The organism is Pseudomonas sp. RC10-4-2, assembly GCF_050433085.1.
Classification (GTDB): Bacteria; Pseudomonadota; Gammaproteobacteria; order Pseudomonadales; family Pseudomonadaceae; genus Pseudomonas; species Pseudomonas aeruginosa.
Genome location: NZ_JBNPXX010000006.1, coordinates 335146 through 391572 on the forward strand (window position 1 = coordinate 335146; position 56427 = coordinate 391572).

The window sequence follows — 56427 nt, forward strand, 5'->3', positions numbered from 1 at the left end:
AAGAAGAACTCAAGGCCAACCCGCGCTCGCGCAGCGCGGTCATGCGCGTGGCGGAGAAGCTGAGATGAGCCGTCTCTTCGTCAAGCGCCTGCCTACCGGCAGCTTCCTCATGTTGCTGCTTTATATAGGTCTGCTGCTCTCGGCGATTGCCGTGGCCTACAGCACCTACTGGAACCGGCAACTGCTCAACTCGCTGTATTCCGAGCTGAGCGTGCGCGACAAGGCGCAGGCCGAGTGGGGCCGGTTGATTCTCGAGCAGAGCACCTGGACCGCCCATAGCCGCATCGAAAGCCTGGCGGTGGAACAGTTGCGCATGCGCGTTCCCGACCCGGCCGAGGTCAGGATGGTGGCGCCATGAAACTGAACTATTTCCAGGGCGCCCTCTACCCATGGCGGTTCTGCGTGATCGTCGGCCTGCTGCTGGCGATGGTCGGCGCCATCGTCTGGCGAATCGTCGACCTGCACGTGATCGACCATGACTTCCTCAAGGGCCAGGGCGACGCGCGTAGCGTGCGGCATATCGCCATCCCTGCGCACCGGGGCCTGATCACTGACCGCAACGGCGAACCGCTGGCGGTGAGCACCCCGGTCACCACCCTGTGGGCCAACCCCAAGGAGCTGATGACCGCCAAGGAACGCTGGCCGCAACTGGCGGCGGCGCTCGGGCAGGATACCAAGCTGTTCGCCGACCGCATCGAGCAGAACGCCGAGCGCGAGTTCATCTATCTGGTCCGTGGGCTGACCCCGGAGCAGGGCGAAGGCGTGATCGCCCTGAAGGTGCCCGGCGTGTACTCCATCGAGGAGTTTCGGCGTTTCTACCCGGCTGGCGAAGTGGTGGCCCATGCGGTCGGCTTTACCGATGTCGACGACCGCGGTCGCGAAGGTATCGAGCTGGCTTTCGACGAATGGCTGGCCGGCGTGCCGGGCAAGCGCCAGGTGCTCAAGGATCGCCGTGGCCGCGTGATCAAGGACGTGCAGGTCACCAAGAATGCCAAACCGGGCAAGACCCTTGCGCTGTCCATCGACCTGCGCCTGCAGTACCTGGCTCATCGCGAACTGCGCAACGCTCTGCTGGAAAACGGCGCCAAGGCCGGCAGCTTGGTGATCATGGACGTGAAGACCGGGGAGATCCTGGCCATGACCAACCAGCCCACCTACAACCCGAACAATCGTCGTAACCTGCAGCCGGCGGCCATGCGCAACCGGGCGATGATCGACGTGTTCGAGCCGGGCTCGACGGTCAAGCCGTTCTCGATGAGCGCGGCGCTGGCCAGCGGGCGCTGGAAACCCAGCGATATCGTCGACGTCTACCCGGGCACCCTGCAGATCGGCCGCTACACCATTCGCGACGTATCGCGCAATTCGCGGCAACTCGATCTCACCGGCATCCTGATCAAGTCGAGCAACGTCGGCATCAGCAAGATCGCCTTCGACATCGGCGCCGAATCCATCTACTCGGTCATGCAACAGGTCGGCCTCGGGCAGGACACGGGGTTGGGCTTCCCCGGCGAGCGCGTCGGCAACCTGCCCAACCACCGCAAGTGGCCGAAGGCGGAAACCGCGACCCTGGCCTACGGCTACGGTCTCTCGGTAACCGCGATCCAGTTGGCGCATGCCTATGCGGCCCTGGCCAACGACGGCAAGAGCGTGCCGCTGAGCATGACCCGAGTCGACCGCGTGCCGGATGGCGTGCAGGTGATCTCGCCTGAAGTGGCTTCCACCGTGCAGGGCATGCTGCAACAAGTGGTCGAGGCCCAGGGCGGGGTGTTCCGCGCCCAGGTGCCGGGTTACCACGCCGCCGGCAAGAGCGGGACCGCGCGCAAGGTCTCGGTCGGCACCAAGGGCTACCGGGAAAACGCCTATCGCTCGCTGTTCGCCGGTTTCGCCCCGGCCACCGATCCGCGCATCGCGATGGTCGTGGTGATCGACGAGCCGAGCAAGGCGGGCTACTTCGGCGGCCTGGTGTCGGCGCCGGTGTTCAGCAAGGTCATGGCTGGCGCGCTGCGCCTGATGAACGTGCCGCCGGATAACCTGCCGACGGCCACCGAACAGCAGCAGGTCAATGCTGCGCCCGCAAAAGGAGGGCGTGGCTGATGCCTATGAGCCTGAACCAACTGTTTCCCCAGGCCGAGCGCGATCTGCTGATCCGCGAGCTGACCCTGGATAGCCGCGGCGTTCGTCCGGGCGACCTGTTCCTGGCGGTGCCGGGCGGGCGCCAGGATGGTCGTGCGCACATCGCCGATGCCCTGGCCAAGGGCGCGGCTGCCGTGGCTTACGAGGCGGAAGGCGCCGGAGAGCTGCCGCCCAGCGATGCGCCGCTGATCGCGGTGAAGGGGCTGGCCGCGCAACTGTCGGCGGTCGCCGGGCGTTTCTACGGCGAGCCGAGCCGCGGGCTGGACCTGATCGGCGTCACCGGCACCAACGGCAAGACCAGCGTCAGCCAACTGGTGGCCCAGGCCCTGGATCTGCTCGGCGAGCGCTGCGGCATCGTCGGCACCCTCGGCACCGGTTTCTACGGCGCCCTGGAGAGCGGCCGGCACACCACGCCGGACCCGCTCGCGGTGCAGGCCACGCTGGCCACGCTGAAGCAGGCCGGCGCCCGCGCGGTAGCGATGGAAGTGTCTTCCCACGGCCTCGACCAGGGCCGCGTGGCGGCGCTCGGTTTCGATATCGCGGTGTTCACCAATCTGTCCCGCGACCACCTCGACTATCACGGTTCGATGGAAGCCTATGCCGCCGCCAAGGCCAAGCTGTTCGCCTGGCCGGGCCTGCGCTGCCGGGTGATCAACCTGGACGACGATTTCGGCCGTCGACTGGCCGGCGAGGAACAGGACTCGGAGCTGATCACCTACAGCCTCACCGACAGCTCGGCCTTCCTCTATTGCCGCGAAGCGCGCTTCGGCGACGCCGGCATCGAGGCGGCACTGGTCACTCCGCACGGCGAGGGCCTGCTGCGCAGCCCGTTGCTCGGCCGCTTCAACCTGAGCAACCTGCTGGCGGCGGTCGGTGCGTTGCTTGGCCTGGGTTATCCCCTGGGCGATATCCTCCGCACCTTGCCGCAACTGCAGGGGCCGGTCGGCCGCATGCAGCGCCTGGGAGGCGGCGACAAGCCGCTGGTGGTGGTGGACTACGCGCATACTCCCGACGCCCTGGAAAAAGTCCTGGAGGCCCTGCGTCCGCACGCGGCCGCGCGCCTGCTGTGCCTGTTCGGCTGCGGCGGCGATCGCGATGCCGGCAAGCGTCCGCTGATGGCTGCGATCGCCGAACGCCTGGCGGATGGGGTGCTGGTCACCGACGACAACCCGCGCACCGAGGCCAGTGCGGCGATCATCGCCGATATCCGCAAAGGCTTCGCTGCCGCTGACAAGGTTACCTTCCTGCCGTCGCGCGGTGAGGCGATCGCCCATCTGATCGCTTCCGCTGCGGTGGATGACGTGGTGCTCCTGGCTGGCAAGGGTCACGAGGATTATCAGGAGATCGACGGCGTACGCCATCCGTTCTCCGACATCGAGCAGGCCGAGCGCGCCCTGGCCGCCTGGGAGGTGCCGCATGCTTGAGCCTCTTCGCCTCAGCCAGTTGACGGTCGCGCTGGACGCCCGCCTGATCGGCGAGGACGCCGTCTTTTCGGCGGTTTCCACCGACAGTCGCGCCATCGGGCCCGGCCAACTGTTCATTGCCCTGAGTGGGCCGCGTTTCGACGGCCACGACTATCTCGCCGAGGTTGCCGCCAAGGGCGCGGTGGCTGCGCTGGTGGAGCGCGAAGTCGCCGACGCGCCCCTGCCGCAATTGCTGGTGCGCGATACCCGTGCGGCCCTGGGGCGACTGGGCGCGCTGAACCGGCGCAAGTTCACCGGCCCGCTGGCGGCCATGACGGGCTCCAGCGGCAAGACCACGGTCAAGGAGATGCTCGCCAGCATCCTGCGTACCCAGGCCGGCGATGCCGAGTCGGTGCTGGCTACCCGTGGCAATCTGAACAACGACCTCGGCGTACCGCTGACCCTGCTGCAACTGGCGCCGCAGCACCGTAGCGCAGTGATCGAACTGGGCGCCTCGCGCATCGGCGAGATCGCCTACACGGTTGAGCTGACCCGCCCGCACGTGGCGATCATCACCAATGCCGGAACCGCCCATGTCGGCGAGTTCGGCGGACCGGAGAAGATCGTCGAGGCGAAGGGCGAGATACTCGAAGGGCTGGCCGCCGACGGCACCGCCGTGCTGAACCTGGACGACAAGGCCTTCGACACCTGGAAGGCCCGTGCCAGCGGCCGTCCGTTGCTGACTTTCTCCCTCGACCGGCCCCAGGCCGATTTCCGCGCCGCCGATCTGCAGCGCGATGCGCGTGGCTGCATGGGCTTCAGGCTGCAGGGCGTAGCGGGTGAAGCGCAGGTCCAGCTCAACCTGCTGGGGCGGCACAATGTCGCCAATGCCCTGGCTGCCGCCGCTGCCGCCCATGCACTGGGCGTGCCGCTGGATGGGATCGTCGCCGGGCTGCAGGCGCTGCAGCCGGTCAAGGGCCGCGCGGTAGCGCAACTGACCGCCAGCGGGCTGCGTGTGATAGACGACAGCTACAACGCCAACCCCGCGTCAATGCTGGCGGCGATTGATATACTGAGCGGCTTTTCCGGGCGCACCGTCCTGGTCCTCGGAGACATGGGCGAACTCGGTTCCTGGGCCGAGCAGGCCCACCGCGAGGTGGGCGCCTACGCCGCTGGCAAGGTGTCCGCGCTCTATGCGGTCGGACCGCTGATGGCCCACGCCGTACAGGCGTTCGGCGCCACGGGCCGGCACTTCGCCGACCAGGCCAGCCTGATCGGGGCGCTGGCCACCGAACAACCGACAACCACCATTTTGATCAAGGGTTCCCGCAGTGCGGCGATGGACAAAGTCGTCGCGGCGCTGTGCGGTTCCTCCGAGGAGAGTCACTAATGCTCCTGCTGCTGGCCGAATACCTGCAACAGTTCTACAAGGGCTTCGGCGTCTTCCAGTACCTGACCCTGCGCGGCATTCTCAGCGTGCTCACCGCGCTGTCGCTGTCGCTGTGGCTGGGGCCCTGGATGATCCGTACCTTGCAGATCCGCCAGATCGGCCAGGCCGTGCGCAACGACGGTCCGCAGTCGCACCTGTCGAAGAAGGGCACCCCGACCATGGGCGGCGCCCTGATCCTTACCGCCATAGCCATCAGCACGCTGCTGTGGGCGGATCTTTCCAACCGCTACGTGTGGGTAGTGCTGGTCGTTACCCTGCTGTTCGGTGCCATCGGCTGGGTGGACGACTACCGCAAGGTGATCGAGAAGAACTCCCGTGGCCTGCCGAGCCGCTGGAAGTACTTCTGGCAGTCGGTGTTCGGCATCGGCGCCGCCGTGTTCCTCTACATGACTGCCGAAACCCCGATCGAGACCACCCTGATCGTGCCGATGCTGAAGAGCGTCGAGATCCAGTTGGGCATCTTCTTCGTGGTCCTGACCTACTTCGTCATCGTCGGTTCGAGCAATGCAGTGAACCTCACCGACGGTCTCGACGGCCTGGCGATCATGCCGACGGTAATGGTTGCCGGCGCGCTGGGCATCTTCTGCTACCTGTCGGGCAACGTGAAGTTCGCCGAGTACCTGTTGATTCCCAACGTACCGGGCGCCGGCGAGCTGATCGTGTTCTGCGCCGCGCTGGTCGGCGCCGGCCTCGGCTTCCTCTGGTTCAACACCTATCCGGCGCAGGTCTTCATGGGCGACGTCGGCGCGTTGGCGCTGGGCGCCGCGCTGGGCACCATCGCGGTGATCGTGCGCCAGGAAATTGTGCTGTTCATCATGGGTGGGGTGTTCGTCATGGAAACCCTCTCGGTGATGATCCAGGTCGCTTCCTTCAAGCTGACCGGACGCCGCGTCTTCCGCATGGCGCCGATCCATCACCATTTCGAACTGAAAGGCTGGCCGGAGCCGCGCGTGATCGTGCGCTTCTGGATCATCACCGTGATCCTGGTGCTGATCGGCCTCGCCACCTTGAAGCTGCGTTGAGGACGAAGAGAGCATGAGCCTGATCGCCTCCGACCACTTCCGCATCGTTGTCGGCCTCGGCAAGAGCGGCATGTCCCTGGTGCGCTACCTGGCGCGCCGCGGCCTGCCTTTCGCCGTGGTCGATACCCGAGAGAACCCGCCGGAGCTGGCCACCCTGCGTGCCCAGTATCCGCAGGTGGAAGTGCGTTGCGGCGAACTCGACGCCGAGTTCCTCTGCTCCGCCCGCGAACTCTACGTCAGCCCCGGCTTGTCGCTGCGCACCCCCGCGCTGGTACAGGCCGCCGCGAAAGGCGTGCGCATCTCCGGTGACATCGATCTCTTCGCCCGCGAGGCGAAGGCCCCGATCGTCGCCATCACCGGTTCCAACGCGAAGAGCACCGTGACCACCCTGGTGGGCGAAATGGCGGTGGCCGCGGACAAGCGTGTCGCCGTCGGCGGCAACCTCGGCACCCCGGCGCTCGACCTGCTGGCCGACGACATCGAGCTGTACGTGTTGGAGCTGTCGAGCTTCCAGCTGGAAACCTGCGATCGCCTCAACGCCGAGGTGGCGACCGTGCTGAACGTCAGCGAAGACCATATGGATCGCTACGACGGCATGGCTGACTACCACCTGGCCAAGCACCGGATCTTCCGCGGTGCCCGCCAGGTCGTGGTGAATCGCGCCGATGCCCTGACCCGACCGCTGATCGCCGATACCGTGCCGTGCTGGTCGTTCGGCCTGAACAAGCCGGACTTCAAGGCTTTCGGCCTGATCGAGGAAGACGGCCAGAAGTGGCTGGCGTTCCAGTTCGACAAGCTGCTGCCGGTTGGCGAACTGAAGATCCGTGGCGCCCACAACTATTCCAACGCGCTCGCCGCGCTGGCGCTGGGCCATGCGGTCGGCCTGCCGTTCGACGCCATGCTCGGCGCGCTGAAGGCGTTTTCCGGCCTGGCTCATCGCTGCCAGTGGGTACGCGAGCGGCAGGGCGTGAGCTACTACGACGATTCCAAGGCCACCAACGTCGGCGCCGCCCTGGCGGCGATCGAGGGGCTGGGTGCCGACATCGACGGCAAGCTGGTGCTGCTCGCCGGCGGAGACGGCAAGGGCGCCGATTTCCATGACCTGCGCGAGCCGGTCGCGCGCTTCTGCCGGGCGGTGGTACTGCTTGGCCGTGACGCCGAGCTGATTGCCCAGGCACTGGGCAACGCGGTACCGCTGGTGCGCGTCGCAACGCTGGACGAAGCAGTCCGGCAGGCCGCCGAGCTGGCCCGCGAAGGCGATGCGGTGCTGTTGTCGCCGGCCTGCGCGAGCCTGGACATGTTCAAGAACTTCGAAGAACGCGGACGCCTGTTCGCCAAAGCCGTAGAGGAGCTAGCGTGATGCTGTCGGTGTTGCGCCCCTTCCCGTCGCCGCTGTTGAGCCGGCACGGCATCGACCTGGACTTCCCGCTGCTGGCGGGTTGCCTGGCGCTGCTCGGCCTCGGCCTGGTGATGGTGACTTCCGCCTCTTCCGAGGTGGCGGCGGCGCAGTCGGGCAACCCGCTGTACTTCTCCGTCCGTCACCTGATCTACCTGGTGATCGGCCTGATTTCCTGCGGCCTGACCATGATGGTCCCGATGGCCACCTGGCAGCGTTGGGGCTGGAAGCTGTTGCTGGTCGCCTTCGGCCTGCTGGTGCTGGTGATCACCCCCGGTATCGGCCGCGAGGTGAACGGCTCGATGCGCTGGATCGGCTTCGGCCTGTTCAACATCCAGCCTTCGGAGATCGCCAAGGTCTGCGTGGTGATCTTCATGGCCGGCTACCTGATCCGCCGCCAGCAGGAGGTCCGGGAAAGCTGGATGGGCTTCTTCAAGCCCTTCGTGGTGTTGCTGCCGATGGCCGGCCTGCTGCTGCGCGAGCCGGACTTCGGCGCCACCGTGGTAATGATGGGCGCTGCCGCGGCCATGCTGTTCCTCGGCGGGGTGGGGCTGTTCCGCTTCGGCCTGATGGTGCTGCTGGCGGTCGGCGCGGTGGTCCTGCTGATCCAGACCCAGCCCTACCGGATGGCACGCCTGACCAACTTCACCGACCCCTGGGCCGACCAGTTCGGCGCCGGCTATCAGTTGAGCCAGGCGCTGATCGCCTTCGGCCGCGGCGGCTGGTTGGGCATGGGACTGGGCAACAGCATCCAGAAGCAGTTCTACCTGCCGGAGGCGCACACCGATTTCGTCTTCGCCGTGCTTGCAGAGGAGCTGGGCATCGTCGGCGCCCTGGCGACCGTCGCCCTGTTCGTGTTCGTCAGCCTGCGCGCGCTGTACATCGGCATCTGGGCCGAGCAGGCCAAGCAGTTCTTCTCCGCCTACGTGGCCTACGGCCTGGCCTTCCTCTGGATCGGCCAGTTCCTGATCAACATCGGGGTGAACGTCGGCCTGCTGCCGACCAAGGGCCTGACCCTGCCGTTCCTCAGCTACGGCGGCAGTTCGCTGGTGATCTGCTGTGCCTGTCTGGGGATGTTGCTGCGCATCGAATGGGAACGGCGAACCCACCTGGGTAGCGAGGAATATGAGTTCAACGAAGAGGACTTTGCCGATGAAAGGTAATGTCCTGATCATGGCGGGTGGCACCGGCGGACACGTGTTCCCGGCGCTCGCCTGTGCGCGGGAGTTCCAGGCGCGCGGCTATGCCGTGCACTGGCTGGGGACGCCGCGCGGCATCGAGAATGACCTGGTACCCAAGGCCGGCCTGCCGTTGCACCTGATCCAGGTCAGCGGGCTGCGCGGCAAGGGCCTGAAGTCGCTGGTCAAGGCGCCGCTGGAGCTGCTCAAGTCGCTGTTCCAGGCGCTGCGGGTGATCCGCCAGCTGAGGCCGGTCTGCGTGCTCGGCCTGGGTGGCTATGTCACCGGCCCGGGCGGCCTGGCTGCGCGCCTCAACGGCGTGCCGCTGGTGATCCACGAGCAGAACGCCGTGGCCGGCACCGCCAACCGCAGCCTGGCGCCGATCGCCAGGCGCGTCTGCGAGGCATTCCCGGATACCTTCCCGGCCAGTGACAAGCGTCTGACCACCGGCAATCCGGTGCGCGGCGAGCTATTCCTCGACGCGCACGCCCGCGCGCCGCTGACCGGCCGTCGGGTCAATCTGCTGGTGCTCGGCGGCAGCCTTGGCGCGGAACCGCTGAACAAGCTGTTGCCAGAGGCCCTGGCGCAGGTGCCGCTGGAAATCCGTCCGGCAATCCGCCATCAGGCCGGTCGTCAGCATGCCGAGATTACCGCCGAGCGTTATCGCACAGTGGCGGTCGAAGCGGACGTCGCGCCCTTCATCAGCGACATGGCCGCGGCCTATGCCTGGGCCGACCTGGTGATCTGTCGCGCCGGCGCGCTGACCGTCAGCGAGCTGACGGCGGCGGGATTGCCCGCCTTCCTGGTGCCGTTGCCTCACGCGATCGACGATCACCAGACCCGCAATGCCGAATTCCTGGTACGCAGCGGCGCCGGCCGCCTGCTGCCGCAAAAGTCTACCGGCGCGGCCGAACTGGCCGCGCAGCTGTCCGAGGTCCTGATGCATCCCGAAACCCTGCGCTCCATGGCAGACCAGGCACGCAGCCTGGCGAAACCCGAGGCTACCCGGACGGTGGTCGATGCCTGCCTGGAGGTGGCCCGTGGTTAAAGAACCGAATGGCGTCACCCGGACCATGCGCCGTATCCGCCGCATCCATTTCGTCGGCATCGGCGGCGCCGGTATGTGCGGGATCGCCGAAGTGCTGCTGAACCTCGGCTACGAGGTATCCGGCTCGGACCTCAAGGCCTCGGCGGTGACCGAGCGCCTGGAGAAGTTCGGCGCGCAGATCTTCATCGGTCACCAGGCGGAAAACGCCGACGGCGCCGACGTGCTGGTGGTGTCCAGTGCCATCAACCGGGCCAACCCGGAAGTGGCATCGGCCCTGGAACGGCGGATTCCGGTGGTGCCGCGTGCGGAGATGCTCGCCGAGCTGATGCGCTACCGGCACGGCATCGCGGTAGCCGGCACCCACGGCAAGACCACCACTACCAGCCTGATCGCCTCGGTGTTCGCCGCCGGCGGCCTGGACCCGACCTTCGTCATCGGCGGCCGGCTGAACGCCGCCGGGACCAACGCCCAGCTCGGCGCCAGCCGCTACCTGGTGGCCGAGGCCGACGAGAGCGACGCCAGCTTCCTGCACCTGCAACCGATGGTCGCGGTGGTCACCAATATCGACGCCGACCACATGGCGACCTACGGCGGCGACTTCAACAAGCTGAAGAAGACCTTCGTCGAGTTCCTCCACAACCTGCCGTTCTACGGACTGGCGGTGATGTGCGTGGATGATCCGGTTGTGCGTGAGATCCTCCCGCAGATCGCCCGCCCGACCGTGACCTACGGCCTCAGCGAAGACGCCGACGTGCGCGCGATCAACATCCGCCAGGAAGGCATGCGCACCTGGTTCACCGTGTTGCGCCCGGAGCGCGAGCCGCTGGACGTCTCGGTGAACATGCCCGGCCTGCACAACGTGCTGAATTCCCTGGCGACCATCGTCATCGCTACCGACGAGGGCATCTCCGACGAAGCCATCGTCCAGGGGCTGTCCGGCTTCCAGGGCGTAGGCCGGCGCTTCCAGGTCTACGGCGAGCTGCAGGTCGAGGGTGGCAGCGTGATGCTGGTGGACGATTACGGCCACCATCCGCGCGAAGTCGCCGCGGTGATCAAGGCGATCCGTGGCGGTTGGCCGGAGCGTCGCCTGGTGATGGTCTACCAGCCGCATCGCTATACCCGTACCCGCGACCTGTACGAAGACTTCGTGCAGGTGCTGGGCGAAGCCAACGTGCTGCTGTTGATGGAGGTCTATCCGGCCGGCGAAGAGCCGATCCCGGGAGCCGACAGCCGCCAGCTGTGCCACAGCATCCGCCAGCGCGGCCAGCTTGACCCGATCTACTTCGAGCGCGACGCCGACCTGGCGCCGCTGGTCAAGCCGCTGCTGCGCGCTGGCGACATCCTGCTTTGCCAGGGCGCTGGCGATGTCGGCGGCCTGGCCCCGCAACTGATCAAGAACCCGCTGTTCGCCGGCAAGGGAGGGAAGGGCGCATGAACCTTTGCCTCGATAGCCTGCTGAACGGCACCCAGGATCCCAAGGCGTTCGGCCGTGTCGCCGTGCTGTTCGGCGGCAAGAGCGCCGAGCGCGAGGTGTCGCTGAAGTCCGGCGCGATGGTCCTGCAATCCCTGCTGGCCGCCGGGGTCGATGCCTTCGGCATCGATGTCGGCGAAGACCTGCTGCAACGCCTGGTCGAGGAGAAGATCGACCGTGCCTTCATCATTCTCCACGGTCGTGGCGGCGAGGATGGCAGCATGCAGGGCCTGCTCGAGTGCGCGGGCATTCCCTACACCGGCAGCGGCGTGCTGGCCTCGGCGCTGGCGATGGACAAGCTGCGGACCAAGCGGGTCTGGCTCAGCCTCGGCCTGCCGACCCCGGACTACGCGGTGCTGGCCAGCGAGGATGACTGCCGCGAAGCGGCGCAGCGACTGGGTTTCCCGCTGATCGTCAAGCCGGCTCACGAAGGCTCGAGCATCGGCATGGCCAAGGTCGGCGGGCTCGACGAATTGATCGCGGCGTGGCGCGAAGCGGCCCGCTACGACTCGCAGGTGCTGGTCGAGCAGTGGATCAGCGGCCCGGAATTCACCGTGGCGACCTTGCGCGGGCAGGTGCTGCCGGCGATCCGCCTGGGCACGCCGCACACCTTCTACGACTACGACGCCAAGTACCTGGCCAGCGATACCCGCTACCAGGTGCCCTGCGGTCTCGACGAGGCCAAGGAACGCGAGCTGAAGGAACTCACCGCGCGCGCCTGCGACGCCCTGGGCATCCAGGGCTGGGGGCGGGCGGACGTGATGCAGGACGCCGAAGGGCGTTTCTGGCTGCTTGAAGTCAACACCGCACCGGGCATGACCGACCACAGCCTGGTGCCTATGGCCGCGCGGGCCGCCGGCCTGGATTTCCAGCAACTGGTGCTGGCGATCCTGGCCGATAGCCGCGAGGCGAGGGGATAAGCCATGAATGGCGTACTGCTCCGTCATCAGCAACCCGGTGGACTCGGCCGCGCTCCGCGCAAGCCGATGCCGCGCGGCGCCAGCCGTCTGGTGGCCAAGGAACCGCTGAGCGTGCGCCTGCCGAAAGCCGACTTCAGTTTCCTCAAGTACCTGGCCTGGCCGCTGTTGCTGGCCGTTCTCGGCTATGGCGCCTATCGCGGCGCCGAGTACATCCTGCCGTACGCCGACCGGCCGATCGCCAAGGTCAGTGTCGAGGGCGACCTCAGCTACATCAGCCAGCGCGCGGTGCAGCAGCGGATCTCCCCGTACCTGGCGGCGAGCTTCTTCACCATCGACCTGGCGGGCATGCGCGGGCAACTGGAACAGATGCCCTGGATCGCCCACGCCGAGGTGCGCCGGGTGTGGCCGGACCAAGTGGTGATCCGCCTGGACGAGCAACTGCCGATCGCCCGGTGGGGCGACGAAGCGCTGCTGAACAACCAGGGACAGGCTTTTACGCCAAAGGAGCTGGCGAATTATGAACATCTGCCCCGCTTGCATGGTCCACAGCGGGCGCAACAGCAGGTGATGCAGCAATACCAGTTGCTCAGCCAGTTGCTGCGTCCCCTCGGGTTCTCCATCGCCCGCCTGGAAATGAGCGATCGCGGCGGTTGGGCGCTGACCACGGCCCAGGGCGTCGAGATCCAGATCGGGCGCGACCACGTGGTAGACAAAATTCGCCGCTTCGTAAGCATCTACGACAAGGCACTCAAAGATCAGATTTCGAACATTGCGCGGATCGACCTGCGTTACCCCAACGGCCTCGCCGTTGCGTGGCGCGAGCCGGTCACGCCCGCGACGGTGGCCACGGCCAGCGCCGTGCAGTGAGTTGAGGAGACAGTAATAACCATGGCAAGCGTGCAGAGCGGCAAGATGATCGTCGGCCTCGACATCGGTACCTCCAAGGTGGTGGCGCTGGTGGGCGAGGTGACGGCCGATGGCCAGCTGGAGGTCGTTGGCATCGGTACTCATCCGTCCCGCGGCCTGAAGAAGGGCGTGGTGGTGAACATCGAGTCCACCGTGCAGTCGATCCAGCGCGCCATCGACGAGGCCCAGCAGATGGCCGGTTGCCGTATCCACTCGGCGTTCGTCGGCATCGCCGGCAACCACATCCGCAGCCTCAATTCCCACGGCATCGTGGCGATCCGCGATCGCGAGGTGAACCCGGCGGATATCGAACGGGTACTGGATGCCGCCCAGGCGGTGGCGATCCCGGCGGACCAGCGGGTGCTGCATACCCTGGCCCAGGATTACGTGATCGATAACCAGGAAGGCGTGCGCGAGCCGCTGGGCATGTCCGGGGTGCGCCTGGAAGCCAAGGTGCACGTGGTGACCTGCGCGGTGAATGCTTCGCAGAACATCGAGAAGTGCGTGCGCCGCTGCGGCCTCGAGGTCGACGACATCATCCTCGAGCAGTTGGCCTCGGCCTATTCGGTGCTGACCGAGGACGAGAAGGAACTGGGCGTGTGCCTGGTGGATATCGGCGGCGGCACCACCGATATCGCGATCTTCACCGAAGGCGCGATCCGCCATACCGCGGTGATCCCGATCGCCGGCGACCAGGTCACCAATGACATCGCCATGGCCCTGCGTACGCCGACCCAGTACGCGGAAGAGATCAAGATCCGCTACGCCTGCGCCCTGGCCAAGCTGGCCGGTGCCGGCGAGACCATCAAGGTGCCCAGCGTCGGCGACCGGCCGCCGCGCGAACTGTCGCGCCAGGCCCTGGCCGAAGTGGTCGAGCCTCGTTACGACGAGCTGTTCACCCTGGTCCAGGCCGAGCTGCGCCGCAGCGGCTACGAGGACCTGATCCCGGCAGGGATCGTCCTCACCGGCGGCACCTCGAAGATGGAAGGCGCGGTCGAGCTGGCCGAGGAAATCTTCCACATGCCGGTACGCCTCGGCGTGCCGTATAGCGTGAAGGGCCTCACCGACGTGGTGCGCAACCCGATCTATTCGACGGGCGTCGGCCTGCTGATGTACGGACTGCAGAAGCAGTCCGATGGCATGTCGATGTCTGTGTCAGGCAGCAGCTACAGCAGCGACGAACCCAAGGCACCTGTCCTGGAGCGGCTCAAACGCTGGGTCCAGGGCAATTTCTGATTCAACGCGGTAACAGTAGGCGACAAAACTAGAAAGGAAGGAGAGGGGAAATGTTTGAACTGGTCGATAACATCGCACAAACCGCCGTCATAAAAGTGATCGGTGTAGGTGGTGGTGGCGGCAACGCCGTCAATCACATGGCCAAGAACAACGTCGAGGGCGTCGAGTTCATCTGCGCCAACACCGACGCACAAGCGCTGAAGAACATCGCGGCGCGCACCGTTCTGCAACTCGGCCCGGGCGTCACCAAGGGGCTGGGTGCCGGCGCCAATCCGGAAGTCGGTCGTCAGGCGGCTCTGGAAGATCGCGAGCGCATTTCCGAAGTGCTGGAAGGCGCCGACATGGTCTTCATCACCACCGGCATGGGTGGCGGCACCGGTACCGGCGCCGCGCCGATCATCGCCGAAGTGGCGAAGGAAATGGGCATCCTCACCGTCGCGGTGGTGACCCGCCCGTTCCCGTTCGAAGGTCGCAAGCGCATGCAGATCGCCGACGAGGGCATCCGTGCGCTGGCCGAGAGCGTCGATTCGCTGATCACCATCCCGAACGAGAAGCTGCTGACCATCCTCGGCAAGGACGCCAGCCTGCTGGCCGCCTTCGCCAAGGCCGATGACGTGCTGGCCGGTGCCGTGCGCGGTATCTCCGACATCATCAAGCGTCCGGGCATGATCAACGTCGACTTCGCCGACGTGAAGACCGTCATGAGCGAAATGGGCATGGCGATGATGGGTACCGGCTGCGCCAGCGGTCCGAACCGTGCCCGCGAGGCCACCGAGGCGGCAATCCGCAACCCGCTGCTGGAAGACGTCAACCTGCAGGGCGCGCGCGGCATCCTGGTGAACATCACCGCGGGTCCGGACCTGTCCCTGGGCGAGTACTCCGATGTCGGCAACATCATCGAACAGTTCGCTTCCGAGCACGCCACTGTGAAGGTGGGCACCGTGATCGACGCGGACATGCGCGATGAGCTGCACGTCACCGTAGTCGCCACCGGCCTGGGCGCGCGCCTGGAGAAGCCGGTGAAGGTCGTCGACAACACCGTGCAGGGCAGTGCAACCCAGGCAGCCGCTCCGGCCCAGCGCGAGCAGCAGTCGGTGAACTACCGCGACCTCGACCGTCCTACCGTGATGCGCAACCAGTCTCACGGCAGCGCGGCGACCGCGGCCAAGCTGAACCCGCAGGATGACCTGGATTACCTGGATATCCCGGCGTTCCTGCGTCGTCAGGCCGATTGAAGTAATTAATCAGGAGTAGAGATGTGATTGGTGTTCAGCAAAGGCCGGTTCTGCTATCATCGCCGGCCATTGTTGAAAACAGTTCGCAGTCAGCGCTTAAGCGGCCAAAGCCATGATCAAACAACGCACCTTGAAGAACATCATCCGGGCTACTGGCGTCGGTCTGCACTCGGGGGAAAAGGTTTACCTGACCCTGAAACCGGCGCCGGTGGACACCGGTATCGTGTTCTGCCGCACCGACCTGGATCCGGTCGTGGAAATCCCGGCCCGGGCCGAGAACGTCGGCGAAACCACCATGTCGACCACCCTGGTCAAGGGTGACGTCAAAGTGGATACGGTGGAGCACCTGCTCTCGGCCATGGCCGGCCTGGGTATCGACAACGCCTACGTCGAGCTGTCCGCTTCGGAAGTGCCGATCATGGATGGCAGCGCTGGTCCGTTCGTATTCCTGATCCAGTCCGCCGGATTGCAAGAGCAGGAAGCTGCCAAGAAGTTCATCCGCATCAAGCGCGAAGTCAGCGTGGAAGAGGGCGACAAGCGCGCCGTCTTCGTTCCGTTCGACGGCTTCAAGGTCAGCTTCGAGATCGATTTCGATCATCCGGTCTTCCGTGGTCGCACCCAGCAGGCCTCGGTCGATTTCTCCAGTACTTCCTTCGTCAAGGAGGTCAGCCGCGCCCGTACCTTCGGGTTCATGCGCGACATCGAGTACCTGCGTTCGCAGAACCTGGCACTCGGCGGTAGCGTGGAGAACGCGATCGTGGTCGACGAGAACCGCGTGCTCAACGAAGACGGCCTGCGTTACGAGGACGAGTTCGTCAAGCACAAGATCCTGGATGCCATCGGCGACCTGTATCTGCTCGGCAACAGTCTTATCGGCGAGTTCCGTGGCTTCAAGTCCGGCCATGCCCTGAACAACCAACTGCTGCGTACGTTGATCGCAGACAAGGATGCTTGGGAAGTGGTGACCTTCGAAGACGCGCGTACCGCGCCTATTTCCTATATGCGCCCGGCGGCGGCAGTGTAGGAAAACTCTCCTTTCCATATTTGGAGGCCACCTCAGGGTGGCCTCTTTTTATTTCGGGATTTATTCTTGCCGGCTTTTCTCGGCGCGGCTTGCCAACCGCTCGAGCGCTTCCCGCAGGCGTGGATTGCCGACGATCTCGGCGGATTCGCGAAGGTTTTCCGCCGCGACGGCAGACAGGGTCAAGCTGCGACGTGCCGCACGTTGTGTGGACGTGGTGGGTTGCACCTTGAAAAGGATTTTCGCTAAGTTCGCGAATTCTTCGAAAGCCTGCAGCTGCCGCTGCAGGCGCCGCTGCTGATAGCGCAGGCGTGTGGCCCAGTGGCCATCGGTGACGATCAGCAGCAGGCAACCGCCGCGCCACGAAGCCACATGGCAGTACGGGCGCGCCGCCGGTTGCAACTGGCTTTCCAGCAGTTGCTGCAGGCGGCAGATGCGCTGGGCTTCGGCGAACAGCATCTGCAGCGGCCTGGCCTGGCGCAGCAACTGGGTCGATGCCTGGGCGGGCAAGGGACGAAAAGACATGGCGGGAAGCCTGGGGGTTACTGAGTCGGAATGGTAGCAGAAAGCGTTTCGCTACTGCCGGCCCGTATGAAGGATAAGTCATGCACATCATTTTTCTGAGCCGGCACCATGGGGCCGCTCGCTCCGTCCATCTGCAGCCGCGGTTGCTGATGCTGGCCGGGGCCTGCGTGGTCGGTGCCAGCCTGTTGGCCGGGGGCTTCATGGGCGCCTGGCTGTTCCGCGCGCCGGCTCCGGTGGCCGGCATCGAAGTCGATGCCGCGCTGCAGGCGCAGAGCGCCGAGATCAGCAGCGCCCGCGAGGACGCGCAGCGGCAGATGGACGCACTGAGCGTGCATCTCGGCGAACTGCAGGCGCGCCTGGTTCGGCTGGATGCCCTCGGCGAACGTCTCACCGAGCTGGCCGACGTCGACCCCGACGAGTTCGACTTCTCCCTGAGCGTCGGCCAGGGTGGCGTCGACGAACCGCTGGAGGGCAGCGCCTATGCCCCGCCGTCGTTCATGGCGACGCTAGACGAACTGGCGGCACGCCTGGATACCCGCGAGCAGCAGCTCGAGGTGCTGGAGCAACTGCTCGCCGACAAGCACATCAGCCAGTCGACCTACCTGGCCGGCCAGCCGGTGCGCCAGGGCTACATCTCCTCGCCGTTCGGGCGCCGGGTCAATCCGGTGAGCGGCCGCCTGAGCATGCACAAGGGCATCGACTTCGCCGCGCCGGCTGGCAGCGACGTGGTGGCCGTGGCGGCGGGGGTGGTGACCTGGTCCGGGCGCAAGAACGGCTATGGCAACGTGGTCGAGGTCGGGCACGCCGATGGCTACACCACGTTGTATGCCCATAACCAGAAGAACCTGGTCGAGGTCGGTGACCTGGTCAAGCGCGGCCAGGTGCTGGCCAAGGTCGGCAGCACCGGACGCTCCACCGGCTACCACGTACATTTCGAAGTGATGAAGGATGGCCGGGTAATGAATCCGCAAAGCTTCATCGCACGCGCGTCTGTTTCCGAGTGAGCGACGCGCATTGATCTGCTGTACTTTTCTCATACCCGTTTCCGGGTAGAATGTTCCCTTTCATGCCGTTGATCGGCACGGGCCGCCGGATGGGTGAGCCTTCCATTCCCCACGTGTGGATGACCAAGTCGATATGTTTGCGCCTTTGTTGAAGAAACTCTTTGGAAGCAAGAACGAGCGTGATGTAAAGCGCATGGCCAAGGCTGTACAGGCCATCAATGCGCTCGAGCCCCAGATGGTGGCGCTCTCCGACGAGCAGTTGAAGGCGAAAACGGCTGAATTCCAGCAGCGCTACGCCAAGGGCGAAACGCTCGACCAATTGCTGCCCGAGGCCTTCGCCGTGGTTCGCGAGGCTGGCAAGCGGGTGATGGGCATGCGCCACTTCGACGTCCAGCTGATCGGTGGCATGACCCTGCACGACGGCAAGATCGCCGAAATGCGTACCGGCGAGGGCAAGACCCTGGTGGGCACCCTGCCGGTCTACCTCAACGCGCTGTCCGGCAAGGGCGTGCACGTGGTCACGGTGAACGACTACCTGGCGCGCCGCGACGCCAACTGGATGCGCCCGCTGTACGAGTTCCTCGGCCTCAGCGTCGGCGTGGTCACTCCCTTCCAGCCGCCGGAAGACAAGCGCGCCGCCTACGCCGCCGACATCACCTACGGCACCAACAACGAATTCGGCTTCGATTACCTGCGCGACAACATGGCCTTCAGCCTGGACGACAAGTTCCAGCGCGAGCTGAACTTCGCCGTGGTCGACGAAGTGGACTCGATCCTCATCGACGAGGCGCGTACCCCGCTGATCATCTCCGGCCAGGCCGAAGACAGCTCCGAGCTGTACATCAAGATCAACAAGCTGATCCCGCGTCTCAAGCGCCAGGTCGAAGAGGTCGAGGGCAAGCCGACCGAGGAAGGCCACTACAGCATCGACGAGAAGACCCGCCAGGTCGAACTCAACGAGCAGGGCCACCAGTTCATCGAGGACCTGCTGAGCCAGAACGGCCTGCTCGGCGAAGGCGAGAGCCTCTACTCGGCGCACAACCTGAGCCTGCTGACCCACGTTTACGCAGCGCTGCGCGCGCACACCCTGTTCCACCGCAACGTCGAGTACATCGTCCAGGGCGACCAGATCCTCCTGATCGACGAGCACACCGGCCGCACCATGCCTGGCCGTCGCCTGTCCGAGGGCTTGCACCAGGCCATCGAGGCGAAGGAAGGCCTGCCGATCCAGGCCGAGAGCCAGACCCTGGCCTCCACCACCTTCCAGAACTATTTCCGCCTGTACAACAAGCTGGCCGGCATGACCGGCACCGCCGATACCGAGGCCTTCGAGTTCCGCCAGATCTACGGTCTCGACGTGGTGGTGATCCCGACCCACCGGCCGATCGCGCGCAAGGACTTCAACGACCTGGTCTACCTGACCCAGGAAGAGAAGTACGCGGCGATCATCACCGACATCAAGCAGTGCCAGGCCCTCGGCCGGCCGATCCTGGTCGGCACCGCGTCGATCGAGAGTTCCGAGTACGTTTCCAAGCTGTTGCAAGAGGCAGGCATCGAGCACAAGGTGCTCAACGCCAAGTACCACGAGAAGGAAGCCGAGATCATCGCCCAGGCTGGCGCGCCCGGTTCGGTGACCATCGCCACCAACATGGCCGGCCGCGGTACCGACATCCTCCTCGGCGGCAACTGGGAAGTCGAAGTCGCGGCCCTGGAGAACCCCACCGAGGAGCAGATCGCCCAGATCAAGGCCGAATGGCAGAAGCGCCACCAGCAGGTGATCGAGGCGGGCGGCCTGCACGTGATCGCCTCCGAGCGCCACGAGTCCCGCCGGATCGACAACCAGTTGCGCGGCCGTGCCGGTCGTCAGGGCGACCCGGGTTCCAGCCGCTTCTACCTGTCGCTGGAAGACAACCTGATGCGGATCTTCGCCTCCGACCGGGTGAAGAACTTCATGAAGGCGCTGGGCATGCAGTCCGGCGAGGCGATCGAGCACCGCATGGTGACCAACGCCATCGAGAAGGCCCAGCGCAAGGTCGAAGGGCGCAACTTCGACATCCGCAAGCAACTGCTGGAATTCGATGACGTAGCCAACGAGCAGCGCAAGGTGATCTACCACATGCGCAATACCCTGCTGTCGGCAGAGGACGTGGGCGAGACCATCAAGGAATTCCGCGAGGAAACCCTCAGCGCCACCATCAACCAGCACATTCCGCCGCAGTCGCTGCCCGAGCAGTGGGACATCGAAGGCCTGGAGGCTGCGCTGTACAGCGACTTCGCCGTGCGCCTGCCGATCCAGCAGTGGCTGGACGAAGACGACAAGCTGTACGAGGAAACCCTGCGTAGCAAGATCCTCGAGCAGATCGTCGCCGCCTACTACGAGAAGGAAGAGCTGGCCGGCGCCGAAGCCCTGCGCGCCTTCGAGAAGCAGATGCTGCTGCGGGTGCTGGACGACCTGTGGAAGGACCACCTGTCGACCATGGACCACCTGCGGCACGGCATCCACCTGCGTGGCTACGCGCAGAAGAATCCGAAGCAGGAATACAAGCGCGAGTCCTTCACCCTGTTCCAGGAGCTGCTGGACTCGATCAAGCGCGACACCATCCGCGTGCTGTCCCACGTCCAGGTCCGTCGCGAAGACCCGGCCGAAGAGGAGGCCCGCCTGCGTCGCGAGGCGGAGGAACTGGCCAAGCGCATGCAGTTCCAGCACGCCGAGGCTCCCTCGATGGAGCAGGCCGTGGCCGGCGAGGAAGAAGAGCTTCCCGAGGGCCCGGCTCCGGTCGTGCCGCTCGAGCCTGTGCGCAACGAGCAGAAGATCGGCCGCAACGAGCCTTGCCCGTGCGGTTCCGGCAAGAAATACAAGCACTGCCACGGGCAGCTGGACTAAGCTTCCCGCCTGGTTCACCAACGCCGCGACCGGTCCTGCCGCTCGCGGCGTTTGTTCGAATTGGCGCCAGCCCGGCGCCGATGCGTTTTCCGTCACGCCGTCGCAGACGGCATCGAGTCCACTGTTTGGTAAAGGAGCGCGTTCCCATGGCTGTCGGTCTTGGCCCCCTGTCCACCCTGCACCCGGTCCCCGGTTTCGAACTCGGCATCGCTTCCGCCGGCATCAAGCGACCGGGGCGCAAAGACGTGGTGGTCATGCGCTGCGCCGAAGGCTCCAGCGTGGCCGGGGTGTTCACTCTGAACGCGTTCTGTGCCGCGCCGGTGACCCTGGCCAAACAGCGTTTCCTCGGTGAGGTGCGCTACCTGCTGACCAATACCGGCAACGCCAACGCCGGTACCGGCGAGGCCGGCCTCGTCGCCGCCGCGCAAACCTGCGCCAAGCTCGCCGAACTGGCCGGGGTCGCCGAGACTTCGGTGCTGCCATATTCCACCGGGGTGATCGGCGAGCCCCTGCCGGTGGCCAAGATCGAGGCGGCGTTGCCTGCGGCCCTGGCCGACCTGGCCGAGGACCACTGGGCCGAAGCTGCCGCGGGGATCATGACCACCGATACCCTGCCCAAGGGCGCCAGCCGCCAGTTCGTGCACGATGGCGTGACCGTGACCGTCACCGGGATCAGCAAGGGCGCCGGGATGATCAAGCCGAACATGGCGACCATGCTCGGTTATATCGCCACCGACGCCAAGGTCGCCCAGGGCGTGCTGCAGGATCTGTTGCGCGACGCCGCCAACAAGTCCTTCAACCGCATCACCATCGACGGCGATACCTCCACCAACGACTGCTGCATGCTGATCGCCACCGGTCGCGCGGCGCTGCCGGAAGTCACCCAGGCCAGCGGCGCGCTGTTCGCCGCGTTGAAGCAAGCGGTACTGGAGGTTTCCATGGAGCTGGCCCAGGCCATCGTTCGCGACGGCGAGGGCGCGACCAAGTTCGTCACTGTTCAGGTCAACGGCGGCGCCACCCACCAGGAGTGCCTGGATGTCGGCTATGCCGTGGCCCACTCGCCGCTGATCAAGACCGCGCTGTTCGCCTCCGACCCGAACTGGGGACGCATCCTCGCCGCGGTCGGACGTGCCGGCGTGGCCAATCTGGACGTGAGCAAGATCGACGTGTTCCTTGGCGACGTCTGTATCGCCAGCCGTGGCGGCCGGGCGGCCAGTTACACCGAGGAACAGGGCGCGGCGGTGATGGCCCAGGCCGAGATCGGCATCCGCATCGAACTGGGACGCGGCACCTGCAGCGAGTCCATCTGGACCACCGACCTGTCCCACGAATACGTGAAGATCAACGCAGAGTACCGCACCTGAAGCCAGGCATTCCGATCCTTCATCGATGGATGAAAATCGGGAATTTGCCATCGGTCCGTGCGCCTCTTAAGTTCTCTGGTGCATGGCCGTCCGCGTCGGGCGGCCGAAGAGGAGAGGCGCATGGCCCTGACCATCGTGATTGGCAATCGCAATGACTCGTCCTGGTCGCTGCGGGGCTGGCTGGCCCTGCGCATGAGCGGGGCGGCGTTCGACGAGATCCTCGTCCCGCTGGGGCGGCCCGATACCCGGGAGCGGATCCTGCAATATTCGCCGACCGGCAAGGTGCCCTTGCTGAAAAGCGAGGATGGCGACATCTGGGATTCCCTGGCCATCGCCGAGTACCTCGCCGAGCGCTTCCCCGAGGCCCACCTGTGGCCGCGCGGCGAGGCGGCGCGGGCGCTGGCCCGTTCGGTTTGCGCGGAAATGCACAGCGGTTTCGCCGCGTTGCGCGGCGAGCTGCCGATGGACCTGCGGCGCCAGCAGCCATTGGTGGAATTGTCCGAGGCGACACGACAGGATATTCAACGTATCTGCGAAGCCTGGGCGGATTGCCGGCGGCGCTTCGGCCAGGACGGTCTGTTCCTGTTCGGCCACGCCAGCCTGGCGGATGCGTTCTACGCACCGGTGGCGGCGCGTTTCCGCAGTTATGCGGTGGAGTTGCCGGATATCGCCCGGACCTATGTCGAGACGATTTATCAGTGGCCTGCGTTCCGCGCCTGGTACGACGCGGCATTGCGCGAGCAGGCCGGTAGTTGATGGCCGTCCGCCGCTTGCGGTGCGTGACGGCAGTAGCGAGGAGATGATCCGTGAAACGAGTACATGTCGCCGCGGCCGTGATTCGTGGCTCCGATGGCCGGGTGCTGATCGCCCGGCGGCCGGAAGACAAGCACCAGGGCGGCCTGTGGGAGTTTCCCGGGGGCAAGGTGGAGGACGGCGAGCCGGTGCGCGCGGCGTTGGCCCGTGAGCTGGAAGAGGAACTGGGCATCCGTGTCGAGCGGGCCCGGCCGCTGATCCAGGTCCGGCACGACTATGCCGACAAGCACGTCCTGCTCGATGTCTGGGAGGTCGACGGGTTTTCCGGCGAAGCCCACGGCGCCGAGGGCCAACCGCTGGCCTGGGTGGAGCCGCGCGAGCTGGCCGACTACGAGTTCCCCGCCGCCAACGCGCCGATCGTCCAGGCCGCGCGCCTGCCGGCGCACTACCTGATCACCCCGGACGGATTGGAGCCGGGCGAGCTGATCAGCGGCGTACGCAAGGCGGTGGAGGCGGGCATCCGCCTGATCCAGTTGCGCGCGCCGAACATGTTCAGTCCCGAATACCGCGATCTCGCCATCGATATCCAGGGACTCTGCGCCGGCAAGGCGCAACTGATGCTGAAAGGCCCGCTGGAGTGGCTGGGCGACTTCCCGGCTGCCGGTTGGCACCTGACCTCCGCTCAACTGCGCAAATACGCCAGCGCCGGTCGGCCGTTCCCCGAAGGGCGCCTGCTGGCCGCCTCCTGCCACGACGCGGATGAACTGGCCCTGGCTGCCTCGATGGGAGTGGAGTTCGTCACTCTTTCGCCGGTACAGCCGACCGAGAGCCATCCCGGCGAGCCGGCGCTGGGTTGGGACAAGGCCGCCGAACTGATCGCCGGCTTCAACCAGCCGGTCTACCTGCTGGGTGGCCTCGGTCCGCAGCAAGCCGAGCAGGCTTGGGAGCATGGAGCCCAAGGCGTGGCGGGTATCCGTGCGTTCTGGCCGGGCGGCCTTTGACGGTGGAATGAAGAAAAAAGGAGGCTTCGGCCTCCTTTTTTTCGTCTCGATGCCGAGCCCTCGCTCGCCGTCAGTCCGGTTTTGCCGCTGCTTCCCAGAGAATCTCCGCCACGCCCTGGCGCCGGGCGATGGCGCGGGCGGCGACGAACAGCAGGTCGGAGAGCCGGTTCAGGTAGCGCAGGCCGACGCCCTCCAGCGTTTCCTCCTGGTCCAGCGCCTGGCAGCGCCGTTCGGCGCTGCGCGCCAGGCTGCGGCAGACATGGGCCTGGGCGACCAGGCGGGAACCGCCGGGGAGGATGAAATTCTTCAGCGGGCCCAGCTCGTCGTTCCAGCGGTCGATGCAGCTTTCCAGGCGTGCCACTTCCGTCTCGTCCAGGGCCCGATACTCCGGCATCGCCAGCTCCCCGCCGAGGTCGAACAGGCGGTGTTGCACCGGCGCCAGCGCCTGGACGATCTCCTCCAGGCCGGGATATGCGCCACGCGCTTCCAGCAGCTCGGCAAGGAGCAGGCCCAACTGGCTGTTCAATTCGTCCACCGCGCCGATCGCCTCGATGCGTGGATGGCTCTTGGGCACCCGGCGTCCGCCGGCCAGGCCGGTCTCGCCGCGGTCGCCGGTACGGGTGTAGATCTTCGACAATCGATTGCCCATGGATTCAACCTTCCTCTTCGTCGCCCCGCCGCAGGCTGCTACCGGGTTGCGGCAGAGCGGGCGGCAGGGCCTTGGCTTGTGCCGGGGCGACCGCTTCGGAGCTTTCCAGCGGCAGGCGGATGCTGAAGCAGGTGCCGCGGCCCAGTTCCGAGCGTACTTCCATCTGGCCCTTGTGATTGTTGGTGATGATGAAATACGAGACGGACAGGCCGAGACCGGTGCCCTGGCCGACTTCCTTGGTGGTGAAGAACGGCTCGAAGATACGCTTGCGCACCAGTTCGGGCATGCCGCTGCCGTTGTCTTCCACCTGGACTTCCGCCCAGGGCGGCGTCAGGCGCGTGCGCAGGACGATCCGACCCTGTTCGCCTTCCTCTTCGTCGTCGCGCTGGTGGATGGCCTGGGCGGCGTTCTTCAGCAGGTTGAGCAGGACCTGCTCGACCTCGTTGGCGATCACCGGCACCGGGCCGAGGTTGGGGTCGAACTCGTGGACGATCTGCAACGACTTGAAGTCGAAGCCTTCGGCCAGGTCGAAGTCGTTACCGGCGATTTCCACCGCCTGTTCGAGCAGTGCGGGCAGTTCGCAAGCGGTCATCTGCCGGTGGCTGCGGCGGCTGAAGGCGAGCATGTGGGTGACGATCTTCGCTGCCCGCGAGCCGGCGTGCTGGATGCCTTCCAGCAGGCGCGGGATGTCGCGGCCGTCGAGGTAGTGATTGATGTCTTCCAGCGGCACTCCGACCTCGGCCGCCAGCTCGACGTTCTTCGCCAGCTCCGGGGACAGGCGCCGCTTGATGTTCTGCACGTTGTGCAGGATCGCGCCGAGCGGGTTGTTGATCTCGTGGGCCATGCCGGCGGCGAGGCTGCCGACCGAGAGCATCTTCTCCGATTGCACCATCACTTCTTCCAGGCTCAGCCGCTGGGTGATGTCGTCGATGCGGATCACCGCGCCGCGGCCGGTGCCGCCCATCAGCGGGTAGAAGGTCAGGGCGTAGTGGCGTGGCGTGTCGATCAGCGCCCAGGTGACCCGTTCGACACGCTCCACGCTGTGCTTCTCGGCAGCCCGGGTGAGCTGCGGAAGGAACGGCTTGAGCGAGGGAAAGGCGAGGAACACCGGCTGGTTGACCGCATCGTCCAGGCTGGTGCCGGAAAGCTGGCTGGCCTCCTGGTTCCACTGCGTGACGTAGAGTTGCTCGTCCACCGCGATCAGCGCCGAAGGCATGGAGTCGATGATGCTGTTGAGGTAGTGCTGGAAACCGGTGAGCTTCTTCTCGATCTTGCTGCGCACCTGCACTTCCAGCTCCAGCTTGCGGTTCGAGCGGCGGGTTTCCTCGGCCAGGCTCTGGGCCTGCTCGACCGCTTCCTGGGCATCGTCGCGGGCGCGCTTGAGCTGCTGCTCGCGGGCCTCGATGCGGGTCAGCATGGTGTTGAACGCGTCGGCCAGGCGGCCGATCTCGTCGCCGTTGCCGCGCTGGGCGCGGAGGGCGTAGTTCTCCTCGCGGGTGACCTGCCGCGACAGTTCCTCGAGATCGCGGATCGGCCGGGTGATCAGGCGGCGTATCTGCTGCGCCACCAGCAGCCAGAGCAGCACGCTGACGCCGAGGATCGCCAGGCTGGCGGTGAGGGTTCCGGTGTAGAACGCGCTTGGCAGTTCACCGCTGGCCACCAGCAGCAGGTAGCCGGGGCGGGCGTTTTCCTGGGGCAGTTCGATCAGCGCATTGAGGCGGTACTCGCCGCGCCTCCAGTGCTCCAGGCGGTCCAGGCGGGCCGGCAGCTTGAGGGTGTCGCCGCGTTGCAGGTCGGCCAGCATCAGCCCATTGCTGTCGTACAGGGCCGCGGCGCGCAACGGCTGGTAATCGTTGAGCTGGCGCAGCAGGACCTCGGCGGTCTGCGGCGAACTGAGTGCCGGCTGGCTTAGCGCCGGGTTGGCGATCAGCCGGCCGATGGTCTGCATCGCCTGGGGGGCGACGCTCTCCTGGGAAATCCAGTAGGCGGCGCTGATGAACGCCAGGTTGGCCACCAGCAGCACGGTAGCCAGCAGGATCAGCAGGGCGGCGAGCAGTTTCTGCCCTACGGGCAGGTTGTCGAGGCGCTGGCGCAGGTTCATGGGCTCTGGCGGTCCGCGGCGAAAAGGAATGGCGGGCAGGGTAACGCGCTTTAGCGGTCGGGCAAACCGCGCTGGCGCAGATGGGCCTGGAGGCGGGCGAGCAAGGTTCCCAGGCGCGGCAGCGGTAGTCCCAGGCGCTGCCCGTGCTGGCAGGCGTAGCCGAGCAGGTAGCCGATTTCCGTGCGCCGGCCGCGGGTGACGTCCTGATGCATCGAGGAATAGTTGGCCGCGGTGGCGTCGATCACCGCCCGGACATCCTCCAGCAGGCTCCTGGCGGCGGCGTCGTAGCCGCTGGCGTGGAGCAACTGGCCGAGTTCGTCGCAAAGCGCGGCGATCTCTTCCGGGTGCTGCCGCAGGCCGCCGTTGCGGCAATCGTGGAGGACGGTCAGCGGGTTGATCGCGCAGTTCAGGGCCAGCTTGCGCCACAGCCGTTCGAGGATGTCGTCGCTCCAGCTGTGCGGGATCCCGGCCTGGGACAGCTGCGCCAGCCAGGCGGGGGCGCTTGTGTCGCGCGGATCGCCGAGCCAGGTGTGCCCCCGGCCGGCGAAGACCACGCGGAAATCGCCATCGCGGAACGCGCCTTCGGTGCTGGAGGCGAACAGGCAGCGGCTGCGCGGCAGGCGGGCGGCGACCGCCTGCTGGCTGCCCAGGCCGTTCTGCAGCAACAGCAGTTCGGCGTTGCCGGCCAGGCGATGGGCCACGCTGGAGGCGGCTTCCTCCGCGTCGTAGGCCTTGCAGGCCAGCAGCAGGCGCTGGATGGGTTGCCCGCCGTCCGGGGTTTCCGCGGCGATCGGGTAGAGGCTGGCCTGGCCGTCTTCCACCAGGCTCAGTCCGCCGGCCTGTTGGTAGCGGCGCAGGCGCTGGCGGTCGCGCAGGATCAGGCGGACGGGCAGGCCGGCGCGCCCGAGGCGCGCGGCCCAGAGGCTGCCGAGGCTACCGGCGCCGAGGATATGCCAGGTCATGGTGGCTACTGCGAATGGCTGACGATAGGGCGAAGTCTAGCGCAGTGCCGGTAGCCGGCAGGTTGCGATCCTGCCGCTGGCATAGGCATCGGGCAACAGGGCCTCGGTGCGCTGCAGCAGTTCGTCGATGCCCAGCGGCAATGCCCCGCTGTCGAGGCCGAGCATGGCGATGCCGGCTTTCAGGCTGATGAAGCCTTCGCTGGTCTTGAAGGCCTTCAGGTTGAGCCCGTCGTGCAGCCGCTTGAAGCTGCTCGACGAGCATTCGTGCAGGTCCTCCACCAGGGTGATCAGGGCGAAATGCTGCTCGTCCAGGCGCACCAGCACGTCCAGCGGCCGGACCAGCTGTTGCAGGCGCCTGGCCACGCCGAGCAGCAGCTCGCGATGGAAGGCCTCGCCGTGCCGCTGGCGCAGGACCGGTGCCTCGGGCATGCCGACCAGCAGGTAGCACAGCGCTCCACCGCGGGTTTCCACCTGGCGCAGGCTGTCGGCCAGCTTCTGTCGCAGGTAGCGGGGATTGCCGAGGCCGGTGAGGGTATCCACCAGGTTGCGTTCTTCCATCCGCGCGATGTTTTCGGTGAGCAGGCGGTTTTCCACCAGCAACCGTTGCAGGGTGTTGCACAGGCGGTCGGCTGCGTAGATGCGCGGCACCAGTTGCTCGTTCATCGCGGCCTTGCTGACGAAGTCGTCGACGCCGCGGTCGAAGGCCTCGCCGAGGACGTTCTCGCCTTCCTTGCCGGTGAGCAGGACGATGTAGGTGTAGTGGTTGATGCTTTCGTCCAGTTGGCGGACCCGGGCGGTCAGTTCCAGGCCGTCCATCTCCGGCATCAGCCAGTCGGCCAGGAGCACGCTGACCGGGCGTTGTTCGAGCTGCTGCAGGGCCTCGCTGGCGCTGCTGGCGAAGCGGATGTCCTGGTAGCCGGCCTGGCTGAGGGCGCGGCCGATCATGGCGCTGGAAAACTTGGCGTCGTCGACGACCAGGATGCTGAGATCGGGGTTGGGCATGAACGGACTCGAGAAGAGGATGGGCGCCGGTACGCTGCCGGCAAGGGCCCGGTTCGTCGCGGGAGGCCGGGTCCCGGCCGCGGTCGCGCGCGCCATCGGGAAGAAATCGTCGGTCTCCGCCACACCGGCGGGCATTCGCTCGCGAGGGCTCGGTTATAATGGGCGGGCATTTTTTACCGTCAAGCCAGGCGCGGTTCCGTCTGTGAACCCTGTCGCGCCGTCCATCTGGAGAGATGACATGCCTTCGTTCGACGTGGTGTCCGAACTGGACAAACACGAGTTGACCAACGCCGTGGACAACGCCATCAAGGAACTGGATCGCCGTTTCGACCTGAAAGGCAAATGCAGTTTCGAAGCCAAGGACAAGTCGGTGACCCTCACCGCCGAAGCCGATTTCATGCTCGAGCAGATGCTCGACATCCTGCGTTCCAACCTGGTCAAGCGCAAGGTCGACAGCCAGTGCATGGAGATCAAGGATGCCTACCCGTCGGGCAAGGTGGTCAAGCAGGACGTCAACTTCCGCGAGGGCATCGACAAGGACCTGGCGAAGAAGATCGTTGGTCTGATCAAGGAGCGCAAGCTCAAGGTCCAGGCCGCCATCCAGGGCGAGCAGGTGCGCGTCACCGGCAAGAAGCGTGACGATCTGCAGGAGGCCATCGCCCTGCTGCGCGGCGAATCCCTCGGCATGCCGTTGCAGTTCACCAACTTCCGCGATTGACGAGGTTTTTCGGAACCTCTCGCCATCCCGGGCATCGCAATAGGGAGTAGCGCCGCCGCGACCTCTCCCGCGTTGTCCGCCCCTGTCGGCGCAGCGTCGGTTCGTCCGTGCTGCGCCGATTCGTATCCAGGCCCGGAAACGTCGCCCCACGGCGTCCGGGCAGGAATCTGCAAGCCCGTCCCGTTTCCGTTGCGGAAGGGAGGGGTGTTTTTTCGAGAAATGGAGGTAATGCATGGAATTGAACTACGACCGACTGGTGCAGCAGACCGAGTCCTGGCTGCCGATCGTGCTGGAGTACAGCGGCAAGGTCGCCCTGGCGCTGCTGACCCTGGCGATCGGCTGGTGGCTGATCAACACCCTGACCGGCCGGGTCGGCGGCCTGCTCGCCAGGCGCAGCGTCGACCGCACCCTGCAAGGCTTCGTCGGCAGCCTGGTGAGCATCGTCCTGAAGATCCTGCTGGTGGTCAGCGTGGCTTCCATGATCGGCATCCAGACCACCAGCTTCGTCGCCGCCATCGGCGCCGCCGGCCTGGCCATCGGCCTGGCCCTGCAGGGCAGCCTGGCTAACTTCGCCGGCGGCGTGCTGATCCTGCTGTTCCGCCCGTTCAAGGTCGGCGACTGGATCGAGGCACAGGGCGTGGCCGGCACCGTGGATTCGATCCTGATCTTCCACACCGTGCTGCGTAGCGGCGACAACAAGCGGATCATCGTGCCCAACGGGGCGCTGTCCAACGGAACGGTGACCAACTACTCCGCCGAGCCGCTGCGCAAGGTGATCTTCGACGTCGGCATCGACTACGACGCCGATCTGAAGAATGCGCAGAACATTCTCCTGGCCATGGCCGACGATCCGCGGGTTCTGAAGGACCCGGCACCGGTGGCGGTGGTTTCCAATCTCGGCGAAAGCGCGATTACCCTGTCCCTGCGGGTCTGGGTGAAGAACGCCGACTACTGGGACGTGATGTTCATGTTCAACGAAAAGGCCCGCGACGCGCTGGGCAAGGAAGGTATCGGCATTCCCTTCCCGCAGCGGGTGGTCAAGGTTGTGCAGGGCGCGATGGCCGACTGAGGTCCGTGCGATCCACGAAAAAGGCCGGCGAATGCCGGCCTTTTTCATTCTCGCCTCAGTGCTGCTCGGCGTTCTGGTGTCCCGGCGCCGGCGTCTCGCTGGACGGCGCGCGGCGCAGCCACAACCAGCCGATCAGCAGCAGGGTGGGAATGCCCATCACCGCGGTGACGTAGAAGAAGTGCTCGTAGCCGAGGCTCTCGACCATGGTTCCGGAGTAGCCGCCGATGAAGCGCGGCAGCAGGAGCATGGTCGAGCTGAGCATGGCGTACTGGGTGGCGGAGAACTTCAGGTTGGTCAGGCTCGACAGGTAGGCGACGAAGGCCGAGGCGGCGAGGCCGCCGCTGAAGTTGTCGAGGGTGATGGTCATCACCAGCATCAGCACGTGCGGCTCGAGCGCCATCACCAGGCTGATCACGTCATGGCTGGGCAGGGCCTCGGCGTGCAGCGGGCCGAGCTGGGCGAGCATGGCGAACAGCAGGTTGGTGGCAGCCGAAGCGGCACCGCCGATGAACAGGATGGAGAGGATGCTGAAGCGGGCGATCAGCACCCCGCCGGCGGCGGCGCCGATCAGGGTCATGAGTACGCCGAAGACCTTGCTGACACTGGCGATGACTTCCTTGGAGAAGCCCATGTCGATGTAGAAGACCCCGGCCATCACCCCCATCACCGTGTCCGACAGGCGATAGGTGGAGATCAGGCCGAGCAGCAGCAGGGCCTGCCAGCGATAGCGCTGGACGAACTCGGTGATCGGCGTCAGCACCGGGGCCATCAGCAGGCGTCCGGGTGCCGACAGGCAGGACGCGGCGATCAGCAGGAACAGCGTGCCGCGCGGCCAGGCGCCGGAGTAGTAGGCGCGGCACATGGCGGTGACGGTGACGAGGAGGATGATCAGCACCATCACCGAGACCGCCTGGTGGACGAAATCGAACAGCGGCACTTCCTTGCCGCGCGCCGCCACCAGCAGCGGCCTGCGCACGGTGGCGAGCAGTTCGCGGACCGGGCGGATCTGCTGGCGTCCCCACGGCGACAGGCAGATCCCCATGAGCAGCGCGTAGAGGCCGGCGCGCGGCCAGGCGCGGTCGAGGAGGGCGGTGATCATCGCCGGCAGCGAGATCAGCAGGATCAGCAGCAGGAGCACCGAGAGCAGTTGGTGGTTGAAGTCGAAACGCGACGGGTTGACGTGGATCGGCACGTCCACCGCCGGCTCGCGGATCAGCAGGCTGGTGACCAGCCCAGGCAGGATCAGCAGGGCGAACAACGCATAGGTCAGGCCCCAGGCCGACTGGCTGTAGTTGAGGCTGGTGGAGCCGAACCATTCGGCGAGAATCAGCGCGCCGGCGCTGGCCAGCAGGATCGCCGCGCGGTAGCCGGTCATGTAGCAGGCAGCGAGGGCGGCCTGGCGGCTATCCTCGGCGATTTCCAGGCGGTAGGCGTCGATCGCGATGTCCTGGGTGGCGGAGGCGAACGCCACCAGCAGGGCCAGGCCGATCAGCCAGGGCAGGTGGCTCTGCGGATTGCACAGGGCCATGCCGAGCAGTCCCAGGGCGATCAGCACCTGCGAGAACACCAGCCAGGAACGGCGCCGGCCGAGACGGCCGACGAAGGGCAGGCGCCACTGGTCGAGCATCGGCGACCAGACCCACTTGAAGGCGTACACCAGCCCCAGCCAACTGGCGAAACCGATGGTATCCCGCGCCACGCCGGCTTCGCGCAGCCACACCGACAGGGTGTTGAACACCAGCATGGTCGGCAGGCCGGCGGCGAAGCCGAGCAGCAGGAGGGCCAGGCTGGCGGGAGACTTGTAGGCGACCAGGGCCTCTCGCCAGGATTGCTGAGTCATGGGGTAACCGTTCCGCAAAAAATAACGCGCACTCTAACCGCTCTACTTCGCTGTAAGCCAGCCATGCCGACGTATGTCCACCCTGTCGTTGTGCAGGAGAACGCCTTCCTCGCGCAAGCGTGCGCGTTGTTCGCGACCGCCGGGACTGTCCGCCGGCAGGCTGATGCGACCGCCGGCGCCGAGAACCCGATGCCAGGGCAGGCGGGTATCCACCGGCAACTGGCTGAGCGTCCTGCCGACCCAGCGGGCGGCGCGGCCTAGGCCGGCCAGTTCGGCCAGTTGCCCGTAGCTGACCACCTGCCCCGGCGGCACCTGCGCCAGCACCAGGTACAGGGCCTCGCGGCGCGCCTGGGCACTTGCCGGGTCGCTGCCGGCCCATGCATGCTCATCGGTTTTCCCTTTCCTGTCCGCCTTGTGAACGCCCATGTCGCTCAGAGCCCTCTGTTCAATCGTCGTGATGCTCCTGGCCGGCCCCGCGCTGGCCGACACCGTATGGCTGGACAACGGCGACCGCCTGTCCGGCGAGATCGTGCTGATGGACGGCGGCAAGCTGGCGCTGAAGACCCGTTATGCCGGCCAGGTGCTGATCGATTGGAAGGATATCGACACCATCAGTTCCGACAAACCCCTGCTGATCAAGCAGCAGGGCGTATCCGGGCAGCGTAGCCGAACCCTGGAGGCGGCGGGCAAGGGCATGGTGCGGATCGTCGATGGCGGCAGCCATACCGTCCCGCTGGCCAGTATTCGCCAGATGGTGCCGCCGCGACCGCTGGTGGAGGACCTGGTCTGGGAGGGCAATCTCGACGTCAAGCTGGATAGCAAGCGCAACGACAGCGACAAGGACGAATGGAAGCTCAAGGGCGATACCCGGCTTCGCCACGGTGCCTGGCGCCACGTGCTGGCGGGGGAAGTGGAGCGGGAAAAGAAGGACGGGCGCAAGGTCGAGGACAACTGGGAGCTGGACTACGACCTCGATCGCTTCTTCGACGAACACTGGTTCTGGCGCGGCAGCTATTCGCAGAAGCACGATGCGATCGACAACCTGGAGCGCCAGAGCGCGCTGGGAACCGGCCCCGGCTACCAGTTCTGGGACGACGAACTCGGGCGTTTCGACCTGGTCGCCGAGATCAGTCGCTGGCAACTGGAGTGGCGCGATCAGCCGCGCGAGGATTTCACCTCCTATTCGCTGGAGTGGGACTACAAGCGGCTGCTCGCCGGCACCCGGCTGGAGCTGTACAGCAAGGGGACCGTGCTGGTTCCCGGCATCGAGCGGATCGACTACCTGCTCGACAGCGAATACGGCCTGCGCTATCGCCTGAACAGTTGGGCGCGTCTTTCGTTCCTCTATGAACTGGACCAGTTGCGCACCGAGGGGGGCACCCAGTCCGACCGGCATTACCTGATCGGGGTCGGCGTCGGCTGGTGACGCGGCTCACCTTTCGGTCGATCCGGCTGAACTTTACCGCCCGTGCCCCGGTCCTTGCTCTGCCGCCCGGCATTTGGATAATGCCGGCCTCTTCGAACCCAACTCAGTTGATTTGTGCTCATGTTGTCGAGAATCCTGCTGTGCCTCGCTGCCCTTGCAAGTTCCACCTCTGCCCTTGCCGATACGGTCTGGATGAAGAACGGTGACCGCCTTACCGGCAAGATCACCCTGTTCGACGGCGGCAAGCTGCTGCTGAAGACCGACTATGGCGGCGACATCACGCTCAAGTGGGACAAGATCTCCACCTTCGAGAGCGAGCAGAACCTGCTGGTCAAGCAGGATGCCGAGACTGGCGAGCACTCCAAGGGCATCAAGGCCGCCGGGCCGGGCCAGGTGACCCTGGTCAACGGCGAGCCGAAGACCGTGGAGCTGGCCAGCATCCAGCAGATGATGCCGCCCAAGCCGATCCTCCAGGACTGGGTATGGAACGGCAACGTCGATTTCTCGCTGGACCGCAAGCAGGCCGAGAACGATGTGTCCGACTACGACATCGATTTCAAGACCAACGCCCGCCACGGACTCTGGCGCCACAACGTGCAGGGCGAGTACAACCGCGAGAAGAAGAACGGCCAGGTCAGCACCGACAATTATTCCGGCCAGTACGCGCTGGACCGCTTCATCGACGACCACTGGTTCTGGCAGGGCCAGGTCGCCTACAAGCGCGACATGATCGAGGACCTGGCGAAGAAGCGTACCGTCGGTACCGGCCCCGGCTACCAGTTCTGGGACAACGAGCTGGGCGCGTTCTCCATCGCCACCCTGGTCAACCGCAACGACTACGAGTTCGCCGATGGCGAGAAGGAGCACTTCTATTCGTCGAGCTTCAAGTGGGACTACAACCGCTACCTGCTGGCCAAGCAGTTCGAGCTGTTCACCAACGGCGAGGTCAGCAAGCCGCTGCAATCCGGCCTGGACTACGAGCTGCAGACCGAGGCGGGGATCCGCTACAAGCTCACCAGCTGGGCTTCGCTGAGCATGAAGGCGGAATGGGACAAGTTCAGCGGCAACGACGGCAACGTCAACCAGCGCCGCTATACCTTCGGCCTCGGGGTCGGCTGGTAAGCCGGCCTGCACGAAAAAGCCCCGCGATAGCGGGGCTTTTTCCTTGCGGGGCCGGGGCCTACAGGCGCAGGCCGCCGTCCAGTTCGAGAACGCGGCCGGTGTAGTAGTCGTTCTCGAAGATGTAGGCCACCGAGTGGGCGATCTCCACCGGCTTGCCCATACGCTTGAGGGGGATGCCGGCGGTCATCTTCTCCAGCGCCTCGGGTTTCATCCCGGCGGTCATCTCGGTCTCGATGAAGCCCGGCGCCACGCCGGCCACGCGGATGCCGTAGCGCGCCAGTTCCTTCGCCCAGACCACGGTATCCGCGGCCACCCCGGCCTTGGCTGCCGAGTAGTTGGCCTGGCCCATGTTGCCGGCGCGGGAGATCGAGGAAATGTTGACGATCGCGCCTTCGTTCTTCAGCTCGATCATCTTCGCCGCCACTTCGCGGGTGCAGAGGAACACACCGGTGAGGTTGACGTCGATCACCGATTGCCATTGGGCCAGGCTCATCTTGCTCAACTGGCCGTCCTTGACCTTGATGGTCAGGCCGTCGCGGAGGATGCCGGCGTTGTTGACCAGGCCGTTGATCGCGCCGAAGTCGCTGGCGACCTGGGCCACCATGTGGGTAACCTGTTCCTCGTCCGCCACGTTGCACACGTAGGCGCGAGCGTCGCCGCCGGCGGCCTTGCAGGCAGCGACGGCTTCGTCGAGACGTTCGCGGTTGAGATCGACCAGGGCCAGCCTGGCGCCCTTGCCGGCGAGATATTCGCCCATTGCCCGGCCGAGCCCCTGGCAGCCGCCGGTGATGATGATGACCTTGTCTTTCAATTGCATTGCTTGGAACCCCACGAGCAGTTTCTGGAAGCGGACCTTGCCGGCACCTGCGAACGTACTTTGATATGCCCGTCCGTTTACGACGGATTCTATGCAAGGAGTCATAAATTGAGCGTTGAAGCTGCAAAGAATGCCCGAGAATTGCTGCTCAAGGAATACCGTGCGGTCCTTTCCACCCACTCGAAGAAATGGCCGGGCTTTCCTTTCGGCTCGGTGGTTCCCTATTGCCTGGATGCCGAAGGCCGGCCGCTGATCCTGATCAGCCGGATCGCCCAGCACACCCACAACCTGCAGGCGGACCCGCGCTGCTCGATGCTGGTAGGCGAGCGCGGCGCCGAGGATATCCAGGCTGTCGGCCGCCTCACCCTGCTGGCCGAGGCGCGGCAATTGGCGGAGGAGGAGGTCGCCGCGGCGGCCGAGCGTTACTACCGCTATTTCCCCGAGTCCGCCGACTACCATCGGGTCCACGATTTCGACTTCTGGGTGCTGCAGCCGGTCCAGTGGCGTTTCATCGGCGGTTTCGGCGCGATCCACTGGCTGGCCGCCGAGCGCGTGCCGCTGGCCAATCCGTTCGCCGGAGAAGCCGAGCGCGGCATGGTCGAGCACATGAACAGCGACCACGCCGCCGCCATCGCCCACTATGTGGAACTGGCCGGACTGCCGGCGCATGCCGCGGCGCAGCTGGCGGGAATTGATACAGAAGGTTTCCACCTGCGCATCGGCCAGGGCCTGCACTGGCTGCCGTTCCCCGCCGCCTGCGGCAACCCCGGGGCCGTGCGCCAGGCGCTGGTGCAATTGGCCAGGGCCGAGCGCTGGCCTACCGTCGAGCCGGAGCAGGGTTGAATTCTTCCCCGGCTGGCGCCAACTACTGGTGGTACCGGGGGCAAACGGGCCCCGCCAAGGACTCTGAAATGCGCGCTTTCCTCTTTCTGCTGTTGCTCTTCCCGCTGGTCGAGCTGGCCGTCCTGATCAAGGTCGGCAGTGTCATCGGGGTCGGCTGGACCCTGTTCCTGATCGTCGCCAGCGCCTTCATCGGTGCTGCATTGTTGCGCGTGGCCGGCGTGGCCACCGCCTGGCGCGCCCGCGAACGACTGGCCCGTGGCGAACTGCCGGAGCAGGAAATGCTCGAAGGCCTGTTGATCGCCGTCGGCGGCGGCCTGCTGATGCTGCCGGGTTTCATCAGCGACATCTTCGGCATCCTCTGCCTGATTCCTTTCACCCGTCGCCTGATGCTCGGCGGCCTGCGCCGCCGCGTCGAACAGCAGGCGCTGCGCCGGCGCGCCTTCGCCGACGACCTGAACGCCCGCTACGGACAGGGTCCGTCGCGGCCGAACGTCATCGAGGGCGAGTACGAGCGCCGCGACGATTCGCGCAACTGAAAAAAAATTTCACTGCATGCCCTTGAAATGGCTTGTGGCGACCTTATGTAACGGTCACCGCAAGGTCCCTGCCACAAGGGCAGGCTGTCTTACGCGGCTCGCGCGTCGAGTCGCAACCCGGCAACGCCGGCTTCAACAAAACCCGCCGGACTTCGATCCGGCCGTTGGAAACCACTGTTTGGGAGAGTTACGACTATGAAGCTTCGTCCTCTGCATGATCGCGTCGTTATCCGTCGCAGCGAGGAAGAGACCAAGACCGCAGGCGGCATCGTGCTGCCGGGTTCCGCCGCCGAGAAGCCGAACCGCGGTGAAGTGGTAGCCGTAGGTACCGGTCGTGTACTGGACAACGGCGAAGTGCGCGCTCTGGCAGTGAAGGTGGGCGACAAGGTGGTCTTCGGGCCTTACTCCGGCAGCAACGCCATCAAGGTCGATGGCGAGGAACTGCTGGTGATGGGCGAGTCCGAAATCCTCGCCGTCCTGGAAGACTGATCGGTCTCACCACTCCGTTTTCACCGAATTCGATTTAGAGGAAAGAGAACATGGCTGCCAAAGAAGTTAAGTTCGGCGATTCCGCTCGCAAGAAAATGCTGGTCGGCGTGAACGTGCTGGCCGATGCCGTCAAGGCCACCCTCGGCCCGAAAGGCCGCAACGTGGTTCTGGACAAGTCCTTCGGCGCTCCGACCATCACCAAGGACGGCGTTTCCGTCGCCAAGGAAATCGAGCTGAAAGACAAGTTCGAGAACATGGGCGCGCAACTGGTGAAAGACGTTGCCTCCAAGGCCAACGACGCTGCCGGTGACGGCACCACCACCGCGACCGTCCTGGCCCAGGCCATCGTCAACGAAGGCCTGAAGGCCGTTGCCGCCGGCATGAACCCGATGGACCTGAAGCGTGGCATCGACAAGGCCACCGTGGCCATCGTCGCCCAGCTGAAAGAGCTGGCCAAGCCCTGCGCCGACACCAAGGCCATCGCCCAGGTAGGCACCATCTCCGCCAACTCCGACGAGTCCATCGGCCAGATCATTGCCGAAGCCATGGAAAAAGTCGGTAAAGAAGGCGTGATCACCGTCGAGGAAGGCTCGGGCCTGGAAAACGAACTGTCCGTCGTCGAAGGCATGCAGTTCGATCGCGGCTACCTGTCCCCCTACTTCGTGAACAAGCCGGACACCATGGCCGCCGAGCTGGATAGCCCGCTGCTGCTGCTGGTCGACAAGAAGATCTCCAACATCCGCGAAATGCTGCCGGTGCTGGAAGCCGTCGCCAAGGCCGGCCGTCCGCTGCTGATCGTCGCCGAGGACGTCGAGGGCGAAGCCCTGGCCACCCTGGTGGTGAACAACATGCGTGGCATCGTCAAGGTCGCGGCTGTCAAGGCTCCGGGCTTCGGCGATCGCCGCAAGGCCATGCTGCAGGACATCGCCATCCTCACCGGCGGTACCGTGATCAGCGAAGAAGTCGGCCTGAGCCTGGAAGGCGCTACCCTGGAGCACCTGGGCAACGCCAAGCGCGTCGTGATCAACAAGGAAAACACCACCATCATCGATGGCGCCGGTGTGCAGGCTGATATCGAAGCCCGCGTCCTGCAGATCCGCAAGCAGATCGAGGAAACCACTTCCGACTACGACCGCGAGAAGCTGCAAGAGCGCCTGGCCAAGCTGGCCGGCGGTGTTGCCGTGATCAAGGTAGGCGCTGCCACCGAAGTCGAGATGAAAGAGAAGAAAGCCCGCGTCGAAGACGCCCTGCACGCTACCCGTGCAGCGGTGGAAGAGGGCGTGGTTCCCGGCGGCGGCGTAGCCCTGGTTCGTGCCCTGCAAGCCATCGAAGGCCTGAAGGGTGACAACGAGGAGCAGAACGTCGGTATCGCCCTGCTGCGTCGCGCCGTCGAATCGCCGCTGCGCCAGATCGTGGCCAACGCCGGCGACGAGCCGAGCGTAGTGGTCGACAAGGTCAAGCAGGGTTCCGGCAACTACGGCTTCAACGCTGCTACCGGCGTGTACGGCGACATGATCGAGATGGGCATCCTGGACCCGGCCAAGGTCACTCGTTCCGCTCTGCAGGCTGCGGCCTCCATCGGCGGTCTGATGATCACCACCGAAGCCATGGTTGCCGAGATCGTGGAAGACAAGCCGGCCATGGGCGGCATGCCTGACATGGGCGGCATGGGCGGCATGGGCGGCATGATGTAAGCCGACCGGCTCCTGTGGTTGGAAGAGCCCCGCTTCGGCGGGGCTTTTTTATTCCTCAGTGCGGGCAGTCCTGGCGGTAGCCCGGCAGCTCCCTTGCCGCCGGTTCGCAGGCCAGGTGCAGTGCCTGCTTCAGGTCGTCGGGCAGAGTGGCGCGGCTGATCGGCCGCCAGTGCATGCGTTCGCCGAAATAGCGCGCCCAGTGGAATTCGATGAAATAGCTCTGCCGATCCTTGTCGAAGGCGTTCTCGTCCTCGGCGTAGCCGGCCAGGGCGCGGTAGGGATCGTCGCCAAGCCCGGCGAGAGCGTTCGGCAGGGCCTCGGGCGGGATCTCCGCGCCACGCGCATCGTGCAGCCAGACCCAGTGGTTTTCCTGCATCTTCTCCCAGAAGTCGCTGGCCTGGGGTAGCCGGCCGATCACCTTCACCGGCACGCCCTGTTTCGGGTCCAGGCGCCAGAGCGCGCTACTCAGGTGATGGCGATCGGTGAGGTAGAAGCGGCCGCCGGGGCCGATCACCACCGGAATCTCCTTCTTGCGCAAGTAGCGCTCGAGAGCCTTGGGCTTCTTCCCGGCGAGCTTGGCCTGGTCATCCTCGACCTGCAGCAGGCCGACATTCTGCTGGGTCGGGTGGAGGGCCGCGAGCGGCAGCTCGCACCAGCTACCGACAGAGGTTTGCGGCGAGCAATCCTCGGCCTGGGCGGTGGCGGACAGGAACAGGCAGCAAAGCAGCAGGACTGGGCGCATGGGGGCTCCGGCGAAGGAAGGGGGAAGGTTCCCTAGACTGGCACGCTTCGGGCGATCCGGCGTACTCCGGCCTTTGATAGGTGCCTCGCTTTGTGCCAATCTTGCCGACAGGAGATGGCATTCCTCCTTCAACCGCCCCTGGGGCTGATGATGCCTACGCATGAACCTGGAAAGGCGCGTAGGCGCTCGCCTGCCGCCTGTCCGAATCGCTCCTACAAGGACAGGACTATGTGGAAATCCATTCTCGCCATCGCCCTCGGCGCCGCCCTGGGGGCGTTGCTGCGCTGGTTCCTCGGGCTCAAGCTGAACAGCCTGCTGCCCAGCATTCCCCCCGGCACGCTGCTGGCCAACCTGATCGGCGGCTATGTCATCGGCGCGGCGATTGCCTATTTCGCCCAGGCGCCGGGCATCGCTCCGGAATGGCGGCTACTGATCATCACCGGGTTCTGCGGCGGCCTGACCACTTTCTCCACCTTTTCCGCCGAGGTCGTCAGCCTGCTTCAGGAGGGCCGCCTGGGCTGGGCCGCCGGGGCCATCGCGACGCACGTCAGCGGCTCGTTGCTGATGACCCTGCTGGGGTTGTTCTCGATGAACTGGATGCTGGGCAAATAGCGCAGCGGGAGGACCGACCATGCAAGGCTATCAACTGACCTTCATCACCCAGCAGGGGCGCCGCCACCAGGGCCAGCCGATCTGCGACTGGCTGCTGGAAGAGGCGCGCCGCCTGGGCGTGCGCGGTGCCACCGCGCTGGCTGCCAGCGAAGGCTTCGGCCAGAGCGGCCGGCTGCATTCGATGCACTTCTTCGAGCTGGCCGACCAGCCGCAGGAAATCCTCATGGCGGTCGATCCCGAGCAGTCAGAACGGCTGTTCGAGTCGATCCGCCAGGCCGGCGTGCGGCTGTTCTACATGAAGGTGCCCATCGAGTTCGGCGTGCTGGGAGCGGACGAATCGTCTTCCTGAACGCGGTTTTCGTCGGCGCCGCCGTTGCGCTGTCCCCGCGTCTCCGGTCGGTAGAGCATCAGGCGGTACAGGCCGAGGCAGATCAGCCAGTCGAACAGCATCGTCCACAGGTTGTGCGAGAGGAAGTGCGCACCTTGCAGCATGCGCGACAGCGATAGCAGACAGCCCATGGCGAAGGCGAAGGCCAGGGCGTAGCGCGCCAGCCTGGGCTTGCGGTCGCGCAGGGCGAAGAACAGCGCGAACAGGACGAATCCGGACGATGCGTGCCCGCCCGGCCAGCAGCGTCCGGGGTGCTCGGTCGGCGGCCGTGGGCTGAGCAGCGAACTATAGGTTTCCTCGCCGCCGAACTGCGCCAGGCTCCAGGGGCACTGCACGGCGGTGAGCGCCTTGAGCGGAGTGACTATGCTGGCTGCAAGGCTCATGGCGAGGAACACATAGGCCAGCGGCCTGCTCAGTGCGCGCCATGGCCGGTGGAACAGTCCGGCGATGGAGACCAGCAGGCCGAGGACGCTGATGGCGATCACCAGTTGCTTGACCCGGTCGTGCAGGATGTTCTCCAGGAACCAGCTGTGCCTGCCGATGAAGCCGGCGCCCGGGTCGTACATCAGGTTGGCCAGGGCGAGGTCGAGGGTCACCGGCTCGAAGGCCAGCAGCAGTGCCGCCAGGCCCAGCGGCAGGGCGAGGAACAGCCAGGGGTTGAATGGACGGGAAGGGGAATGGACGGCGGCCTGGGTCATGCGATCTCCAACGCTGGCGTTGACGTTCTCTTGACTTCGACGCTGGTTAAATCCACCGCCGGGGTTCGTGCGCATCCGCAAAGCCGCTATGATCGGCGGCCATGGAAGACGCCATGCAGTCTCTGGTGGCGAGCGTAGAGCCGGTGTGAATCGCCGGTGAAGAATCCGTAAATGCGCGAGAGGCGCTCGATCGGTCTTCCTGCGAAGGAGTGGGACATGCGAATACTGGTGGTCGAAGACAACCGCGACATCCTGGCCAACCTGGCCGATTACCTGTCGCTCAAGGGCTATACTGTGGATTGCGCGCAGGACGGGCTGTCCGGCCTGCACCTGGCGGCCACCGAGCACTACGACCTGATCGTGCTCGACGTGATGCTGCCGGGAATCGACGGCTATGCCCTGTGCCGGCGCCTGCGCGAAGACGCACGGCGCGACACCCCGGTGATCATGCTCACCGCCCGCGACCAGTTGGACGATCGCCTGCAGGGGTTTCGTTCCGGAGCCGACGATTACCTGGTCAAGCCCTTCGCCCTTTCCGAACTTTCCGCACGCATCGAGGCGGTGCTGCGTCGCGCCCAGGGTGGCGGCCGCCGCGAGCTGAGCGTGGCCGATCTCAGCTATGACCTGGATACCCTGGAGGTCAAGCGCGCGGGCAAGTCGCTCAAGCTCAATCCGATCGGCCTAAAGCTGCTCGCCGTGCTGATGCAGAAGAGCCCCCATGTGGTGCGCCGGGATGCCCTGGAAGAAGCGGTCTGGGGCGACGACTGCCCGGACAGTGACAGCCTGCGCAGCCACGTCCATCAACTCCGTCAGGTGATTGACAAGCCATTCTCCGTGGCCTTGCTGCATACGGTGCATGGCGTCGGCTACCGCCTGGCGGAGGAGCCGAATGGAGTATAAGCAGAGCCTCGCCCGCCGGATCGTCATCGCCTTCATGCTGATGACGGTCGCCGTGGGGGGACTGTTCTCCGCCGGCATCGTCGGCGTGGTCCACATCATCGAGGAGCGCCTGATTTCCCGCGACCTGGGCGGGGAACTGGAGCGCATCCTGCGCGACGACCTGGCCCAGGGACGCAACCCGGTGCTCGATCCCGGCATGCGCTTCTTCATCAGCGACGGCCAGGGCTCCTACGCCATGCCGCCGGCGCTGGACCAACTGGATGTCGGTTTCCACGAAGTGTTCGAGGGCGACTTGTCGTTCCATGCGCTGGTGCGCGACATCGATGGTCGCCGCTTCGTCCTGCTGCAGGACCAGAGCGATTTCGAAGCGCGCGAGCAGGTGCTCTACGCCTCGGTGCTGACCGGCTACGTGCTGAGCATCGCCCTGGCCGGCCTGCTTGGCTGGATGCTCGCGCGCAAGGTGATGGAGCCGGTGGTGCGCCTGGCGCGCCAGGTGCGGCATCGCGAACAGTTGCTCGGTCTGGCGCCGCCGTTGGCGCCGGACTACGCCAACGACGAGGTCGGCGAGCTGGCCGCTTCCTTCGACGAGACCCTTGGCCGCCTGCGCGACGCGCTCAAGCGCGAGCAATTGTTCACCAGCGACGTCAGTCATGAGTTGCGTACGCCGTTGATGGTCATCGCCACCTCATGCGAACTGCTGGCCGAAGAACCCAGCCTCGGCCCGCGCGCCCGTGGCCAACTGGAGCGGATGACCAAGGCCACCGAGGAGATGCGCGACCTGGTGCAAACCTTCCTGTTGCTGGCGCGTGCGCAGAAGGGCGAGGAAAGCCTGGCGCCCCACGGTAGCCTGGAGAGCATCGCCGACGACCTGGTCCAGGTCTGGCGCGAACAGGTCGAGGCGCGAGGACTGACCCTGCACTACCGCAACGAAGGCGCCTGCGCCGGCCAGTTCAACGCGCCGCTGCTGCGCGCGGTGATGGGCAACCTGTTGCGCAACGCGACCCACTACACCGATGCCGGGAGCATCACGCTGACCCTCGACGAGCATGGTTTCAGCGTCGAGGACACCGGGGCGGGCGTCCCGGAAGAACAACGCGAACGCATTTTCATGCCCTTCGTTCGCGGCAGTTCCAGCTCCGGGCGCGGCGAAGGCCTTGGCCTCGGGCTCTCGCTGGTGAAGCGGATCTGCGCGGCCGAGGGCTGGAGCGTAACCCTCAGCGCGGTGGAGCCGCACGGCTGCCGGTTCGAAGTTTTACTCGATGTTGCTTGACGAAAAATTCACCACCCCTTGACCCGAGCTTGACGGCTGGATTCATACCGTTCGTCTCATGAATCCTGGAGTTCCCGTCATGAACAATCCGCCTGTCGACCTCGACTTTTCTCACAAGTATGATCGCGAGCATGCTGAGGCCTACCTGAAGAAGCATCAGGACGGCCTCGCCCGGAAACTTTCCCACCGGCGCGACGTCCAACTCGCCCGGCACGCGCTGAAGCTCGCGGGGCAGCCCAACCTGGTGCTCGACCTGCCCTGCGGCGCCGGACGCTTCTGGCCGCTGCTGGCGGAAAAGGACAACCGGGTGATCATCGGCGCCGACAATTCCGCGGACATGCTGGCGGTCGCCTGCGCCGGCCAGCCGGACGGTGTAGTGAAACGGGTACGGCCCTTGCAGACTTCCGCTTTCGCCATCGACCTGCCGGACAGCTCGGTGGACAATATCTTCTGCATGCGGCTGCTCCACCACATCGGCGAGGCGGATGATCGACGCGTCCTGCTCCGCGAGTTTCACCGGGTCACGCGGGACAGCGTGATTCTTTCCCTCTGGGTCGATGGCAATTTCAAGGCCTGGAAGCGTAGGCGCATGGAGGCACGGCGGGTAGCGAACGGGGAACAGACCGGCTACCAGAACCGCTTCGTGTTACCAGCCGAAACGGTCGAGCGCGAGTTCCGCGACGCCGGCTTCGTCGTCCAGAAGCATCTCGATTTCATCCCGCTGTATCACATGTGGCGGGTCTATATCTTGCGAAAGGAATAACGATGGCTCCCGATCTGGCATCCCTGCAACGTATCTCCGGCGACTCCGCCATCGACCAGTGGTTGCAGGTACCCGGCAGCTGGGTCGAGGAGCCCAACGAGCGCCGCGGCGGGGCCAGCGGCGTGCAGCGGGTGTACACCGGCGATGGACGGCTGCTCTATCGCAAGCAGCAGACCGGCCACGTCTACCGCGACTGGCAGCGCCCTTTCGGCTATCCCACCGCCATGCGCGAGCGCGATGCGCTACGGGCCTTCGAGTCGCTCGGTATACGCGTGCCGCGCCTGATCTATTCCGGCTGCCGCAAGGTCGACGGGCAATGGCAGGCGCTGCTGGTGACCGAAGCCCTGGAGGGTTTCTCCAGCCTCGACGAGTGCTATGCGCGCGGTGACCAGGACCGCTGGGGCGAAGCGAAGCACCAAAGAATTCTGCAACAAATCGGCGCTACCATTGCCCGGATGAATCTCGCCCACTGGCAGCACGGTTGTCTCTATCCGAAGCACATCTTCGTCCGCGTCGAGGGTGAGGCCATCGAAGTAGCGCTGATCGACTTGGAGAAGAGCCGCCGCCGCCTTACGGTGAACAAGGCGTCCCAGCACGACCTGAAGCAGTTGAAGCGCCGTTCGTCGTGGACTGGCGCGCAGTGGCAAGCCTTCATCTATGGTTACCAGACGGCGTTTGGCAGCGCCATCAAAGGGTTGCAGACATGAAATTAGAAATCACTCGAGGTTTGTTGCTGGTCGGCGCTCTCGCCGTGGCTACAGCCGCGGCTGCCGCCTGGCACGAACCCGCGCCGAACGTGGTGCAGATGAGCGGCGGTCATGAGTACTGCCCGACGCCTTCGGCGCTCAAGGCCGAGCGGCCGACGCGCCAGGAGGTCCAGCCGAACAAGGACATCCTGCTGCTGATGTTCGGTCTTTCCCAGGGGGGAGCCAGCCTGTCGCGCTGAGTCTCCTTGTCGAAAAAGCCCCGCCTTGGCGGGGCTTTTTCATGGGCGATGAGATCGTCGGAGGCATGGGCCGAATAAGGACCAGGCCTCATGCGCCACCTTGCCGCGGCGCGCCAGGCTTGCCCTAGGCGACCTGGAACACGTGCTTGAGGTAGTGGATGAAGTCAGGGTCCCGGCATTGCGCCTTGCCGGGCGTATCGGAGATCTTCGCCACCGGATGGCCGTTGCAGGCGCTCATCTTCACCACGATGTTCATCGGCTCGACGCCCGGCAGGTCGCAGGTGAAATGCGTGCCTATGCCGAAGCTGACGTTGATCCGGCCCTGCAGCGCGCGATAGATCTTCAGGGCCCGCGGCAGGTCGAGGCCGTCGGAGAACACCAGGGTCTTGGTCAGCGGGTCGATGCCCAGCTTGAGGTAGTGGGCGATGGTCTTTTCCGCCCACAGCAATGGGTCGCCCGAGTCGTGGCGGAGGCCGTCGAAGAGCTTGGCGAAATAGAGGTCGAAGTCGCGCAGGAAGGCATCGGTGGTGATGCAGTCGGTCAGCGCGATGCCGAGCAGCCCACGGTATTCGCGGACCCAGCAGTCCAACGCGGCACTCTGGCTGTCGATCAGGCGCGGACCGAGCTGCTGGTGGGCCATCAGCCATTCGTGGGCCATGGTGCCGAGGGGCTTGAGGTCGAGCTTGCGTGCCAGGTGGACGTTGCTGGTGCCGACGAAGCAGCCCGGAAAGTCCTCCTTCAGACCGCTCACCACCGCCTCGTGGACCCGATAGGAGAAGCGGCGGCGGGTACCGAAGTCGGCCATCTTGAAGCCGGCCAGTTCCTCGGCGCTGGCCTCCCGGCGCAGCCAATCGAACTTTTCCTGCAGGCGTTCGCGCGCCTGCTCGACGGTGGCGGCCGGGTAGCGGGCGCGGTTGCGCACCTCGCTGATCATCGCCAGCAGCGGCACTTCGAAGAGGATCACGTGCAGCCAGGGACCTTTCAGGCGCAGGAAGAATTCGTCGTTCTCGATGCCGGTCTGCACGTAGCGCGGGTTGAAGCGGAACAACCCGAGGAAGCGGATGAAGTCCGGCGCGAGGAAGGGAATCCGTTCGAGGAAGGCCAGTTGCTCGTCGCTGATCGCCAGGCCCGCCAGGTATTCCAGTTGTTCGCGGATAGCCGGCAGGTACAGGCGCAGGTCTTCCTGGTTGCGGCAGCGGAACTCCCACTCCACCTCGGCGTTGGGATAGTTGTGCAGCACCGCCTGCATCATGGTCAGCTTGTAGAAGTCGGTATCCAGCAGGTTCTGCACGATACGTTCGGAAAAAGCGCTCTCGGCCATGCTCGTCTCACCACTGCGTTTCAGCGGGCAGTCTACTGGAGGCGGCTGCCGGCGGACATAGGATCGCGCCCGGAGGGCTGTGGGATGGGGCGACAGCGCCGGCGGACAGCGCTGTTGTCGCTGTCCGCCGTTTCCGATCAGTGTGCGTTTGCCGCTTGCGTCACGCCTGGCGGGGCATCCGGCCTGGCCACCAGGGTGTAGATGCACGGCAGGACGAACAGGGTGAAGAGGGTGCCCACCGACATGCCGGTCGCGATCACGATGCCGATGTCGAAGCGACTGACCGCCCCGGCGCCGGTGGCGAGGATCAGCGGGATCACCCCGAGCACCATAGCCGCGGTGGTCATCAGTACTGGCCGCAGGCGGATCGCGGCGGCCTGCTCGATGGCCTCGCGACGCCCCAGCCCCTGTTCGTGGCGCAACTGGTTGGCGAACTCGACGATCAGGATGCCGTGTTTGCTGATCAGGCCGATCAGTGTCACCAGGCCGACCTGGGTATAGATGTTCAGGCTCGACACGCCGAGGAACAGCGGTATCAGCGCACCGCAGATCGACAGCGGCACGGTGACCATGATCACCAGCGGATCGCGGAAGCTTTCGAACTGTGCGGCGAGGACCAGGAAGATGATCGCCAGGGCCAGTCCGAAGGTGACCAGCAATGCGCTGCCTTCCTGCACGTATTGCCGGGAAGCGCCGGCGTAGTCGACGGCGAAGCCACGCGGGGCTTCCTCGCGGGCGATCTGCTGAACCGTCTCGATGGCCTCGCCCATGCTGACGATGGGGAAGCCGGAGATGATCGCCGAGTTGAGCTGCTGGAACTGGTTCAGTTGCCGTGGCCGTGCCCGTTCGTGGGTCTCGATCAGGGTCGAGAGGGCGACCAGTTGGCCGTTGCGGCTCTTCACGTAGTAGCTGCCGAGCCAGCCGGGATTGTCGCGATAGGGGCGTTCGACCTGGGCGATGACCTTGTAGCTGCGCCCGTCGATGGTGAAGCGGTTGATCTCGCCCTCGCCGAGCAGGCTGGCCAGCGCCACCCCCAGGTCCTGCATGGAGACGCCCATCTGCGCGGCCTTCTCGCGGTCGATGTCGACCACCAGCTCGGGTTTGTCGAACGCCAGGTCGAGATCGAGGAAGGCGAACTTGCCGGACTCGCTGGCGCGCTGCTTCACCCGTTGCGCCACTTGCAGCAGCGACTCGTAGTCGTTGGCGGTGTTGAGCACGAACTGGAATGGCAGACCCTCGCCGGTGCCCGGTAGCGACGGCAGGTTGAAGGCGAAGATTTGCACGCCGGGAATCTCGTTGAGCTTCGCCTGCACCGCATGGAGCAATTCCATCTGGCTCTTTTCGCGTTCGTCCCAGGGCTTGAGCAGCATGCCGCCGATGCCGGCCTGGACGCCGTTGTAGCCGTTGATCTGGAACGCCGAGTAATACTCCGGGAAGCTGCGGAAGATGCCTTCGAACTCGGCGGTGTAGCGATTCAGGTAGTCGAGGTTGGCGGTCTGCGGCGAGTTGGTCATGAGGAACACGATGCCCTGGTCCTCTTCCGGCGCCAGCTCCTTCTTGGTGAACATCAGCAGTACCGGGATCAGCGCCAGTACCAGCACGGCGAACACCAGGACCACCGGACGGGTGTCCAGGGTGCCGTGGAGGGCGCGCTGGTAGCGTCGCTTCAGGCCCTCGAAGATCAGGTCGAGGCGATGCGCCAGGCCCGAGGGATTCTCCTCGTGGCGCAACAGGCGCGAGCACATCATCGGCGACAGGGTCAGGGCGACGATCCCGGAAATGATCACCGCGCCGGCCAGGGTGAAGGCGAACTCCTTGAACAGGGCGCCGGTGAGGCCGGTGAGGAAGCCGATCGGCGCGTAGACCGCGGCGAGGGTGATGGTCATGCTGACCACCGGTACGGCGATCTCCCGCGCGCCCTCCAGGGCAGCCTCGAAGGGCGGCTTGCCCTCCTCGATGTGGCGGTGGATGTTTTCCACCACCACGATCGCGTCGTCCACCACCAGGCCGATGGCCAGGACCATCGCCAGCAGGGTCAGCAGGTTGATCGAGTAGCCCATGGCCTGCATGAAGAACAATACGCCGATCATCGACAGCGGAATGGTCACCACCGGGATCAGTACCGAACGGAACGCGCCGAGGAACAGGAACACCACCACGATGACGATCAGCACCGCCTCGCCGAGGGTCTTCACCACTTCATCGATGGAGGCCTGAATGAAGCGCGTGGCGTCGTAGGCGATGGACACCTTGAGGTTGGGCGGCAATTGCTCTTCCAGTTCGGGCATCTTCGCCCGCACTTCCTTGATCACGTCCAGCGGGTTGGCGCTGGGCGTGCCCTTGATGCCGATGTAGACCGAGGGAATCCCATTGAACGAACTGATCGCGTCGTAGCTGGCGGCGCCCAGTTCGACCCGTGCGACATCACCCATCAGCACCCGGCGGTCGCCGTCGGTCTTCACCGGGATGGCGGCGAAGGCCTGGGGCGACTTGAGGTCGGTGGAAGCATTGACGCTGGTGACCACCAACTGGCCCTTCACCTCGCCGGCGGCGGCGAGGAAGTTGTACTGCTGCACCGCCTGGTTGATCTCGCCGGCGGTGACGCCGAACGCGGCCATCTTCACCGGGTCCAGCCACAGGCGCATGGCGAACACCTGGTTGCCGAGGATCTCCGCCTCGGCGATACCGGGCAGGGTCGCCAGCTTGGGCTGGATCACCCGCGACAGGTAGTCGGTGATCTGCGGGTTGTTCATCTGCTCGCTGTAGAAGCTGATGTACATCAGCGCCGAGGCGTCCGCGGCCTCCTTCTGCAGCACCGGGTCCTCGGCGTCCGGCGGCAGCTGGCTCTTCACTTCGTTGGACTTGGCCAGCAGCTCGGTGACCAGGCGATCGGTATTGGCGCCGATCCGCGCGTAGATGGAGATGGTCGAATAGTTCTGCCGGCTCACCGAGGTCATGTAGTCGATGCCTTCGGCGCTGGCCAGGCTCTGCTGCAGCGGCTGGGTGATGTAGCCCTGGATGGTTTCCGCGTTGGCGCCGGCGTAGAGCGTGGTCACCGTGATCAGCGCGTTCTCCATTTGCGGATACTCGCGGATCACCAGCTTGCTGAAGGCCTGCATGCCGAGCAGGACGATCAGCAGGCTGACCACGCTCGCCAGGACCGGACGACGGATGAACGGATCGGTAAAAGCCATGTTTCAGTCCCTTGGCAAGCCTTCCGCCACGGAGTGGGAAGGCGCGCGACTCAGTGCTCTTGCTGGAGGTCCCGCTCGGCGACGATGGCCACCGCGGCGCCGTTGTCGAGCTTCAGTTGCCCGGAAGTCACTACCTGCTCGCCGCCCTCCAGGCCTTCGAGCACCACCGCCAGGCCTTCGCGGCGTTCGCCGATCCTGACGAAGCGGCGCTCGACGACCCGTTGCGGCTGGCCCTTGTCATCCTTCGACACCTGGCCCTGCTCGTCCTTCTTCTGCCCGACGACGTAGATCGAGTCGCCGTAGAGGGTGAAGGTGATCGCCGTCTCCGGCACCACGACGCGTTGTTCCTCGCCAGGCAACATCACCTCGAGGTTGGCGAACATGCCCGGCAGCAGCTTGCCGTCCGGGTTCTCCAGGGCAGCGCGGACCTGCAGGTTGCGGGTCTCGTTGTCGACCTTGGGGTTGATGGCGGCGATCTCGGCGTCGAACACCTGGCCGGGGTAGGCGGCGACCCGGACCTTCACCAGCTGGCCGCGGCTGAGCAGGGGGAAGTCCTGCTCGGGCAGGTGGAAATCCAGGAGCAGGGTGGAAAGGTCCTGCAAGGTGGCGATCGGCGTCCCGGGCGAGACGTAGTCGCCGACGTCCACCTGGCGGATGCCGATGGTCCCGGCGAAGGGCGCGAGCACGCGCTTCTTCGCCAGCGCCGCCTTCAGCTCGGCGACGGTGGCGCTGGTCTTGGCCCACTGCGCGGCGAGACGATCGAATTCGCTTTTCGAGATGGCCTTGCTGCCGATCAGTTCGCGGCCGCGCTGGTACTCGGCCCTGGCCAGGCCGAGATCGGCCTCGGCAGTGCGCAGGGTGGCTTCCTCGACGTCGCTTTCCAACTGGATCAGCGGTTGGTCCAGCTTCACCTGGTCGCCGGAAAGGAACAGTACGTCGCGTACCGTGCCGGAGACTTCGGCGGTGAGGGTCACGCCCTGGAATGCCTTGAGGCTGCCGATGGCTGGCAGGCGGCTCTGCCAGGGACGCTTTTCGGCCAGGCTGGCGGTCACGCTGATCGGCGGTTTCGGTGCGCTGAAAAGGGCGATCTGCTGACGGATGGAGTAGACCTTGTAGCCGGCGAGAATCGCCACCACGGCGATCACTGCGGCGAGCATGATCAACATGCGGCGGAGCAACATAATCCTGGTCCCTGGTATGCCGAGAGCGCCCCGTTTCGGGGCGAATCCGACACATTACGTGCAGCTTTCAGGGCTTGTCAAAGCACAGGATTGGCGAAAGATTTCAAGCGTGTTGCAGGTCGCTTCCGACTTTCGCGGACCGGTATGGCGAGAGGTTGATGCCGTGCTCTCAGGCCAGGTGCAGGTGGTTGTCCCAGAGGCCGGAAGGCAGCTCCAGCGGTTGCGCGGCGATGCGCTCGCCCTGGCAGTCGTAGAAGCGGCAACGGCCCTGTCCGGACGTGACGACGAAGCCGTTCTTCACCGCGCCCACGCCGGCGCAGTCCGGCAACGGCGCGTCGAGGCGTACGGCACCGCTGTCCAGGTCCCAGATGAAGAAACGGTTGCCGCGCGGGGCGGTCAGGGCCACCAGGCGCAGGTCGTCGTGGATCGCCACGCTGGCGGTGTACTGGGCCATCGCCAGGCGCTGCTCCTCGGCCACCGGGAAGGCTTCGAAGGGACGGCCGGGGCGCTTGATCGCCAGCAGGTCGGCATGTTCGTGGGCATCGCCCATGAACTGCTGGCCGGCGACGATGGTGCCGTCGCGACCGATCGCCAGGTGGCGGACGCTGTTCATCTGCTGCGCCAGGGTTTCCTTGGACAGCAGGTTGCCGTCGCGGCGCATCAGCACCAGGCTGGGCTCCATGGCGTCGAGGTTCATCTCGACCCGGCTTTCCGCCTCGGTGCGAATGCCGCCATTGGCCACTACCAGGGTCTCGCCGTCGGGCATCCAGGAAACCTGGTGCGGCCCGAGGCCGTGGGTGGAGATCTCGCCGCTGTGCTGCAGTCGCTCGCCGTCGAAACGGTAGACGCCGAGCACGCCGCGACCGGGATCGGTAGTGTCGTTCTCGGTGGCGTAGAGCCACTCGCCGCTCTGGTGGAACACGCCGTGGCCGTAGAAGTGGCGGTCTTTCTGCGAGACCAGGGTCTGCAGCAGGCGACCGTCGTTCAGGTCGATCAGGTAGCTTTCGGTGCCTGGCCGGCGGGCGACGAACAGCGCCAGCGGCAGGCTCGGGTGCTGGACGATGTCGTGGCAGCGCTGGGCCACGCGGGTGGCGAACTGGCACTTGCCGTCCAGGCGGTAGCCCACCGCGTAATGCTGGCCATCGGCGTCGTCGCGCGCCGATAGCACCAGCGGTTGGCTACCCAGGCGGCTGAAGCTCCAGCCGCCGAAGGACAAGGCGCCGAGCAGCAGGCTGCCCAGGCCGATCACATGACGTCGCAGCATGGTGCCGACCTCAGTCGCCATCGTTGGCGTTGAAGCCCAGTTGCACGCCGAGGGCGCGGGCCAGATCGCCTTCGTGCAGGCGGTGGACCACGTTCAGGCTGTCATAGAGGGCGTTGAGCTGGTTGCGCCCGTCTTCGCTGGCGAGCAGTTCGGAGAGCGGTTTCTGTTCCAGCGCCGCCAGCTTCGCGTGGCTGTCGGCGTAGGCGGCGTCGATCTTGCCGGCCAGGTCCTTCTGTTCGGCCGGCAGCAGGGTCTTCAGGCCCTTGCCGTCGATACCTTCCCAGAGCGCCTGGGCGCCGCTCAGGCTGGCGTCCAGGCTGGCCAGCGAGGCGTTGCTGCGCCAGGCCTCGGCCTGGTAGGGCTGGGGAATGCCCTTGCTCTGCCGGCCCAGCGGAGTACCGAGTTTCTTCTTCAGCATGTCCAGGGCGGTGACCTGGACCCGCAGCAGCTCGGCGATCGCCTCGTGGGCGTCGGCGTAGCGGTCGTTGGGGAACTTGCTCATCTGGGTGAGCATGCCGCCGTCGTTCTTCCAGCGCGCCAGGATGTCCTGGGCCAGTTGCTGCTGGTGGGTGCCGATGGCTTCCAGCAACGGGCAATAGCGGGCCTTGGTGGCGGCGTCGGCGAGGTCGATCTTGCTGTCGAAGAGGATGTATTCGTAGGCGGAGAGCCCCTGCACCACCACGCTGGCCTTGGCCAGGGCCGCGGCGTCGACCTGCGGGTTGTTCTTCAGCAACTGTTCGACCTGGCGCCCGACCAGGTCCTTCTTGTCCGGCCAGAACTGCACCTGCCAGGCGCGGTTGCCCTCGGCCAGCGGGCCGATCAGCAGCGGTTGCAGCTCGGCCCAGGCCTTCTGCGCGGCGTGGAACGCGTCGCGGGCCTTGGCCAGGTCTTCCTTGCCCTGGCAGTAGGCCAGGGCGCTGCTGGCCAGGGCCTGGTCGGCCTCCACCCAGCGGCTGTAGGTCGGCAGGATCACCTGTTGCGCCAGGGCGGCACTGGTGACGGCCTGCGGGTCTTGCGGCGAGCAGGCGCCGAGGGCGATGGCGAGGCTGGTCAAGAGCAGTCGTGGGCGGAACATGTGGGCTCCTCAGAGTGAATTCAGGAAGGCCAGCAGGGCGCTGCGCTGGTCGGCGTCGAAGCCGAGCACGTGCCGCTTGGCCGCTTCGGCTTCGCCGCCGTGCCAGAGGATCGCCTCCAGCAGATTGCGGGCGCGCCCGTCGTGGAGGAACTGGGTGTGGCCGTTGACCGTTTCGGTCAGGCCGATGCCCCATAGCGGCGGGGTTCGCCAGTCCCGCCCGCTGGCGAGAAATTCCGGGCGATTGTCCGCCAAGCCGTCGCCCATGTCATGCAGCAACAGGTCGGAATAGGGACGAATCCGCTGGTTGGCCAGCTCCGGCTCGCTGGCGTCGGAACCGGTAGTGAAGGCGGGAACGTGGCAGGCCACGCAGTTGGCCTGGGCGAACAGGCGCTTGCCGGCCAGCACCTGCGGGTCGTCCACCTTGCGCCGCGCCGGGACCGCCAGGTTGCGGCTGTAGAACAGCACCTGGGCGAAGATGTTGTTGCTGACTTCCGGCTCGCCGCCGTCGGGCGCCCGGCGGCACTCGACCTGGGCGGCGCTGCAGTCGTCGTGGGGCAGCAGGCTGCTGGTCAGGCCCATGTCGTTGGCGAAGGCGTGCGCGTTCTGCTGCGGGATATTCGGCTGGCCGGCCTTCCAGCCGAAGCGGCCGAGCGCGGTGCGCTGCCGCGCGGCATCCCAGACCTGGTTGGCGCGCCCGCGGATACCGTCGCCGTTTCGGTCGTCCGGATCGGCATTGGCCAGGATCGCCTCTTCGGGAATCGCCTCGAGCAGGCCGAGCCCGATCATCGGCGGGGCGACGCGGGCGGAAAACATCGTCTGCGGATGCATCGGCCCATAGCCGAGCTGGCTGATACGCAGGATCGGCTTGCGCAGTTCGACCTCGGTGCCGTCCTCGAACCTCACCTTCAGCGGCTCGTAGTCCACCCGCACCTTGCCTTCCGGGGCGACGCCGGGAATGCCGACGTCCTGCAACTGGCCGCCGTAGGTCGGCTCGGGAATCACCCCCTGGTGCAACAGGGTCTTGCCGTCCGCAGGGCCGGCCGGGATCGACAGGCGTACCAGCATCGACACCGCGCTGACCGCGTCCGCTCCCGGCGGGTGGCCGCGGCCGTCCTTCACATGGCAGTTCTGGCAGGCGTTGGTATTGAACAGCGGTCCCAGACCGTCGCGCGCGGTGGTGGAGGAAGGGGCGATGACCCAGGGGTTGCGGAAGAAACTGTTGCCCACGCTGAAGTCCAGGCGCCGGCTCGGGGCGAGGTTGGCGGAGGGCAGGGAGAAGGCGTTGCGGTCGCTTTGCAGCACCGTGGTCGCGCCCCCGGACAGGTGTTCGCCGGGCTCGGCGCGCAGCGGTTCGTCGTCGGCGCCGCATCCGCCCAGAAGGAGCGCCGTCAGGAGACAGGCAAGCGGCATGGAAGGTGACGGCAACGACATCGGCGAACATCCCGGGACTGCGTGGAAACAGCCCGCAAGCTTACCAGTTGGGGCTAATCAAAATAAGAGGGATTTGCGTTTGTAAAGGCCCGCGAAGACCGCTTTCGAGGCCCTGAAACGCAGCGTGCGGCCATGGGCCGCACGCTGTTGGCACAGGAAGGAATCAGAACTCGTGGTCGGCGTTGTCCGGCTTCAGGTCCTGGATACCCAGCTTGCCAGCGGCCTGCTCGATGGCGCCGGTCTGCTTGACCAGGGCGGCGATGGCGTCGCGGATCTTCTGCTGGCCGTCCTTGTTGTCCGGAGCGATCATCTGGTCGAAGTGCACGCCATCCTTCTCGGCGCTGTCGACGATGGCCTGCAGCTTGGCCTCGGTGTCGGCCAGGTCGGCCTTCAGGGTGTCGTTGGCGGCGGCGTCGGCCTTGGCGACCAGGTCGGCCAGGCTCGGGCCCTTGACCACGCTGCCGTCGATGCGCTTGTACTCGCCGAGGTAGATGTTGCGGATGCTCTTGCCGTTGAAGAACAGGGTGTGGTGGGTGTCGTCGCTGAAGCAGTCGTGCTCGTCTTCGGTGGAGTTGGCCTCCAGCGCGACCTTCATGCGCTCGCCGGCCAGTTCGCCGAGGGACAGGCTGCCCATGCCGAAGAACATCTTGCGCAGGCCGGTATCCACCGGTTCGGCCTCCAGCTTGGCGCGGTAGTTGTCGGCGACGCCGGCTTTCCACTGTCCGGCCATGTATTCGAGGTCGCTGACCAGCAGGTCGGTGACGGCCTTCAGGTAGGCGGCACGACGGTCGCAATGGCCGCCGGTGCAGTCCTTGCCCTGGGCATAGTCGGTGGCGGGACGGTTGCCGGCGCCGGGACCGGTGCCGTTCAGGTCTTGGCCCCAGAGGAGGAACTCGATGGCGTGGTAGCCGGTGGCGACGTTGGCTTCGGAACCGCCCAGCTCGTTCAGGCTGGCCAGTTTCTCACCGGTGATTTCCTTGACGTCGATCTTGTCTTCGCCGACCTGGATCTCGGTGTTGGCGACGATGTTGGCGGTGGCGCCGGGGTTGCCCAGGGCGTGCTGGTAGTCCTTGGCGACATAGTCGATCAGGCCTTCGTCCAGCGGCCAGGCGTTAACCTGTCCTTCCCAGTCGTCGATGATCGCGTTGCCGAAGCGGAAGGCTTCGCTCTGGGAGTAAGGGGTACGAGCGGCGAACCAGGCTTCCTTGGCGGCTTTCAGGGTCTCCGCGTCAGGCTTGGCGAGGAACGCGTCGATGGCTTTCTGCAGGTCCTTGGCGGTGCTCAGGGCATCGGCGAAGGTGGCTTCGGCGAGGTCCGCGTAATTCTTGATCACCGCCTTGGCGGCGGCCTCGTCGACCTTGGCGGCCGGGGCGGCGGCGGGCGCGGCGGGCTGCGTGCTGGCCGCCGGTGTTGCGGGCGCTTCG

General features: G+C 65.8%; 52 protein-coding genes and 1 riboswitch (2 of these 53 cut by a window edge). Of the genes, 35 read left to right on the plus strand and 17 right to left on the minus strand.

Annotated elements, in window-relative coordinates:
* The 15 genes from rsmH to lpxC all read left to right on the plus strand — a co-directional run.
* A protein-coding gene (gene rsmH, locus FHW81_RS25370) for a 16S rRNA (cytosine(1402)-N(4))-methyltransferase RsmH (RefSeq protein ID WP_003103102.1) crosses the window boundary here: on the plus strand, nt 1-68 show its end. 874 nt of this gene lie to the left of the window's left edge; 68 of the gene's 942 nt are visible here — the last part of the coding sequence; its start codon lies beyond the left edge, outside the window; the stop codon is at nt 66-68.
* Complete coding sequence (gene ftsL, locus FHW81_RS25375) at nt 65-358, plus strand: cell division protein FtsL (RefSeq protein WP_003094142.1); 294 nt, start codon at nt 65-67, stop codon at nt 356-358. Before rsmH ends, ftsL begins: the two co-directional genes overlap by 4 nt.
* A complete protein-coding gene (ftsI, locus tag FHW81_RS25380; protein WP_003094139.1) occupies nt 355-2094 on the plus strand; it encodes a peptidoglycan D,D-transpeptidase FtsI in 1740 nt (579 codons plus the stop codon). The genes ftsL and ftsI overlap by 4 nt, the downstream gene beginning before the upstream one ends.
* The gene (locus FHW81_RS25385; protein WP_003094133.1) at nt 2094-3557 is read left to right on the plus strand and encodes a UDP-N-acetylmuramoyl-L-alanyl-D-glutamate--2,6-diaminopimelate ligase; all 1464 of its coding nucleotides are present in this window, start codon (nt 2094-2096) and stop codon (nt 3555-3557) included. The genes ftsI and FHW81_RS25385 overlap by 1 nt, the downstream gene beginning before the upstream one ends.
* Complete coding sequence (locus tag FHW81_RS25390) at nt 3550-4926, plus strand: UDP-N-acetylmuramoyl-tripeptide--D-alanyl-D-alanine ligase (RefSeq protein ID WP_003103103.1); 1377 nt, start codon at nt 3550-3552, stop codon at nt 4924-4926. The genes FHW81_RS25385 and FHW81_RS25390 overlap by 8 nt, the downstream gene beginning before the upstream one ends.
* The gene (gene mraY, locus FHW81_RS25395) at nt 4926-6008 is read left to right on the plus strand and encodes a phospho-N-acetylmuramoyl-pentapeptide-transferase (protein ID WP_003094129.1); all 1083 of its coding nucleotides are present in this window, start codon (nt 4926-4928) and stop codon (nt 6006-6008) included. Before FHW81_RS25390 ends, mraY begins: the two co-directional genes overlap by 1 nt.
* A 13-nt stretch (nt 6009-6021) precedes the next feature.
* Nucleotides 6022-7368 carry a UDP-N-acetylmuramoyl-L-alanine--D-glutamate ligase gene (gene murD, locus FHW81_RS25400; protein ID WP_003161468.1) on the plus strand — a complete coding sequence of 449 codons (1347 nt, stop codon included), beginning with the start codon at nt 6022-6024 and terminating at the stop codon, nt 7366-7368.
* Nucleotides 7368-8567: a putative lipid II flippase FtsW gene (gene ftsW / locus FHW81_RS25405; RefSeq protein ID WP_003094125.1), complete on the plus strand. Its 1200-nt coding sequence runs from the start codon at nt 7368-7370 to the stop codon at nt 8565-8567. The genes murD and ftsW overlap by 1 nt, the downstream gene beginning before the upstream one ends.
* Nucleotides 8557-9630 carry an undecaprenyldiphospho-muramoylpentapeptide beta-N-acetylglucosaminyltransferase gene (gene murG / locus FHW81_RS25410; protein ID WP_003103107.1) on the plus strand — a complete coding sequence of 358 codons (1074 nt, stop codon included), beginning with the start codon at nt 8557-8559 and terminating at the stop codon, nt 9628-9630. Before ftsW ends, murG begins: the two co-directional genes overlap by 11 nt.
* Nucleotides 9623-11065 carry a UDP-N-acetylmuramate--L-alanine ligase gene (gene murC / locus FHW81_RS25415; RefSeq protein ID WP_003094121.1) on the plus strand — a complete coding sequence of 481 codons (1443 nt, stop codon included), beginning with the start codon at nt 9623-9625 and terminating at the stop codon, nt 11063-11065. The genes murG and murC overlap by 8 nt, the downstream gene beginning before the upstream one ends.
* The gene (locus FHW81_RS25420; protein WP_003103113.1) at nt 11062-12021 is read left to right on the plus strand and encodes a D-alanine--D-alanine ligase; all 960 of its coding nucleotides are present in this window, start codon (nt 11062-11064) and stop codon (nt 12019-12021) included. Before murC ends, FHW81_RS25420 begins: the two co-directional genes overlap by 4 nt.
* A gap of 3 nt (nt 12022-12024) precedes the next feature.
* Nucleotides 12025-12888: a cell division protein FtsQ/DivIB gene (locus FHW81_RS25425; protein WP_003094118.1), complete on the plus strand. Its 864-nt coding sequence runs from the start codon at nt 12025-12027 to the stop codon at nt 12886-12888.
* A gap of 21 nt (nt 12889-12909) precedes the next feature.
* Complete coding sequence (ftsA, locus tag FHW81_RS25430) at nt 12910-14163, plus strand: cell division protein FtsA (RefSeq protein WP_003094115.1); 1254 nt, start codon at nt 12910-12912, stop codon at nt 14161-14163.
* Nucleotides 14164-14213: 50 nt separating this feature from the next.
* On the plus strand, nt 14214-15398 hold the full coding sequence (gene ftsZ / locus FHW81_RS25435) for a cell division protein FtsZ (protein WP_003103118.1): 1185 nt from the start codon (nt 14214-14216) through the stop codon (nt 15396-15398).
* Nucleotides 15399-15510: 112 nt separating this feature from the next.
* Entirely contained in the window at nt 15511-16422 is a 912-nt protein-coding gene (gene lpxC / locus FHW81_RS25440) for a UDP-3-O-acyl-N-acetylglucosamine deacetylase (protein WP_003094111.1), read from the plus strand.
* Between the two features lie 60 nt (nt 16423-16482).
* Here the strand turns inward: lpxC and FHW81_RS25445 are convergent, their stop codons facing one another.
* Nucleotides 16483-16944, minus strand: a complete 462-nt coding sequence (locus FHW81_RS25445) for a DciA family protein (protein WP_003148130.1) — start codon at nt 16942-16944, stop codon at nt 16483-16485.
* An 80-nt stretch (nt 16945-17024) separates the two neighbouring features.
* On the opposite strand from FHW81_RS25445, the gene FHW81_RS25450 reads away from it, so the two are divergent.
* From FHW81_RS25450 to FHW81_RS25470, 5 genes are all read left to right on the plus strand, one after another.
* Nucleotides 17025-17948 (plus strand): M23 family metallopeptidase, encoded by a 924-nt coding sequence (locus FHW81_RS25450; protein WP_003094103.1) that lies wholly within the window; start codon nt 17025-17027, stop codon nt 17946-17948.
* A gap of 133 nt (nt 17949-18081) precedes the next feature.
* Nucleotides 18082-20832 carry a preprotein translocase subunit SecA gene (gene secA / locus FHW81_RS25455; RefSeq protein WP_003112752.1) on the plus strand — a complete coding sequence of 917 codons (2751 nt, stop codon included), beginning with the start codon at nt 18082-18084 and terminating at the stop codon, nt 20830-20832.
* A gap of 146 nt (nt 20833-20978) precedes the next feature.
* Entirely contained in the window at nt 20979-22196 is a 1218-nt protein-coding gene (gene argJ / locus FHW81_RS25460) for a bifunctional glutamate N-acetyltransferase/amino-acid acetyltransferase ArgJ (protein WP_033980823.1), read from the plus strand.
* Between the two features lie 120 nt (nt 22197-22316).
* Complete coding sequence (locus FHW81_RS25465; RefSeq protein WP_003106511.1) at nt 22317-22952, plus strand: glutathione S-transferase family protein; 636 nt, start codon at nt 22317-22319, stop codon at nt 22950-22952.
* A 50-nt stretch (nt 22953-23002) separates the two neighbouring features.
* Nucleotides 23003-23950, plus strand: a complete 948-nt coding sequence (locus FHW81_RS25470) for a Nudix family hydrolase (RefSeq protein ID WP_003094090.1) — start codon at nt 23003-23005, stop codon at nt 23948-23950.
* Nucleotides 23951-24020: 70 nt separating this feature from the next.
* On the opposite strand, the gene FHW81_RS25475 is transcribed toward FHW81_RS25470, so the two are convergent.
* The 4 genes from FHW81_RS25475 to FHW81_RS25490 are packed head-to-tail and all read right to left on the minus strand — an operon-like array spanning nt 24021 to nt 28799.
* Nucleotides 24021-24599 (minus strand): cob(I)yrinic acid a,c-diamide adenosyltransferase, encoded by a 579-nt coding sequence (locus FHW81_RS25475; protein WP_033980820.1) that lies wholly within the window; start codon nt 24597-24599, stop codon nt 24021-24023.
* Nucleotides 24600-24603: 4 nt separating this feature from the next.
* Nucleotides 24604-26700, minus strand: a complete 2097-nt coding sequence (locus FHW81_RS25480) for a sensor histidine kinase (protein ID WP_003106517.1) — start codon at nt 26698-26700, stop codon at nt 24604-24606.
* Nucleotides 26701-26750: 50 nt separating this feature from the next.
* Entirely contained in the window at nt 26751-27662 is a 912-nt protein-coding gene (locus FHW81_RS25485) for a putative 2-dehydropantoate 2-reductase (protein ID WP_003110160.1), read from the minus strand.
* A 36-nt stretch (nt 27663-27698) separates the two neighbouring features.
* Nucleotides 27699-28799, minus strand: a complete 1101-nt coding sequence (locus FHW81_RS25490) for a GGDEF domain-containing response regulator (protein ID WP_003106524.1) — start codon at nt 28797-28799, stop codon at nt 27699-27701.
* Nucleotides 28800-28902: 103 nt separating this feature from the next.
* On the opposite strand from FHW81_RS25490, the gene FHW81_RS25495 reads away from it, so the two are divergent.
* Nucleotides 28903-29382: a YajQ family cyclic di-GMP-binding protein gene (locus FHW81_RS25495; RefSeq protein WP_003106526.1), complete on the plus strand. Its 480-nt coding sequence runs from the start codon at nt 28903-28905 to the stop codon at nt 29380-29382.
* 232 nt (nt 29383-29614) lie between these two features.
* The gene (locus tag FHW81_RS25500; RefSeq protein ID WP_003094078.1) at nt 29615-30451 is read left to right on the plus strand and encodes a mechanosensitive ion channel family protein; all 837 of its coding nucleotides are present in this window, start codon (nt 29615-29617) and stop codon (nt 30449-30451) included.
* A 55-nt stretch (nt 30452-30506) separates the two neighbouring features.
* Here FHW81_RS25500 and ampG read toward each other — a convergent pair whose 3' ends face one another.
* Together ampG and FHW81_RS25510 are read right to left on the minus strand one after the other, a co-directional pair.
* Nucleotides 30507-32291 carry an MFS transporter AmpG gene (gene ampG, locus FHW81_RS25505; protein ID WP_003094076.1) on the minus strand — a complete coding sequence of 595 codons (1785 nt, stop codon included), beginning with the start codon at nt 32289-32291 and terminating at the stop codon, nt 30507-30509.
* Between the two features lie 42 nt (nt 32292-32333).
* Nucleotides 32334-32717, minus strand: coding sequence for an MGMT family protein (locus FHW81_RS25510; protein ID WP_003112757.1), 384 nt, complete (start codon nt 32715-32717; stop codon nt 32334-32336).
* On the opposite strand from FHW81_RS25510, the gene FHW81_RS25515 reads away from it, so the two are divergent.
* Together FHW81_RS25515 and FHW81_RS25520 are read left to right on the plus strand one after the other, a co-directional pair.
* Nucleotides 32716-33717 (plus strand): DUF481 domain-containing protein, encoded by a 1002-nt coding sequence (locus FHW81_RS25515; protein ID WP_003120893.1) that lies wholly within the window; start codon nt 32716-32718, stop codon nt 33715-33717. The genes FHW81_RS25510 and FHW81_RS25515 overlap by 2 nt on opposite strands.
* 114 nt (nt 33718-33831) lie before the next feature.
* Complete coding sequence (locus tag FHW81_RS25520; RefSeq protein WP_003120892.1) at nt 33832-34839, plus strand: DUF481 domain-containing protein; 1008 nt, start codon at nt 33832-33834, stop codon at nt 34837-34839.
* A gap of 58 nt (nt 34840-34897) precedes the next feature.
* On the opposite strand, the gene FHW81_RS25525 is transcribed toward FHW81_RS25520, so the two are convergent.
* Entirely contained in the window at nt 34898-35656 is a 759-nt protein-coding gene (locus tag FHW81_RS25525) for an SDR family oxidoreductase (protein ID WP_003094072.1), read from the minus strand.
* A gap of 108 nt (nt 35657-35764) precedes the next feature.
* On the opposite strand from FHW81_RS25525, the gene FHW81_RS25530 reads away from it, so the two are divergent.
* The 4 genes from FHW81_RS25530 (at nt 35765) to groL (ending at nt 39218) form a co-directional block, all read left to right on the plus strand.
* Nucleotides 35765-36499: a HugZ family protein gene (locus tag FHW81_RS25530; RefSeq protein WP_003112758.1), complete on the plus strand. Its 735-nt coding sequence runs from the start codon at nt 35765-35767 to the stop codon at nt 36497-36499.
* Nucleotides 36500-36567: 68 nt separating this feature from the next.
* The gene (locus tag FHW81_RS25535) at nt 36568-37035 is read left to right on the plus strand and encodes an FxsA family protein (protein WP_003094066.1); all 468 of its coding nucleotides are present in this window, start codon (nt 36568-36570) and stop codon (nt 37033-37035) included.
* Nucleotides 37036-37230: 195 nt separating this feature from the next.
* On the plus strand, nt 37231-37524 hold the full coding sequence (locus tag FHW81_RS25540) for a co-chaperone GroES (protein WP_003094064.1): 294 nt from the start codon (nt 37231-37233) through the stop codon (nt 37522-37524).
* Nucleotides 37525-37574: 50 nt separating this feature from the next.
* Complete coding sequence (gene groL, locus FHW81_RS25545) at nt 37575-39218, plus strand: chaperonin GroEL (RefSeq protein WP_003094059.1); 1644 nt, start codon at nt 37575-37577, stop codon at nt 39216-39218.
* A 55-nt stretch (nt 39219-39273) separates the two neighbouring features.
* Here groL and FHW81_RS25550 read toward each other — a convergent pair whose 3' ends face one another.
* Entirely contained in the window at nt 39274-39960 is a 687-nt protein-coding gene (locus FHW81_RS25550) for a ParB-like protein (RefSeq protein ID WP_003120890.1), read from the minus strand.
* 101 nt (nt 39961-40061) lie between these two features.
* Nucleotides 40062-40124: riboswitch (Fluoride riboswitch) on the plus strand.
* Between the two features lie 64 nt (nt 40125-40188).
* On the opposite strand from FHW81_RS25550, the gene crcB reads away from it, so the two are divergent.
* Both crcB and FHW81_RS25560 read left to right on the plus strand, forming a co-directional pair.
* Nucleotides 40189-40572, plus strand: a complete 384-nt coding sequence (gene crcB, locus FHW81_RS25555) for a fluoride efflux transporter CrcB (protein WP_003123286.1) — start codon at nt 40189-40191, stop codon at nt 40570-40572.
* A 19-nt stretch (nt 40573-40591) separates the two neighbouring features.
* Nucleotides 40592-40921: a DUF190 domain-containing protein gene (locus tag FHW81_RS25560; RefSeq protein ID WP_003112759.1), complete on the plus strand. Its 330-nt coding sequence runs from the start codon at nt 40592-40594 to the stop codon at nt 40919-40921.
* Here FHW81_RS25560 and FHW81_RS25565 read toward each other — a convergent pair.
* The gene (locus FHW81_RS25565) at nt 40864-41658 is read right to left on the minus strand and encodes a phosphatase PAP2 family protein (protein WP_003112760.1); all 795 of its coding nucleotides are present in this window, start codon (nt 41656-41658) and stop codon (nt 40864-40866) included. The two genes, FHW81_RS25560 and FHW81_RS25565, sit on opposite strands and share 58 nt — an antisense overlap.
* 216 nt (nt 41659-41874) lie before the next feature.
* On the opposite strand from FHW81_RS25565, the gene FHW81_RS25570 reads away from it, so the two are divergent.
* The 5 genes from FHW81_RS25570 (at nt 41875) to FHW81_RS25590 (ending at nt 45537) form a co-directional block, all read left to right on the plus strand.
* Nucleotides 41875-42558: a response regulator transcription factor gene (locus FHW81_RS25570; RefSeq protein WP_003094039.1), complete on the plus strand. Its 684-nt coding sequence runs from the start codon at nt 41875-41877 to the stop codon at nt 42556-42558.
* A complete protein-coding gene (locus tag FHW81_RS25575) occupies nt 42548-43828 on the plus strand; it encodes a sensor histidine kinase (protein ID WP_003094037.1) in 1281 nt (426 codons plus the stop codon). Before FHW81_RS25570 ends, FHW81_RS25575 begins: the two co-directional genes overlap by 11 nt.
* A gap of 79 nt (nt 43829-43907) precedes the next feature.
* Nucleotides 43908-44591 carry a class I SAM-dependent methyltransferase gene (locus FHW81_RS25580; protein ID WP_003094031.1) on the plus strand — a complete coding sequence of 228 codons (684 nt, stop codon included), beginning with the start codon at nt 43908-43910 and terminating at the stop codon, nt 44589-44591.
* A gap of 2 nt (nt 44592-44593) precedes the next feature.
* Nucleotides 44594-45298 carry a lipopolysaccharide kinase InaA family protein gene (locus FHW81_RS25585; RefSeq protein ID WP_003120889.1) on the plus strand — a complete coding sequence of 235 codons (705 nt, stop codon included), beginning with the start codon at nt 44594-44596 and terminating at the stop codon, nt 45296-45298.
* Nucleotides 45295-45537: a hypothetical protein gene (locus tag FHW81_RS25590; protein ID WP_003102660.1), complete on the plus strand. Its 243-nt coding sequence runs from the start codon at nt 45295-45297 to the stop codon at nt 45535-45537. The genes FHW81_RS25585 and FHW81_RS25590 overlap by 4 nt, the downstream gene beginning before the upstream one ends.
* Nucleotides 45538-45661: 124 nt before the next feature.
* Here FHW81_RS25590 and pncB read toward each other — a convergent pair whose 3' ends face one another.
* The 7 genes from pncB to FHW81_RS25625 all read right to left on the minus strand — a co-directional run.
* Nucleotides 45662-46858 carry a nicotinate phosphoribosyltransferase gene (gene pncB, locus FHW81_RS25595; RefSeq protein ID WP_003102657.1) on the minus strand — a complete coding sequence of 399 codons (1197 nt, stop codon included), beginning with the start codon at nt 46856-46858 and terminating at the stop codon, nt 45662-45664.
* A 137-nt stretch (nt 46859-46995) separates the two neighbouring features.
* Nucleotides 46996-50052, minus strand: coding sequence for a multidrug efflux RND transporter permease subunit MexW (gene mexW, locus FHW81_RS25600; RefSeq protein ID WP_003141256.1), 3057 nt, complete (start codon nt 50050-50052; stop codon nt 46996-46998).
* A 50-nt stretch (nt 50053-50102) separates the two neighbouring features.
* A complete protein-coding gene (gene mexV / locus FHW81_RS25605) occupies nt 50103-51233 on the minus strand; it encodes a multidrug efflux RND transporter periplasmic adaptor subunit MexV (RefSeq protein WP_003102651.1) in 1131 nt (376 codons plus the stop codon).
* 169 nt (nt 51234-51402) lie between these two features.
* Complete coding sequence (locus FHW81_RS25610; protein ID WP_003102648.1) at nt 51403-52497, minus strand: DUF1513 domain-containing protein; 1095 nt, start codon at nt 52495-52497, stop codon at nt 51403-51405.
* Nucleotides 52498-52507: 10 nt separating this feature from the next.
* On the minus strand, nt 52508-53572 hold the full coding sequence (locus FHW81_RS25615) for an imelysin family protein (protein WP_003102644.1): 1065 nt from the start codon (nt 53570-53572) through the stop codon (nt 52508-52510).
* A gap of 9 nt (nt 53573-53581) precedes the next feature.
* Nucleotides 53582-55003, minus strand: coding sequence for a di-heme oxidoredictase family protein (locus tag FHW81_RS25620; RefSeq protein ID WP_052156725.1), 1422 nt, complete (start codon nt 55001-55003; stop codon nt 53582-53584).
* Between the two features lie 163 nt (nt 55004-55166).
* Nucleotides 55167-56427: the 3' portion of an imelysin family protein gene (locus FHW81_RS25625; RefSeq protein ID WP_003112765.1), read on the minus strand. 80 nt of this gene lie beyond the right edge of the window; only the last 1261 of its 1341 coding nucleotides appear in the window; its start codon lies off the right edge, out of view; it ends in the stop codon at nt 55167-55169.

Coding starts and splice junctions, on each gene's coding strand:
- ftsL (WP_003094142.1), top strand. CDS start 65: ATGAGCCGTCTCTTCGTCAAGCGCCTGCCTACCGGCAGCTTCCTCATG.
- pncB (WP_003102657.1), bottom strand. CDS start 46,858: ATGGCCGAGAGCGCTTTTTCCGAACGTATCGTGCAGAACCTGCTGGAT.
- FHW81_RS25490 (WP_003106524.1), bottom strand. CDS start 28,799: ATGCCCGCCGGTGTGGCGGAGACCGACGATTTCTTCCCGATGGCGCGC.
- secA (WP_003112752.1), top strand. CDS start 18,082: ATGTTTGCGCCTTTGTTGAAGAAACTCTTTGGAAGCAAGAACGAGCGT.
- murD (WP_003161468.1), top strand. CDS start 6,022: ATGAGCCTGATCGCCTCCGACCACTTCCGCATCGTTGTCGGCCTCGGC.
- FHW81_RS25495 (WP_003106526.1), top strand. CDS start 28,903: ATGCCTTCGTTCGACGTGGTGTCCGAACTGGACAAACACGAGTTGACC.
- FHW81_RS25590 (WP_003102660.1), top strand. CDS start 45,295: ATGAAATTAGAAATCACTCGAGGTTTGTTGCTGGTCGGCGCTCTCGCC.
- FHW81_RS25450 (WP_003094103.1), top strand. CDS start 17,025: ATGCACATCATTTTTCTGAGCCGGCACCATGGGGCCGCTCGCTCCGTC.
- FHW81_RS25420 (WP_003103113.1), top strand. CDS start 11,062: ATGAACCTTTGCCTCGATAGCCTGCTGAACGGCACCCAGGATCCCAAG.
- FHW81_RS25560 (WP_003112759.1), top strand. CDS start 40,592: ATGCAAGGCTATCAACTGACCTTCATCACCCAGCAGGGGCGCCGCCAC.
- ftsZ (WP_003103118.1), top strand. CDS start 14,214: ATGTTTGAACTGGTCGATAACATCGCACAAACCGCCGTCATAAAAGTG.
- FHW81_RS25465 (WP_003106511.1), top strand. CDS start 22,317: ATGGCCCTGACCATCGTGATTGGCAATCGCAATGACTCGTCCTGGTCG.
- FHW81_RS25535 (WP_003094066.1), top strand. CDS start 36,568: ATGCGCGCTTTCCTCTTTCTGCTGTTGCTCTTCCCGCTGGTCGAGCTG.
- mexW (WP_003141256.1), bottom strand. CDS start 50,052: ATGGCTTTTACCGATCCGTTCATCCGTCGTCCGGTCCTGGCGAGCGTG.
- FHW81_RS25385 (WP_003094133.1), top strand. CDS start 2,094: ATGCCTATGAGCCTGAACCAACTGTTTCCCCAGGCCGAGCGCGATCTG.
- ftsW (WP_003094125.1), top strand. CDS start 7,368: ATGCTGTCGGTGTTGCGCCCCTTCCCGTCGCCGCTGTTGAGCCGGCAC.
- ampG (WP_003094076.1), bottom strand. CDS start 32,291: ATGACTCAGCAATCCTGGCGAGAGGCCCTGGTCGCCTACAAGTCTCCC.
- FHW81_RS25570 (WP_003094039.1), top strand. CDS start 41,875: ATGCGAATACTGGTGGTCGAAGACAACCGCGACATCCTGGCCAACCTG.
- FHW81_RS25445 (WP_003148130.1), bottom strand. CDS start 16,944: ATGTCTTTTCGTCCCTTGCCCGCCCAGGCATCGACCCAGTTGCTGCGC.
- FHW81_RS25550 (WP_003120890.1), bottom strand. CDS start 39,960: ATGCGCCCAGTCCTGCTGCTTTGCTGCCTGTTCCTGTCCGCCACCGCC.
- FHW81_RS25485 (WP_003110160.1), bottom strand. CDS start 27,662: ATGACCTGGCATATCCTCGGCGCCGGTAGCCTCGGCAGCCTCTGGGCC.
- argJ (WP_033980823.1), top strand. CDS start 20,979: ATGGCTGTCGGTCTTGGCCCCCTGTCCACCCTGCACCCGGTCCCCGGT.
- FHW81_RS25585 (WP_003120889.1), top strand. CDS start 44,594: ATGGCTCCCGATCTGGCATCCCTGCAACGTATCTCCGGCGACTCCGCC.
- FHW81_RS25475 (WP_033980820.1), bottom strand. CDS start 24,599: ATGGGCAATCGATTGTCGAAGATCTACACCCGTACCGGCGACCGCGGC.
- FHW81_RS25620 (WP_052156725.1), bottom strand. CDS start 55,003: ATGTCGTTGCCGTCACCTTCCATGCCGCTTGCCTGTCTCCTGACGGCG.
- lpxC (WP_003094111.1), top strand. CDS start 15,511: ATGATCAAACAACGCACCTTGAAGAACATCATCCGGGCTACTGGCGTC.
- FHW81_RS25580 (WP_003094031.1), top strand. CDS start 43,908: ATGAACAATCCGCCTGTCGACCTCGACTTTTCTCACAAGTATGATCGC.
- FHW81_RS25390 (WP_003103103.1), top strand. CDS start 3,550: ATGCTTGAGCCTCTTCGCCTCAGCCAGTTGACGGTCGCGCTGGACGCC.
- ftsI (WP_003094139.1), top strand. CDS start 355: ATGAAACTGAACTATTTCCAGGGCGCCCTCTACCCATGGCGGTTCTGC.
- crcB (WP_003123286.1), top strand. CDS start 40,189: ATGTGGAAATCCATTCTCGCCATCGCCCTCGGCGCCGCCCTGGGGGCG.
- FHW81_RS25540 (WP_003094064.1), top strand. CDS start 37,231: ATGAAGCTTCGTCCTCTGCATGATCGCGTCGTTATCCGTCGCAGCGAG.
- FHW81_RS25575 (WP_003094037.1), top strand. CDS start 42,548: ATGGAGTATAAGCAGAGCCTCGCCCGCCGGATCGTCATCGCCTTCATG.
- FHW81_RS25425 (WP_003094118.1), top strand. CDS start 12,025: ATGAATGGCGTACTGCTCCGTCATCAGCAACCCGGTGGACTCGGCCGC.
- FHW81_RS25500 (WP_003094078.1), top strand. CDS start 29,615: ATGGAATTGAACTACGACCGACTGGTGCAGCAGACCGAGTCCTGGCTG.
- murG (WP_003103107.1), top strand. CDS start 8,557: ATGAAAGGTAATGTCCTGATCATGGCGGGTGGCACCGGCGGACACGTG.
- FHW81_RS25610 (WP_003102648.1), bottom strand. CDS start 52,497: ATGCTGCGACGTCATGTGATCGGCCTGGGCAGCCTGCTGCTCGGCGCC.
- ftsA (WP_003094115.1), top strand. CDS start 12,910: ATGGCAAGCGTGCAGAGCGGCAAGATGATCGTCGGCCTCGACATCGGT.
- FHW81_RS25515 (WP_003120893.1), top strand. CDS start 32,716: ATGTCGCTCAGAGCCCTCTGTTCAATCGTCGTGATGCTCCTGGCCGGC.
- FHW81_RS25510 (WP_003112757.1), bottom strand. CDS start 32,717: ATGGGCGTTCACAAGGCGGACAGGAAAGGGAAAACCGATGAGCATGCA.
- FHW81_RS25525 (WP_003094072.1), bottom strand. CDS start 35,656: ATGCAATTGAAAGACAAGGTCATCATCATCACCGGCGGCTGCCAGGGG.
- FHW81_RS25615 (WP_003102644.1), bottom strand. CDS start 53,572: ATGTTCCGCCCACGACTGCTCTTGACCAGCCTCGCCATCGCCCTCGGC.
- FHW81_RS25565 (WP_003112760.1), bottom strand. CDS start 41,658: ATGACCCAGGCCGCCGTCCATTCCCCTTCCCGTCCATTCAACCCCTGG.
- FHW81_RS25480 (WP_003106517.1), bottom strand. CDS start 26,700: ATGAACCTGCGCCAGCGCCTCGACAACCTGCCCGTAGGGCAGAAACTG.
- groL (WP_003094059.1), top strand. CDS start 37,575: ATGGCTGCCAAAGAAGTTAAGTTCGGCGATTCCGCTCGCAAGAAAATG.
- mexV (WP_003102651.1), bottom strand. CDS start 51,233: ATGTTGCTCCGCCGCATGTTGATCATGCTCGCCGCAGTGATCGCCGTG.
- mraY (WP_003094129.1), top strand. CDS start 4,926: ATGCTCCTGCTGCTGGCCGAATACCTGCAACAGTTCTACAAGGGCTTC.